Consider the following 57,671-nt stretch of genomic DNA (forward strand, 5'->3'; position numbering starts at 1 on the left):
ATCTCGTAAATAATGCGATAGTCGTTTACCCTGATGCGGTAAGCTTCACGACCTTTCAACTTCTTGCAATTATTGGGCCGTGGATCGGTAGCCAATCCTTCTATAGCTTCTATCAGCTTAACGGCAACATTATCCGTCAATTTATTCAATTGCTTTTGAGCCGTTTTTGAAATGGTGATCTGATGGATTGGCATTATTTTGCAGCACGTTGCTTCAAATAAGCATCGAACGGCATCGAGGACTCATTCGCGTTCTTAACTTTATCATAAAGTTTAACATCATCCATATCCTCCAATTCCTGTATCATACGTTCGTATTCATCCACAGGTAAAACAACAGATATCCGCTCGCCGTTTTCGTTGGTTATGTATTGAGGTCTTACTAAAGTTAGCATGATCTTTTATTTAGTAAGTAAATTTACGAAAACAAGTCTGTTTATACAACAAGCCGATTTCTACAAACTTCCCGTCAAATATCCCTGTATCTGGTTACAACTTACTAAAAAAGGTTTATCAGTAATAACAATATCAACCTGCTGCCCATTGATGGTATAAGTACCCACTATCTTGCTGCCCAGTAATGGTACGCTGATGGTACCCGAAGTTTCATCGCCGCTGAAAGTGCCGCCCTGCGTTTGCACTTTAGTGCGCAGGCTGTTGATCAGGTCGGCGGCGGGCTGTGTAAAAGGTATATTGATATTGCAAGCCATGGTAATTTTTTTAGAACGGGCAATGTTAGGTAATTTTTCGGATACCCGTATGTTGTTTTAACGAATGGTTTGTGATAAAGTTTGACCAAACAGTTTTCGTAGTATCCGTCAATCTTGTAGCTTTGTTATCATACCTAAAAACATGAACTACCCTACCACCCTATTGATGATACGCCCGGTTAGCTTTGGCTTTAACCCGCAAACGGCAGGCAGCAACGCGTTCCAAAAAGCCGATGCTGAACAGCAGCAGGTGCAGGATAAAGCCTTGCAGGAGTTTGATAACTTTGTGAGCATCCTGCGCGCGAATGGCGTTAACGTGATTGTTATTGATGATACTGCCGAGCCGCATACGCCCGATTCCATCTTCCCTAACAACTGGGTGTCGTTCCATAGTACAGGTGATATTTTGCTGTACCCCATGCAGGCCGAGAACCGTCGGCTGGAGCGCCGTGAAGATATCATTACCCAACTGGAAGACCAGTTTGCAGTGCGCCATGTGATAGACCTGAGCCGCTACGAACAGCAGCACAAGTTTTTAGAAGGTACCGGCAGCATGGTTTTAGATCGCGAAAATCAACTGGCCTATGCCTGCCTTTCGCCGCGCACCGATAAGGATGTGCTTGACGATTTTTGCAGGCAAACCGGCTACAGCCCGGTGCTGTTTCACGCTTTTGATCAACACGGACAGGCCATTTACCATACTAACGTACTGATGTGCATGGCCGAACGCTTTGTGGTGATCTGCCTCGATAGTATTACCGACCCAAAGGAGCGCGAGACGGTGGTAGCTTCATTCTACAGCACGCAGAAGAACATCTTCGATATCAGCTTTGAGCAGATGAACCAGTTTGCCGGTAATATGCTGGAGGTTTTTAATGCCGAGGGTGAAAGCCTGCTGGTAATGTCGGGCAGTGCTTACCGATCGTTATCACCGCAACAGGTGCATACCCTGCAGCAGTTCTCGCGATTGGTTTATGCAGATATACCTACCATTGAGCGTAATGGCGGGGGAAGCGCGAGATGTATGATGGCAGAGGTGAGGTTGGTGCCGCTTGGGCAGTGATCAGGAAGAATACGATAGCGACATATTTTAAGTATAAATGACCAGGATCATATCTTTTGTTTTATTTAACAAACTCACGTTAAGCATGTTTCGCCCAACAGTACAGATATTACCCAATCGTTTTCGTTGCGGTATATCAGAGTATTTTTATTGGGGCTATACCCTTTTAACAGTCCTTTTCCCATTTGTCGGCTTTGTAGCGCTTCTCAATATCATTTTAGGGGATCCATTAGCTCATCATGAAATAAAATCTGCGCCCATAATTATGGCCGCTGTCAGCTTCTCTATATTGCTTAATAAAGACTTTTATAATGGTAAGAGTGTACCAAAGCGGATATTAGGATATCAAGTGCAAAATTTCAGAACTGGCGAAGCCGCAACACCTATCCGGTGCATTGTCAGAAATATCACAATGGTACTTTTACCTATCGAGCTCACATTTATGTTACTTGAAACACCACGCCGGTTGGGAGATTACATCGCAGGTACCATAGTCGTCGAAACCGAAACAGAAGACCCCAAACGTATACTTATTGAAATTGAAGCGAGTAAAGGTGAATATGGTAAAACTATTATTTTGACCGCTGTATGTATCGGATTTATTTATGGGATACCTTTTTATTTATAAACAACTATTTAAACTGCTTAAAGCTTGTTAGTTGAAGATAAAATTATTTAAGCCTGTGGCTTAAATAGCTGAGCTAATTATTTATTTAAGCGGGACGCTTAAAATCAGATGCGACCAAGCTACAAGCTTGGTCGGGTTTAGCCGGATAATCAATATCCTCATTCTATCCACACCACCGAGTTCCCGGTATTAAATTCGTTTTGCTCCCATTGCTTGTTGGTATTGTCCAGCACCCACTCCCCGTCTACAATAAACTTATAGAGGCATTTGCCGGGTTTAAGGCGAATGCTGATGGTCCAGGTGTCGCCGGTGTGGGCAAGGGTGTAGCCGCCCTCGTCCCAATCGTTAAAATTGCCGGCCAGGCGCACCGTTTTTGCCCGGTTAAAGCCTTTCAGGGTAAATGTATGATTAGGTTTTACCGATACGGAAGAATTGGACTGCCCGTCAAGATTAGCCAGATGCGGGTTCGTCGGGTCGGTCATCCAGCGGCCATCCACAATAAACTTGTACTGGTAATTCCCTGCTGCCAGGGTATACGGGAAAGCCCAACCGGTGGCGGTTTTCTGCATGTAAATATCGTCGGGTTTCCAATTGTTAAATGTACCGGCAACGCAAACCTTACTGGCGTTTTTAAAACCATCCAGCTTAAAGTTAACCACCTCACCAAGGCTCAGCACCGATCTGGCCGCACCATTGGCATCCTTGTTGGTAACCGGGTTTTGCGGGTCGGTTATCCATTCGCCGTCCACCATAAAGCGGTAGGCATAAATACCATCGTGCAGGTATAAAGGCGCCTCCCAGCCATTAAAGGTCCGGCGCAGCGGGATTTGATTGATCGCCCAATTATTAAAATTACCAGCCACGCTTACCCTATTGGCCGACGCGTAGCCAGGCAGCTTAAATTTGTAATTATACCGGTAGTAGATGGAGTTGGTATTCCCTACGCCATCATCCTGCATAATACGGTTATTCACGTCGACAGTCCAGCCGCCATTGATAATGAATTTGTAGGCATAAATACCGGGGTCAAGCTTAAGGTCCGTTATCCACCCGCTATCGGTACGTATCATTACGCCTTTGCCGGTACTCCACTCGTTAAAACTACCCGATAACAATACCCTGCGTGCATTCAGGTTGCCGGGAACAAAAAAACGGGTTAAGCCTGATGGCAGCTCGTGAACACTCACGCGCGAGAAGTTATTAACGCCATACAGCACATCGGCAGGATAACCGGGGCGTGCATCGCCGCTTTTATTTAATTGCGTGGTGATCTGCAGCGGTGATGCAGGCAGGTTTGTCGACAGATTTTTCAGGGACAGATCGAACTGAATAAGGTTATCCTGCAATTTAACCACATTCCAGCCATCCTTTTTCATAGCTGTGTAATCGCCCCGTAAAACCATATCGGCTTTGGCCATACTGATACCTGCCGCTTTAAAAATACTATCCAGCTGACTTTTGGGCGAGCGCAGATCGATAAGCAGCACCAGGTGATCCTTCGCCAGCGACAAATTGTTTTTTTGCTGGGCCGTAGCGTAGTTAATAACGCACAGCATCAGCCAAAACAGGACGATATGTTGCTTTATACCCCTCATTTTAATTTGTCGCGATTGTAAATGTACATTTCAAACTCTTTTTTTACGAAATTGATGGTAAAAATCCCCCTCGAAAAAAAGTCGTACCCTAACATAGCATCAACCGAATAGCCATAAGCCGAACCCATTTTGTCCAGATCGGTTACGATGGCTTTATTTTTCAGAAACTCGTGCTCGCCTATTACTAATTTATCAAATTCGGCGGTAATTACATCGTACCGGGCACCGCCTATACCGGTTAGTTTAGCGCGACTGATCACCTGCATAGTGCGCACCAGTTTTTTGTTGCGGTTATAGTCGATCAGGTTACTTTCAGCGCCGGTATCAAAAGCAAACCACATTTTCTCATCGTTAGCGGTACCTTTCAGGTAAACCACATCGTTTAAAAACTTAAAAGGTGTTTTGATGTCGGCTTGCCCAAAGATGCGTTCGGCTTCAGGCACGTTGCCTTTATCATCAAGCTTGTGGATATAGAGCACGCTTTGCACCACATCTACTGTGATGGCAAATTTGGTAAACAGCCGTGTGCCCAACAGTCCCAGCACTTTAATGTTACGGCCGTTCTCGATGCCCGACAGATCGCACACATCAGCCGAAAGCTTATCGTAATTCAACTCGAACATAGATAAGTGCTTAATGGCTGTTTTAAAGGGCCGTTCAGCTTCACCGTTAACGCCACCCGACTCCTTATCCTCGATATGGGGGGCATCCCTGAAATACGTTTTATTCAGCACCAGGCAGGGCGCGCCGGTATCCAATATAAAATTGCCGTAAACCGAATCTACCTGGGCCTCGACCACGATCAGGTTACCCACCTTTTTAAACGGAACGATCAGCGTTTTAAAATCGCCGTAAGGTTCGGGGTCAGGTTCGATGGATTGAGTTTTAAAAACGATATGTCGTGCGGGCTGCGGATGGCGCATAGCGTTTGCCTTGATGCATATCCCCAGTAAAGGGATCAGTAGCAGGTATAGGCAAAGTGCGCGCATTGGGGTTGATGTATTAATTACACTGTATAGACAACCAAAGGTAGGTAAACGTTACAGCGTGAATTGTTAAAAAGGGTTAACTATTCAACAGCTCAAGCGTCTACGATTACATTAACGTAAGCATGCGCGTGCGATTAACGTAATGATAATACTCCTTTTGACTAAAGCCCTCACCTTTCTGTTTAATTAACCGCCCCATAAAGGGGACGGCAATGAAGATAAAACAGCGGCGATTTTCATTGCCGTTGGTTTTAACCAACGGAACCTGATAAAGCAAGCAATTGGCTTCAGCCAAACCTCCGACTCACATTCTGCTCAGATATCCATACCTTACCAATTCTTCCGGATCAGAAAGATGCCGCGTATATCCATTATCTATCAGGATGATCCGGTCGCTCACATCAACAATATTATAGTATTGATGATCGGTAACAATGATGCCCTTGGTTTTAGCTGCCTTCCGCAACTGTTGCTTAAACACATCCGATTGCACAGGCGATACATGCGTAAAAGGTTCATCCAGCAATATAAAATCGGCATTGCTGTATAATATCATCAGCATTTCCAGTTGGCGTAGCTCGCCACCGGATAGCTTGTCGGTTTGCTTTTGGCCGTGCATAATGTAAGCAGGCGATGCGGCAAATTCGTCCCAATGCTTTTCGGCTACCAATGTTCTGGCTAACTGATCTACCCGCATACCCCGCGGTAGGTAATTATGCTGCGGCAGGTAGGCAATGCGGGTATCTATAAATCCCCGGCGGATGTACTGATCGTTAATGCTTACATATTTATACTGCGGCGTCAGCGTACCGAAGATGATCTTCAACAGGCAGGATTTACCGCAACCGTTACGCCCCAGCAGGCCAACTATTTCGCCCTGTTTACAATCCAGGTAAACATCCCTTAAGATATACCTGTCGCCGAACGACAAGGCCACGCTATCAACCTTTAAATTAAGCGGCTGCATGGGTAATGAGTGCATAAATGATGAGAAATAGGGCGCAAACGCACATGTCCATAATGAAGCTACCTATGTATATGCGCCTGATAGGAATGCCCGCGTTGCGGTAAAAGTAAAAACTATTGTGGTGCATATAAGCGTGATGGGCCACCGCGCAAATAAACCCTACCAATTTACCAAGTAAGGCCAGTATTAAAAAGTGCCTTCGGGTAGCCAGGCCCATTACCGTGGTAGCGGCAACGGTGAACAGCAGGTTATGAAATAGTAGCAGCCGGTAATATTGCCAGGTAAGCGTGGTAAGGCGATTCAATTGTTTGGGTTTGATCCATATAAATACGCAGATCAGCCAAATAAATTGTATTGGTATCAGATTTTAGTAATTAGTCGGCAGCATACCAGGTATAGCGTTCTATTTCATCGGCCAGCAGGTGTAAAATCTCTTCGTCTACAGCGCCGGTGTTTTTGCAGATGTGCAATATCTGCCGCGCATCAGGTTCAAAGCCAGCCACCAGTTGATCATCCCTGAATACCTCGAACTTACAATGCCCGCTATCATGATGCGGCAGATCGGCTACTTCAAAATTGTAGGTCTTTTCATCCTTAGTTACGCTGATGTGGTGCCTGTTCATTTGGTATGTTTACTAAACTAACAACTTACCTAAAGATTAGTTTGATAAGCAAAATAGTATTAGATGGCATTCATTTTGCTCTTTTATATATTCCAAAAAGGTTAACACAATTTAACACAATTTAGGTTAAAATTGTAATTAAATTACTAATAATCAACTATTTAACTAAAAAAGACTTAAAAAACATGTTAACCCTGTAAACCTATACTATTTTATTGCCATAGTATTGCCATAGTATTGCGGCAAACATAAAAAAAGGTGCTTCAGCAAAAACAGCGAAGCACCTTTATCCTTTTACCTTTAAGCTTTAGCCTTTAGGTAGTGTAACCCAAAATCTTCAATACCTGTTTACTGTTCTGCTCTTCGCCAAACACCTCGAAGTTAAACGTCTCATCGCGGTTGCGGCGAATGATCACGTGCTTAGGCGATGGCAGCAGGCAATGGTGAATACCACCGTAGCCGCTCAGCACTTCCTGGTAAGCGCCGGTATTGAAAAAGCCCAGGTATTGCACCTTACGGGTTTTTGGCATAAACACGCTGTTCATGTGCGCTTCCTGATTGTAATAGTCTTGTCCATCGCAGGTAATGCCGCCAAGGTTCACACGCTCGTATTCGCTATCCCAATTGTTAACGGGTAGCAGGATGTATTTTTGGTTCAATGCCCAAACATCCGGCAGATTAGTAATGAATGATCCATCCAGCATCAACCAGCGTTCGCGGTCGTTTTGTTGTTTACGGCCTAATACTTTGTACAATATGCCCGATGCTTCGGCCACGGTATATTTACCAAATTCGGTAATAATATCCGGTTCCATGGTATCGTGTTCGGCGCAGATCTCTTTAATACGGCTCACGATCTCATTGATCATGTACTCGTAATCAAAATCAAACACCAGCGAATCTTTAAACGGCATACCGCCGCCAATATCCAGCGTATCCAGGTGCGGGTTTACCTTTTTAAACTTGCAGTAAAGCGTTACGTATTTCTCCAGCTCATTCCAGTAGTATGGCGTATCGCTGATGCCCGAGTTGATAAAGAAATGCAGCAATTTTACCTGGAAGTTAGGGTTATCCTCTATCTTGTTATGATAAAAATCGATCACATCCTCCATTCTTATCCCCAGGCGCGAGGTGTAAAATTGCGAGTCTGGCTGCTCTTCGGCCGCGATACGGATACCGAGATTACATGGGGTATCCATTTCAATCTCATCATCGTACAGGTTAAATTCCTCTTTATTATCCAGCACGGGGATGATGTTCTTGAACCCGTCGTGTAGCATATCGATAATGTAGGTTTTATACTGATAGGTTTTAAAGCCGTTGCAGATCACGGTCATGTCCTTGCTCAGCGCGCCTTTTTTCTCCAGGGCATCAATCATCGGCATATCAAAGGCCGACGATGTTTCCAGGTGGATCTCATTCTTCAGCGCCTCTTCTACAATATGCTTAAAGTGCGAACTTTTGGTGCAATAACAATATTTATAGGTACCGCGATAATTGTTTTTAATAATAGCCTGCTGAAACAGCAATTTAGCCTGCTGTATCTTTTTAGAAATGATAGGCAGATAGGTAAAGCGTAACGGCGTGCCGTACGTTTCTATCATCTCCATCAAATTCAGGTCGTGGAAGTATAATTCATCTTCAATGATCTCGAAGCCGTCCTGCGGAAAGCCAACGCTCAGATCAAGAAATTCCTGGTAACTCTGCATCTATTAAAAAATTTGTGCAAAAATGTAAAATTAGAACGGTAATATTTACAAATTGTTAGCGATTTTTTGTAGCAGTAAAGTAATATATAACAGGCAGTATTAAACAGATTATGTTTACCTAACCTTATCTTAACAAGCATCTTGGCCGAACCGCTGCTATACCTGTTTTTTCATATCGAATAGGGACAAACATCTGCCTTTCGGTCTTTTCCGACTTCCGGACTTCCCCGACTATTCCTATCTTAGCCTTATGAACATCCCTATTTACCAGGCTGATGCCTTTACCGATACCCTGTTTGGCGGCAACCCGGCTGCCGTTTGTCCGCTGGCTGAATGGCTGCCTGATGCCACCATGCAAAAGATAGCGCTTGAAAACAACCTGGCCGAGACCGCCTTTTTTGTAAAGACCGATAAAGGCTACCTGCTGCGCTGGTTCACGCCCGAATACGAGATAGACCTGTGCGGCCACGCTACCCTGGCTACCGCGCATATCCTTTTTACCCAATTGGGTTATAGCGATGATACCATTCACTTTGAGACCATGAAGGCCGGCGTGCTTATTGTTACCCGCAACGGCGATAAGTATACGCTCGATTTCCCCTCGCGACCTCCGCAGGTGGCCGAGATTCCAGCGGGGCTGACCGAAGCACTGGGCATGCCCGAGCCAAAGGAGTTTTTACGCTCGCGCGATTTTATGCTGGTTTATGATAATGAGGATGACATCCTGAACTGCAAGCCCGACTTTGCCGCTTTAGGCAAATTTGATGTGGTAGGCATCATCATCACATCGCCGGGTAAAGAGGTTGATTTTGTTTCGCGCTTTTTCGCGCCGTCTGCAGGCATTCCCGAAGACCCGGTTACCGGCTCGGCGCATTGCAACCTGATCCCCTACTGGGCGGACAAATTAGGCAAGAATGAATTGCATGCCTACCAGCAATCGGCCCGCAAAGGCGAATTGTGGTGCGAGTTAAAGGGCGACAGGGTTTTAATGAGCGGCAAGGCGGTTACGTATTTAAAGGGGGAGATATTTATTTAGTCCATGTTCAATAGTTAAAAACATATCGTGATTTCTAACCCCGTATGGCATGTTATTAAGTAGACGGGCAATGTCATTCGTCATTCCGCTGCGCTGTCATTATGCTTCGCACCATTGAGTCATTCTTTATAGTATAAAACGTAAGCACAAAGCCATACGGCGAAATCATATCTATCATTTAAATCAACGGTTCAGACATTATTTTTAACTTTGCGGCATATCTGCATCGCTTTTGAACAACAAAAAAAACATCATCCTCACGGCCCTTATTGTTAGCGTGGTACTGATGACAGCTAAGTTTTTGGCTTACTTTATCACCTACTCAAACTTTGTACTTACCGACGCTGCCGAAAGCATTGTGAACGTAATTGCCAGCGCCTTTGCATTTTACAGCATCTACCTAACATCGCAGCCTAAGGATATTAACCACCCTTACGGCCACGGCAAGGTGGAATTTTTCTCGGTGTTTATAGAGGGGACGCTGATATCGGTAGCCGGTTTGGGCATCCTTGTTAAATCGGTTTACAGCCTGTTTTACCCTGCCGAAATTCACCAACTGATCACTGGTGCCATTATTATCGGCATTACCGGCGCTATCAATGGCGGTTTGGGTTATTATATGATCAACCAGGGGAAAGCGCAACGCTCTATCACTTTGGAGGCCGATGGCAAGCACCTGCTGGCCGATATGGTAACCAGCGCCGGCCTGGTTGTTGGCCTGCTATTGATACATTTCACCAAATTGCTTTGGCTGGATAGCGTGCTTTCTATTGCAGTTGGGTTGTATATCGCGTTTAGCGGTTATAAACTGATACGCCGCTCGGTTGGCGGGTTAATGGATGAAGCTGATTTTGACCTGGTGAATAATGTGATCGGCATACTAAACGACAAGCGCAAACCCGAGTGGATCGACATCCATAACCTGCGCGCACAAAAGTATGGTGCCGAACTGCATATCGACTGCCACCTGACCTTGCCCAACTACTTCGACCTGATAAAGGTGCATGAAGAGGTGGGCATGGTAGATCAATTAATTAACACCGAGGGAAATATCAAAACCGAGTTGTTTATCCATACCGACCCCTGCCTGCCCAATTGTTGCCACTATTGCAGCATGCCGAATTGCCCCATCCGGTCGGAAGAAAAACGGATCGATATTCCGTGGACCATGGTAAACCTTACCCGCAACAAAAAACATTTTGAGTGATGTATAACTTTAACGTACGTGTTTATGGCCTGCTGATTAACGATAACAACGAGATATTGTTAAGCGATGAGCAGGAATATGGGTATCAGTTCATTAAATTCCCCGGCGGCGGCGTAGAATATGGCGAGGGGCTGACCGATGCGCTGAAACGTGAGTTTATGGAGGAATGCTTTGCGGAAATAGCAATTGAAAGGCACTTTTACACCACCGATTTTTTTGTAAAATCGGCCTTTAACGATTCGCAGATCATCAGCGTTTATTACTTAGTGAAGAACATTGCGCCGCTTGATCTGTCTTTCAAGATCATCCCTTACGATTTTGATGAATTAAGCGATGTGATGCAGTCTTTCCGCTGGGTTAAAATAAGCAACCTGACCGAAGACGATGTTACTTTTCCGACAGATAAGCATGTGGTGAAACTATTAACAACCCCTCCCCAACCCCTCCCCGAGGGAGAGGGGCTTTAATTTTATATTTAAAATGGAGAATGGATCTTTAAAACAAGCCCTCCGCTTCGGGGAAGATTTAGGAGGGGTGATATGACACTTACCGAACGCGATCTGAAAGCCATATGGCACCCCTACACACAGATGCAAACCGCCCTGCCCCCTATCCCCATAGTAAAAGGTGATGGCGCGCTGCTGATTGATGAGAATGGTAAGGAGTATATCGACGCGGTATCATCGTGGTGGGTAAATATACACGGACATGCCAATAAATACATTGCCCAAAAAGTAGCCGAACAATTGCTGCAACTGGAGCACGTCATCTTCGCCGGCTTTACTCACAAACCCGCCATTGAGCTGGCCGAGCGCCTGCTGGCTATATTACCCGATAACCAGGCTAAAGCTTTTTACTCGGACAATGGATCGACAGCGGTAGAGGTAGCTATAAAAATGTGCCTGCAGTACTGGCATAACCTGGGTATTAAACGTACCAAGGTGCTTGCTTTTAAAAATGCTTATCACGGTGATACTTTTGGTGCGATGGCCGTAAGCGGGCGCAGCGCCTTTACAGCGGCCTTTGATAACTTGCTGTTCGAGGTGGAATTTATCGACCTGCCGACTGCCGAAAACATGAAACAGCTTAAATCGCGGATCTCCTACCTGCGATCGGAGTTGGCCTGCTTTATTTTTGAGCCGCTGGTGCAGGGTTCGGCGGGGATGATCATGTACGATGCCGCGCTGTTGAACGAACTGATGGCCCATTGCCGTGCCGAGCATATCCTTACCATTGCCGATGAGGTATTTACCGGCTTTGGCCGCACCGGCAAGCGTTTTGCCTGCAACCATGTGCAGGAACAGCCGGATATTATGTGCTTCTCTAAAGGGTTAACGGGCGGCACCATGGCTTTTGGTTTAACTACCTGTACACAACAGATCTACGATGCGTTCCTTTCGGATGATAAGCGGAAAACGCTCTTCCACGGGCACTCTTACACGGCTAACCCGGTAGCTTGCGCAGCCTCCTTAGCCAGTTTAGATCTGTTTTTAGCGCCCGATACCGATGCCAATATCCAGCGTATAGTTAATGCCCACCAGGCATTTGCAGGCAGGATACAAGACCATCCTAAAATTAAAACCATCCGCCAAACCGGCACCATACTGGCTATGGAATGGGAAACCGGCGAGGATACCAGTTACTTCAGTGCGCTGCGCGACAGGCTGTATAGCTACTTTCTTGATGCGGGTATTATTCTGCGCCCGCTGGGTAACGTGATCTATATTTTACCTCCGTATTGCATTACTGATGCCCAGCTGGATTATATTTACCGCAAAATTGAACAGGCGCTGGAGGAAGTCGGAAAGTCCGCGTAAGCCGGAAAGTCTGAAAGAAGCTATCTTGTAAATAAACTAAATATTATCTTCCGGACTTTCCGATTTATGCGGACTTCCGGACTAAAAAAATCTTCCGGACTTTCCGACTTATGCGGACTTTCCGGACTAAAAAATATGAGTATGCAACTGTCATCTCTTTTAAATACCATTGTTAATAACGATACCCTGCACGCCCGTTGGCTGAACACGCTTTCGCTGATGGAGAATACCGGAGCGCGCAAAATATCGGCCAGCGAAGACCCGCAAACGGTTACCTATATTATCCTTAAGCACGCCGCCGAAGAGCATCGCCACGCCTTTTATTTAAAAAAGCAGATAGAGAAATTCCCGGGAAGCAGCTGCCCTACTTATGCCGGCCAATACCTGCTGGCACCGGCCTACAGCAAATACTATTTAAACCAGCTTGATGTGCAGGTTTGCCGCTACCTGAAAAGCGAACTAAACATTAGCGGCGCCGAACTGCGTTTTGCCGCCTACCTGCTGGTTACTTACGCTATTGAAGTGCGCGCCGATGAACTTTACCCGGTTTACCAGGATGTGCTGGATGCGGTTAAAAGCAAAGTGAACGTAAAATCCATCATCCTGGAAGAAGAGGGCCACCTGGAAGAAATGATCAACCAGTTGCAGCAGTTCTCGCCCGAGTGGGAAAAGCACGCGGCAGTTGCTGTTAAGATTGAGACGGTTTTGTTTAATAGCTGGATAAATGGTTTGGGTGAGGAGTTAGGGCAGGCGTAAAATCAAAGTATATTTTTCAGGTTTAACAAAGCGCAACCCGGATCTAAAACACCAAAAATATCCTGCTTTTGGCGTTTTGCTTTTTACCATTTTCAATTTACAAACTTCTATCTATGCGCCGGATGTGGCATGGAAGATATGATACAAGGCGGGGTTTGTACAAAATGTGAGCTTTTCCTCTAATGGGTAACATATTTTCTTTTCTTTAAAAGCCTCTCGAACTTGTTTAAGAAGTCAGTAATTCTCGCGTTATGAATAGTAGCGGATAACCCGGGCGCAGGCAACGCCTCCAAAACCATCAATTACAGGAACAATTACACTGATTGAAATATTTAACAGGACGATTTATCGAGGGATGATCTTTCAGGTAGACGATACAAATGCTATCGCTATTTTTATTTTCAACCTCCACTAACGAATTACCTTCATAATATTTACCAGATCTAAAAAAACGATATACCAATTCGGGGGCATGATATTTAACCCTGATGGTTTTATTTATCAATACCGCTTTCATACACACTCCGTTATTCCTTAGTAAGGCATTCTCAATAAATGGCTTCCCAAATAACCAAAACACTAAAATAAACAAGGTGGCAATACCCAATCGAAATTTCATATCCATGGGCTTACATCCCCACCTTCGGATCCGAGCCGCTTTGTACCTTGGCAAAACCCGATTTGTATTTCAGGAAGCGTTTCTCGAACAATTCGTACGAAGCAATGGAAATGATGATGGTGAACAGGAACACCAGCGGGTAAATAATAAATGAATTGTGCGATATAAAGCGGATGACGATATTAACTACCAGCACGTGCAGCATGTACATACTGTACGATATTTTGCCCAGGTAATCCATCCATTTAAATTCAAGGCTGATGATGCTGGTATCGGTATTTACCAGGTTAAAAATAATAATGCCAAACAGCACCCCATATATTTCCCAATAAAAGTAGCCGAAATTTAAACCAAAGGACAAAAAGCCGATAGCCAGCAGGTAGGCTGCCACCTGTACAAAGGTGCCGGTTAAAAGCTGCCTGGCTTTATTTTCAAAATTCAACAGGCCGAATAACGAACCGATCATCATACAATCTATCTGGAAGATATCCGACAGGTAAAAATCAAGGTCATCCAGCATTTTAAACCGTCCCGTAATCAGCGGAATGAAGTAAAAGGCCAGTTTGATGATGACATACGCGGCCAGCAGGATGATAACTATGCGCTTAAATTGCAGCCTGGTTTTCGACCAGTTCATTAAGAAAGGCCAAACCAGGTAAAACTGTTCCTCTACCCCTATCGACCACGATTGGGCCTGGTACGGAATGGCCCTGAACAGCAGATACTGTATATTAGGTAAAAAGAAGAGTATCAGCAGCGCGTTCTCCCATAAATGATCGTACGGGTTGGGCATTTGCGAGATATGCAGCGCGGGTATGTGTGGCCACACCAGGAAGGCGAGCGCCGCAACAAGAAAGTACAACGGCCAGATGCGCAATATACGCCTGATATAAAACTTCCGGATGGCGATACGTCCAAAGCGTTCCTTTTCTATCACCAATAACGAGGTAATGAGGAAACCGCTGAGCACAAAAAATATATCGACACCTAATTTACCGAAGAGTATAATTATGGGATTATTAAAATAATGATGAAGGCCGTTAAACCACTTATACTGTTCAGTATGGTGAATAATTACCAGTGAAGCAGCTATAAAACGTAACGAATTAAGGTTCTTAAAAAATACCTTCATTTAAATTTAATTCGGAATTATTGAATAATTATGTAAACGAAATTACCGGCCTTCGGGTTTATGTACAGGCTATAATTGATCGTTTTTTAAATAGAATGAGTTACCCAATAATTTATTGTGTCTAAAGTACCTATTTTGTTGGCATAAAAAACACGCTTGATAAAAAAAGAGCCACTTTGTTTAAAGTGGCTCTTTTTTTATACCCCTTTTTGGGATATTTATTTGTTACCGCCTAATGCCTGCAGATCTGCAAGACTGATCTTATCGAAGCCGGCAGGTATACCGAAGCTGCCTGCCGGAACCTTTTCATCGCTGATGGCTTTATAGGTTACACTTACGCTCTGGCCCATCTGGTAAGTGGTAAACTGAACCGGAAAGCCGCCTACTTTGCTGTAAAGCTGGGTCATGCCGTTAACCGGGGCGCTGATATCGCTGGTGATCCAAACGTCAAAGCTGGCGCCGCTTTTAGGGTCTTTCGCGGTTACTTTTTTACATTTTAAACCGGCTATTTCCTTCGTCTCGGTAGTCGGCGTAAAAGCTAACTCGGGGATAGCGGCCTGTATCTGCTCGGTTTCGGCCGGGCTGGCTACTGCGGCTTTTTTTATGTTAGCAACAGGCACATCTACCAATATGGCCAGGTAATCGCCAATACCGGCGGTTACAACGGTAATTTTTGCCGGCCCGCTTTGCGATACCGTAGCGCTCGAGTCGCCTTTGAAATAAGTTTTCGCGTCGCCTGCGCCACGGCCGCCGCTTACGGTATAGGTAATTACACCCTCCTTATAAGTTTTTTGGGCCGATGCGGTTAATGATGTTGCCAGTAAAGCCATGCCTGCGGCAACGGTAAATAGTTTAAATTTCATATAGTTTTTTGATGATTGAAACACGTTATGTAACAAATATATTAATAATCTTTAGCGTGTTTGTTTAATTGGATAGCAAAATGAGCGATTTGTTACGCTTCAATACGTACATTTTTTCGACATTATTTTTAACCGTAGGTTTAAAAGCAGCTAAAAAGCGGTCGCTGTTATCTGCGGCTAAAATTAATGTATTGAAAGTAAAGGCCGTATCTATAACCGCGCCCGGTACTTTAGGGTCGCCCGTAACAAACAGGTAATTTATTTTAACCGGCGCGTACCGTGGCTTTAGTTGCGATGCCCTGCCGATAACCAGTATATCCCAGTCTAAAAACCTGACCAGTTGCCCCTGCTTCCTGAAAAAAGCAGTAGCGGTATCTTTTTTAAACCCAACAATGCTTAACTGTTTTACCCGGTTGCTATCTAAACAAGGTTGTATAGAATAGCGATACGTTTTATCGGTGTCACTCAAATCGGTCAGCAATACGGCCCTACTCCCCTGTTTAAATAAAATAGCCGGTTGCTTTTTCAGGCTGAAGAAAGTGATACTATTGGTACGTGTACCATTTATCCGCTTGAAACCTAAGCTAACGGATAAGATAAGCGCGCCGGCGAATATAGCCTTCAGCAAGGCCGGTTTTTTATAATACAACAGGCAAAACACCAGTATCAGCAATACAAAAAGCACTATGTACTCGCCCCTGGTTAACCATATTTTACCGATAGAAGCATAAGACGCCCGCTCTATTATTTGCAGGCCCCTATCCATCAGCAAAATGCTTTTCTCCAACACCCACCCGCTAAATTGGGCCAATACGCTTATCGCCATCTGCGCGAATAACAGGCAGGCTATCCCGGCATACATGATCACCAGCGACGGCAGCAGAATGAATAAGTTACTCAGCAAAAAACACAGCGGGAACTGGTGAAAATAGTAAGCGCTAAGCGGAAAGGTAATAGCCTGCGCCGCGATGGATGCCGAACACGGCAGCCACAGCTTATCCAACCATTTATTTTGAATATCCAGCCAGTTATATATGATGGGTTGAAAAACAATAAGCCCTGCCACCGCCAAATAGGACAGCTGGAAACCGACATCGGTAATCAAAAACGGATCTATCAACAAAATAAAAAATGCCGATGCTGCTAAAATATTGAGCGTACTGATGCGCCGGTTGTATGTTTTACCAATAATAATAAAGCTGATCATTACCGCCGCCCGGCAAACAGCCGGCGAAAGACCGGTCAGCAGCGAATAATACCAGATGAGCGCGATGGTGAATATCGCTTTCAGCAGCTTGCCGTAACGGTACCTATCCATAAAGCCCAGCAACCAGCCTATCATTACAAAAATAATAGCCACATGCGCCCCCGATACCGACAGCACATGGATGGTGCCCGTTTTTGAGTACGCCTGCAAAATATCGTTATCCAGTTCGGCCTTGTAACCCAGTATCAGGGTTGATGCCACCGACACTGCTTCAGCACTATGCATATATTGCTTAAACCGGGCAACCAGCCTTTGCCTTAACTGCAGCGAGTAAGCAATAACCGGATTGCCTGCATTGTGCATCACCGTTACCGCTTCACCCGGGTTTAGGAAAGTTTGCATATAAATATCCTGGTGCGCCAGGTATTGCTTATAGTTAAATTCGGCCGGGTTAAAGGGCGGATCGACGGGGGTATATTTAGCCTGAACGAGCAGCACATCACCATAACTAAGATCATGGGCATGGGCGCTGTCTGCGCGCATTACAACAAGAAGGTTGCCACTGGCCTCGTGCTTATTCGTGGTACTGTCGCCACTCGTAATCGCGCTGGCTGTAAAGCGCAGCATATTGTTTTTAAACTGCGGTTCGCTGTTTACCTTAACCAGCAGGTGTTTGGCGGCGAATTTGGTAAAATAGGCGGTTTGATTGCGGCTATCGTAATTAATGGTGCATAATATTCCCGCAACCAATATCAGTAAATGGGCAAGTATGCCACCCACCCACGGTTTACGGTATAAACCGGTTTGCTGGTAGAAAACATTCAGCGCTATAAAACCCGCCAGTAAAATAAAAAAGGAAATTAAAAGTACCTGTTGATAAATTGCCAGATTGAATTGTAAAACCAATGCTATCCCAAGCATAAAGGGTAGCAAGTATACAACAAAAGGGATTTCGCCTTTATGATCGGCTAACATGGTTTAAGGTAAATGATAAATATCGAATGGTAAATTACAAATAACGAACAGAACTTTTACATTCTTTATTCAACATTCATCATTTAGCATTAAGGCAAAACTACAACTGCTCCCTCACCTCCAGCAAAAACTTCTTCAGGTTTTCCAGGCTGCTGATGATGCTCTGGTTGTCTTTAGTGTCGGTCATGTTGTTCTTCAGGTGCTCCTTGGCGCCGGCCAGGGTATAGCCCTTATCGCGGATGAGGTGGAAGATGATCTTCAGGTTCTCCACATCTTCGGGGGTGAAGTAGCGGTTGCCTTTTTTGTTTTTCTTAGGCTGCAAAATATCAAACTCGCGCTCGTAATACCTGATGAGCGACTGGTTCACATCAAACATGGCCGATACCTCGCCCATGGTATAATACATTTTGCTGATCTCCCGTTCTTTATAAGGCATATGCAAATGTAATAATTTGTTGGAACTATGATTAAATCAATAATGATTTCACCGACTTGCGAAAACTTTCACCGATTATAACTCCCATTTTGCACCTTGTGTCCTTCGTGCAAATCTTCGTATCGTTTGTGGTTAAATGCCGATTTCTGTCTACCATCCATCTCGCTTTAAAATCTGTTATTTCACCTTTCAACTCCCGTTTAAATTTGTAGCTTTACCGCAAATTCTTCAAAACACATGAATATTCACGAATACCAGGGTAAAGAGATATTAAAAAGCTTTGGCGTAAGGGTTCAGGAAGGCATTTTGGCCCACACCCCTGAAGAGGCTGTTGAAGCTGCCAAAAAAATGAAGGCCGATTACAACAGCGATTGGGTTGTTGTTAAAGCCCAGATACATGCCGGCGGCCGCGGTAAAGGCGGCGGCGTTAAACTGGCCAAAAACCTGGACGAGGTGAAGGAACGCGCTACCGCTATCATCGGTATGCAACTGGTTACCCCGCAAACCGGTCCTGAAGGTAAACTGGTGAGCAAAGTTTTAGTTGCACAGGATGTTTACTACCCGGGCGAAAGCGAAACCAAAGAGTTTTACATGAGCGTACTGCTTGACCGCGCACGTGGCCGTAACATTATTATGTACAGCACCGAAGGCGGTATGGATATTGAAGAAGTGGCACACAGCACCCCTCACCTGATCTTTAAAGAAGAGGTTGACCCGGCTGTTGGCCTGCAAGGTTTCCAGGCGCGTAAGATCGCCTTTAACCTGGGCGTATCGGGCGATGCTTTTAAAGAGATGGTGAAATTTGTTACCGCACTTTACAAAGCTTACGATGCTACAGATTCATCTCAATTTGAAATTAACCCGGTGCTAAAAACATCGGACAATAAAATACTGGCTGTTGACGCTAAGGTAAACCTTGACGACAACGCCCTGTACCGCCACCCGGATTACGCCGCCATGCGCGACGAGGCCGAGGAAGACCCAACCGAAGTTGAAGCAGGTAAATCGAACCTAAACTATGTAAAGCTTGACGGTAACGTTGGCTGTATGGTTAACGGTGCCGGTTTAGCTATGGCAACTATGGACATTATTAAATTAGCCGGCGGCGAGCCTGCTAACTTCCTTGACGTAGGTGGCACCGCTAACGCGCAAACCGTTAAGGCTGGTTTCAACATCATCCTGTCAGACCCTAACGTTAAGGCCATCCTCATCAATATCTTCGGCGGTATCGTGCGTTGCGACCGTGTTGCACAAGGTGTTATTGATGCTTACCAGGAAATTGGCAACATCCCTGTACCTATCATCGTTCGCTTACAAGGCACCAACGCTAAGGAGGCTAAGGAACTGATAGACAACTCGGGCCTGAAAGTGTTCTCGGCTATCCTGCTGAAGGAAGCTGCAGAGCGTGTTAAAGAAGTATTAGCGTAATCAGAGATTAGAGATTGGTTAATTAGAAATTAGTTAACCTATAATAAACGGGAAAAGGGAGCGAATGCTCCCTTTTCCCGTTTATTATACCGCCATGTCATTGCGAGCGATAGCGCGGCAATCCCATAGGACATGCAAGGAGGACATGTCTATGAGATTGCCACGCCGCTACGCTCTTCTCAATAACAATTTGATGTTTACTCTGCAACTACCCTCTGCTCACTGGCACCACCAGCATGATCGCCAACTGCTCCGGTGAACCATTGCGGGTGATGTTAAAACTCCGGGGCCTCACTGTAAAGCCGCCTTTAAACACACCGCCTGCACCGTTATCATCAAACGTAAAATGAATGGTGACAGGTTTGGTAACCCCCTTCATGGTTAAATTACCGACTGCTTCAAAGGCGTTGCCATGTCGGCTTACTTTGGTTGATGTGAAGCTGATGGTTGGATACTTTTCGGCCTCAAGCGCGTCCTTAGCATGATTATTCTTAATAAAAAAGCCGGTGGCGATGCTGGCGGCTGCAATACTGGCCGATATTTTGGCGCCCTCGGGATGGGCCTTATCAAAACGGATATCCGCCCTCAGCGATTCGAACCTGCCGCTGATCTTTCCCCCTTTAAAACGTACTTCGTAGGGTTGTTTTACCTTCCAACGGGCAAACATGGCATAGGTGGCCAGTCCGCTTATGAGGATAAGCAGCAGCATTAGCAGCTTTTTTAATGATGCAATTCTTAATGTTTTCATAGCGATGTAATTATAGATGTTTTAATAAAAAATACGCCGTTTTGTTTAAAGGGGTTGCTTTCACATTGGGTAATCCGTTACAGCAGATCCAGCTAAAAAAACAGCCGCCCCAATCAAAAAGGCGGCTGCTCAAATTATATAGTTTAGTGCAGGAGGAGATCTTATTGGGAAATATTAACCGTACCCATATCAAGCACAGCGCCATTGATAACAGTAATGTTAGTTATTGTTTTTGCAGCATATGGACTAACCGGCACAAATTTAACATTATAACTACCAGCAGATAAGCCCGGGAAATAGAACTTACCGGTAGCATCGGCAACTGTACCAACCGTATCGGTACCCATTATGGCATATACTTTTGGTGATGACGCAGCAGGCGACACCACACCTGTTATGGCCCCTGATGCAGCCTGGGCTATGGCACGGATAACCGGTTTTAAAATATACTTTCCGTTACCGGTAAGCACTATAGATTGCGCTGCATCAAAGTCAAGCTTCATGGTATAGGCTATGCCCGCGGTAAGGTTATCGTGCACGTTCAATTTAACACCCGATGTTTGTCCGCTTGGCGTGGTCAGATCGTACGATACACCGGCAACAATTACACGGTTCCCCGAATCATTTAACACTAACCGCACTTGCTGTATCGTCCCGGCCGGGATATCCTGATCGGCCAATACGGTATCCCTACCCTGGCGAAACCGAAGAATATCGATCGGGCCACCGTTAACGTTCAGCGTATATTCGCCGGCATCGGTAACTACTATCACGCTTTTAACATTTAGTATAACAGCATCGAAGGCGCCGGGGGCATCGGTAAGTTTAACGGTCACGTGCGCCGAATTGCCTGCTGCGCCGGAGGAATTATCCTTTTTACAGGCAAACATAAACAGGCTGATGGCTGTGGCAAATAATAATAATAATAATAGCTTTTTCATAATAATAGATTGCTTACTTAAACACTTTGTTTACTAAAGCAATCCAATGGTTGTACCAGCAACTTAATGTATGGATGAACGGGCCTTTTGTATCGGTGAACGGGCAATTATTTGTTTTTCCACCACTTTGGCATTGTATCTGAAACATCATGCATTCATCAAACCTGTTCACATAGCAGGACGGTAAGCAAAATGTTAAGCCCTTTTAATAATACAATACTAAGTTAATGTGCACATCACATGGCAGGGGTAGCTTTGCAATAGCTTAGCCATCTGCCATGAAAAAAACTAAGGTTGTATTTTTTGCCGAGATACTGGTTGAAGAACACGACGGCGCCACCCGCACCATGTTCCAGCTGATACGGCGGATACCGCATGCCGATTTTGAATTTCTGTTTATCTGCGGTGTGGGCCCCAATACGGTGTATGGTTTCGAGTGTATGCGCCTGCCCACTTTAACTCTGCCGATTAACAAAACCTATAAAATGGTGCTCCCGGCTTTGGCCGCGCACAGTCTGCGCGAAAAGCTGGATAGTTTTAATCCCGATGTAGTGCATATTGCCACCCCTGCCCTACTTGGCGAGTTTGCTGTGAAATACGCCCGCCAGCGCGCTTTACCGGTTATTTCCATCTATCATACCCATTTTATTTCTTATATCGACTATTACCTTAAAAAGGCCCCCTTCCTCATCGATTTTGCCAAAGCGAAGATCATCAGCGGGCAGCGGGCCTTTTATAACCAGTGCGATGCCATATACGTACCGTCGGAAAGCATGATAACCGAACTTTCGGATATAGGTATTGAAAGCTACCGCATGAAGATCTGGAAGCGGGGAATCGATACGCAACTATTTTCGCCGGCCAAACGCAACAGTGATATGATGCGCAAACTAACCGGCAATAAGCACCCGGTGATTCTATTCGCCAGCCGCCTGGTATGGGAAAAGAACCTGGAGACCTTATTTGGTATTTATGACGGACTAAAAGACCGCGGCGTAAAATTTAATATGCTGATAGCCGGCGACGGCATTGCCCGCAAAGCCTGCGAGACGCGGATGCCCGATGCTATTTTCACCGGAAAGGTAGATCATGCCAACCTATCCATATTGTATGCCTCTGCCGATGTTTTCCTGTTCCCCTCCGTTTCCGAAACTTATGGCAACGTGGTGCCCGAAGCTATGGCATCGGGCCTGCCCTGTGTAATTGCCGATGGCGGAGGGTCGAAGGATTTTATTGAGCAGGGCGTTAATGGCTTCCGTTGCTCGGCCTATATGATATCCGACTACGTATCTAAACTGGAGTTGTTATTGGCCGATGAACGCCTGCAGCAACAATTTAGCGCGAGGGGCATCGTTTACAGTAAAACCTTCGGTTGGGACCAACTGGCCACATCCTACTTTGAGGATTTGCTGCAATTAACCGGTCAGTCGGAAGAAACTGTGCCACTAAAGGCTATTAGTTGATCTTTTTGGTGCTGGCAAAGGTAGTCGTCAGGAAGTTGCGCAGATCTACCAGCTGGTCGGTATTGATCAGATCGACCCCGCAACGCAGCAATTCGGCCCAAACCGTTCTGTTTTCGGGCGAAGCCCATAGCCTTACTTTTTTACCAAAGCTATGCGCCCGCCTGATGTAAGCGCAAAGCTTCTGCCGTTCGGCGGCAGGGCATTCGCCGGTACCATCCCATTTCATTAAGGCGTTGTAATTGCAACTGCTCATGGGATAAACCTCGGTACCCAGGCTATCGCGGTCCATATGGCGCAGGTCTTCATCAATAAACACCATACGATCGTCCTCTTGTTTCACCGTGCGATAAGGTTTATGCCCGGATAACACAATGGTAACCGCCCGCTGCACAAAGCGGCCATGCTCGTAGCCTGATAGCATCGACTTATACTTTTCGAGCAGGGGCCGCAATGCATCATAAGTACTGTTGGCCCCGGTTTTAATATCAACCAGCAAGGTAACCGGCGACGCTTTGCTCACGTAGGGTTCGCTCTTGTTATTCACCTTTTCAAAAAGCGGCTGCAGGTATAGTTTTTCTAAAGTGCGGCTACCTTTAAAAAAGGGGAACACGTGCGCTACTACCAGTTGGCCATCTACCAGGAAGATATCAGCTTCAATGTAGCGGTAACCGTTCTCCAGGGCATCAAACAAGGGGCGTTTGTGCCAGTAATCATTATGGGCAAAGCCGTTGGTTAGGGGAACATTTTGAGGGTAGGCAGCCACCCGAAATAATATCAGAAAAAGTAGTGTTTTAAGGAATTTTGTATTAAAACCTGCCGTTCGCATATACATGTGGACTGCTAAACTTTCCTGGTATAAAGATAGCCCGGGCTTGTGTGCAAACCTTAAAATTAAAGTTAAGTTACCCTTAAAATATGGCCGGGATATTTGCTATTTTTAACAATGGGTTTATCTATCGGCGCAGTATTAATACGGCAAAGCGATCATACGCTTAATCATGCACAATTGGTTAAGGATCTGTTCGGCACTGGATATAATGAAATTCCCGAGCGCGACCTGGGCCAGCTACCCGCCACTAAAAGGTTTGATACCCGTAACGATAATTGCCTGTCTGTTTACATCTTTGAAAATTATATCGCCCTTGTTAACAGCGCCTTCACCGCAAAATTTTACCAACCTGGTTCTGCTACCATACAAAAGGTATATCAATATTTTAAGCAGGCATCGCAAATATTTGCTTTTGAGCATTACAGCAGCGGCGACACTTACAGCTATGCCATAATTGAGCGGGGCCAACTTATCCGTTGGGTACGGCAAACCAGCGATCAGTTACATCCGGCCACTTATGGCCAGCCGCTCAACTTCGAACTTAAAATACTCGGCGCAAAAAAGACCCGGATGCGCGATGTTCACGGACAACTGCATACTTATTACACCCATCCCGATAATAATAGCCTTTTTCCGGAAGACCAGCTTACCGAAGTATTGTTGCGCGAAGTAATGCACCACGAAACCGGCCTGTGGCCCAATGGCTTATACGATGCGGCCGCCAAACGGCTTTACTTTATGAAGTGATAAGCTTTTTTCTTCTCTCTCTCTCACTAATGTAATAAGCTTTATTTAAATAAAACTTAACCTGCAGGCTAAAACAAAGCCCGTAGTTTGGGCATTATTAATACCGGTAAGTCAATAATTTGTAATGTTTAAATAAAATAGATGTTTAAACATCTATTTATATCTATCTTTGATCAACATTTAAAAAAAAGCAATCATTAATACCATGGCAACATTAACAAAATGGGTTTTAGACCCAATGCACTCAGAAGTACAATTTAAAGTAAAACACTTAGTTATATCAACCGTAACCGGTTCGTTCAAAACCTTTGAAGGCGAGTTTGAAACCGAAAACGAAGATTTCACCGGCGCCAACATCAGCTTCTCGCTTGATGTGGACAGCGTTGATACCAACCAGGAGCAACGTGATGGACATATAAAAGGCGCTGAGTTTTTCGACGCTGAAAAATATCCGAAGATCACCTTCAAATCAACATCGTTCACTAAAGATGGCGATGACTATAAATTAGTTGGCGACCTGACCATTAAGGACGTAACCAAATCTGTAAAGCTTAACGTTGAACACGGCGGCACTGCAGGCGACTTTTACGGCAATACCAAAGCTGGTTTCGAGATCACCGGTAAAATCAACCGTAAAGATTTCGGCCTGACCTGGGATGGCGTTACGGAAGCAGGTTCGATCGTAGTTGGCGAAGAAATTAAGCTGATCATTAACGTGCAATTTGCTAAACAAGCGTAAGCATTGCTTAAAATTTAACCACAAAGTTCACAGAGTTTTATTGGGGTAAAAAGCATCTTTGTGAACTTTGTGATTTTTCCCTTTGTGAACTTTGTGGTTAAATTGCCGCATAGATTTAAACTTATTTTAAAGGTCATCCGTTTAAAGGGTGACCTTTCTTTTTTTAAACCTTTTATTGGTTTATTTGCTAAATAATTATGCTGCTAAAGATCTACCCCGAAAACCCGAACGAAAAAGCCATACAACAGGTAGTGGATGTGCTGCGCCGGGGCGGGCTGATCATCTACCCTACCGATACCGTTTACGGCCTGGGTTGCGATATTACCAATCACCGGGCTATCGAGGCCATAGCTAAGCTGAGACGGGTTAAACCTGAAAAGGCTAATTTCTCGTTCATCTGTTATGACCTGAGCCATATATCCGATTACATTAAGCCAATAGATAATCATACCTATAGGGTACTCAAAAAAGCCCTGCCGGGGCCATTTACCTTTATCTTCAACGCCAGTGGCAATGTACCCAAGCTGTTAAGCAGCAATAAAAAAACGGTGGGTATCCGTGTGCCCGATAACAGCATTGCCCGCTGTATTGTTAAGGAACTGGGCAACCCTATCCTGTCAACATCCATTAAGGATGATGACGACATCATCGAATACTCAACCGACCCGGAACTGATCTATGAGAAATACCAGGACCTGGTAGATATTGTGATTGATGGTGGATACGGCGGCAACGTGGCCTCAACAGTGGTTGATTGTACCAGTGGTGATTTTGAGGTGATACGCGAGGGTAAGGGCGATTTGGAGGCGTTTTTGTAATTACCTCCCGTCCATGTTGAGCGATATAATCCCGGCGGCCTTTAATGGTTTTCATGACATACCGCCGATGAAAGCCCCCTCTAAATCTCCCCCAAAGGGGGAGACTTTGGAACCCTCTCCTCTGGAGAGGGCAGGGTGAGGCTTCAGCGGAAAAACATACATGTCATGTTGAGCGATAGCGAAACATCCCCGGCACGCCAAACGACCATGCATTATGTGCTCTGCTCATCGGGGATCCTTCGCTATCGCTCTGGATGACGGATTGGGGAAAGCACTACTTCACAAACTTAGCCGCCACCCAATCCTTCATCTTCAGGTGGCTTACATAAGTTAAGCCATGCTTACCAGCCGCTTCGGTGATCATGGGCAGATCAACCGCCTCATAAAAACCGCTGAAATATATCTCGCCGCCATTGCATAAAACTTCGCTGTAGCGCGGGATCTGGTCTAACAGGATATTACGGTTGATGTTAGCCAGGATGACATCAAACTCCTCATCGGGGATTATTTCCTTCGATCCGCACAGTGGGGTGATATTATAGATGCCGTTTAACTCGCTGTTCTCTATAGTGCTTTCGTAGCAAATCACATCATAATCAATAGCGGTAACGGTTTCAGCACTTAATTTTGAAGCCAGGATGGCAAGGATGCCGGTGCCGCAACCCATATCAAGCACATTCTTATCCTCAAACTCCACATTCAGCATGTGCTGCATCATCATGGTGGTAGTTTCATGGTGCCCGGTGCCGAAGGCCATTTTGGGGTCGATCACGATCTCGTATGGAAACTCGGGCCGTGGTTCATGAAAGGTAGCCCGCACGTAGATCTGGTCATCTATCTGCATCGGCTCGAAATTGCTTTCCCAAACCTCGTTCCAGTTCTTCTGCTCTACCAAATGAATATCGTAGCTAAAGTTGAACATCTCTTTATAAGGTGCCAGCACCTCTCCTACGCGCTCGTCATCAAACACATCAACGGGGATGTAGGCTTTAAACCCATCAGCCACTTCTTCAAAGGTATCGAAGCCAATTTCACCGAGAGCGTCGATCAGCAGATCTTGCTGATAATCTTCGGCATCAGTTAGTTTAAAGTATAATTCGTAGTAGTTCATGGATAAATTTGCGATGTTAGATATGAGACCTGAGATCATTTTGGGCTAAAGCCCCTGCTTCTATTTTATTAACCGTTGGCTAAAGCCAACGGCAATGATTAAGGCTTTTCTATTTTCATTGCCGTCCCATTTATGGGACAGACAGCCGCCAATTCAAATGGCTTTAGCCAATTATGCAGTTTCGCTTTCCTGCTTTACAGCAATTTTCTTAGTAACCGACCTGATATCGAACAGGAACATCACCAAAAAGTTGATGGCCCAGTAAAATAATTGTACACCGGTCATAAACAGGGTAATATGGATCAGATGTTCGGTACCTACAGCCCTGTCCCATATCATGTACGCAATGCCGAATGCCAAAACCACGCATACAACCGCCATACTGATAAAAATGCTGATAGCAGCCTTGCCCCTGCACAATATCTTATCCCACAAGGGTAAAATAATAAGGTACTGCGTAAGCACCGCGATAACAAACTGAAAGGGCGCGAAGATCTTATAATAGGCGATCAATCCCGCTGCCGAGCCATCGCCGATATCGGCCAGCCCTTCAAAGCTATGGTGCAGCGGGTTATATTTTATAATAGCCGCGAACACCAAAAAAGCGATCAATGGGGGCAATATGACTTTTAGGAAGCGCATGTGCAGTTGATTAAGTTGGATTAGGTTGATTAAGTTTTTAAAACTATTCACTTAATCAACCCAGTCAACTACTCACTGAAAAATCAATTAAACACCTTAACAATATCCACAAAATCGCGCGATTTAAGCGACGCGCCGCCGATCAAACCGCCATCAATATCAGGCTGAGCAAACAACTCGGCCGCGTTTTTTGGATTGCAGCTGCCACCGTACAAAATGGTCATATTATCGGCCACCTGCTGGTTGTATTTAGCGGCAATTTCTTTACGGATAAAAGCATGGATCTCCTGCGCCTGTGCCGATGTTGCGGTTACGCCGGTCCCAATGGCCCAAACAGGTTCGTAAGCGATAACCAGCTGGCTAAAATGCGCTTCATCCAGGTGGAAGATGCCTTCTTCAAGTTGCGATTTGATCACGTCGAAATGTTTTTCGGTATTGCGCTCGTCCAACGTTTCGCCGATACAGAAGATCGGTTTCAGGCCGTTAGCCAATACGGTATCCGTCTTTTTTGCCAGCAGGGCATTATCCTCGCCAAAATACTGGCGGCGTTCCGAGTGGCCCAGGATCACGTAAGCCGCGCCTACCGAGTTGATCATCTTAGCCGAGATCTCGCCGGTATATGCGCCGCTTTCGGCCTGGTGCGCATTCTGTGCACCGATAGCTACTTTATGATAGCCCTTAGCCATTTGCACCAGGCTGTGCAGGTGTATAAACGGACTGCAAACTACGGCCTGTTGCTGGCCGGTCACCTCGTCCTTTACCATATTTACCACTTCAGAGAACAGGGACAAACCTTCGTTATAATCCATGTTCATTTTCCAGTTGCCGGCTACAATTTTTTTTCTCATTGTTTTATGTTGATGTATCTTATCTATTTCGTCATGCTGAGCGATAGCGAAGCATCCCAAACTATGCATTTCCACTTTGCTCACCGGGGATCCTTCGCTATCGCTCAGGATGACATGTTTGTTTTTCCGCTGAAGCCTCACCCTGCCCTCTCCAGAGGAGAGGGTTCCAAAGTCTCCCCCTTTGGGGGAGATTTAGAGGGGGCTTTCATCGGCATGTCATTTAACCATTAAGAGGCCGCCGGGATTATATCGCTCAGGATGACGTTCGTTATTAGTCTCTAAATTGCTTCGTTAACTCAAACACCTCTTTCAATATCGACTGCTCATGCTCGTCAAACGCGCGGTGCTCGCGGCGGGCGAAAACCTTGGCGGTGGTTTCCATCGCTTTAGTTATGCGGTATTCCTCCAGACCGTCAGACCCGCCCCAGGTAAAATCGGGCACGTAGTTTGGCGGGAAACCGCCACCGAATACGTTGGCAGCTACACCAACTACCGTGCCGGTATTAAACATGGTATTGATGCCGCTCTTGGCATGGTCGGCCATTATTAAACCACAAAACTGCAGGCCGGTTTTACGGTAATGCTGCGTGGCGTAATCGTATAGCTTCACTTCAGCGTAATTGTTCTTCAGGTTGCTGTTATTGGTATCGGCGCCAAGGTTACACCATTCGCCCAATACCGAATTGCCCAGGTAACCCTCGTGTCCCTTGTTGCTATAACCCCAAACCACGGCGTTATTGATCTCGCCGCCCACACGGCAGTATGGGCCAATAGTGGTAGCGCCGTAGATCTTGGTGCCCATTTTAACCTGCGAGTTTTCGTTAATGGCGAATGCCCCGCGAATGTTGGTGCCCTCCCAGATCTCGGTTTTGGCGGCAAGATAGATCGGCCCATTGATGGTACTAAACGTACAGCATTCGGCCTGCGCACCCTCCTCGGCAAAAAACTGATCGCCGATGATGGTATTGGTGCTACTCATCGCAGCGCTTTCGCGGCCTTTGGTCAACAGTTGAAAATCCTTGCGGAGCTCGATATCGTTGTAACGGAAAATATATTCAGGGTAACGAATGATGACCGGCAGGTTATCCACCGAAGCAGCCAGGTATTTGGTTGCCGGGTTGAATTTGGCAGCATCTGTTGCATCCAGACGTACCGCTATCAGTTGATCCTGGTAGTTGAGGGCCTGCCCTATCTGCAACTTATCCACTGCTTCCAACAGGCTATCATCAGGACAAACGGCACCGTTAATAAACAGGTTATCGGCGGTGATATTTATCGGGAATTTACCCTGCAGGTAAGCACGGGTATGCCACGAATATCCCTGCCCCAGGTGTTTGGCCCATTTTTCGGCAATGGTGATGATACCGATACGCAGGTTACCTGCCGGGCGGGTATAAACCAGGGGCAGCAGGTTTTGATAGTTCTCGTCGTCGAATAGGATGATGGCCATGGGGCAAAAATAAAAAAGTCTCCCGATGTATCGGGAGACTTTCCAAATATTTATAAAGGTATTTACCTTATTTTTTGTTGTAACGGGTACGGAATTTATCGATACGGCCTGCAGTATCAACCAGCTTCATTTTACCGGTGTAGAAAGGGTGCGAGGTGTGCGAAATTTCCAGTTTAACCAACGGATACTCGTTACCATCTTCCCATTTCACGGTTTCGCGGGTATCAATGCATGATTTTGTTAAAAAAGAATACTCGTTAGACATATCTTTAAAAACAACTAATCTATAATTTTTTGGATGCAGGTCTTTTTTCATTTCTTCAATTCCTTATAAAGAGGTGCAAAGATAGTACCTTTTTTATTATCTATCAATAGGATGTGAAAAAATTATCAACATTTTTGTGTAGGGTTGGTGACTATTTAACCACAAAGAACGCAAAGGAATAAAATTTCGGCAAACACAAAGATCACAAAGGAGCAATTATTAAATATAAGATAGTTAGCAAGCATTCATTTATTCCACCAATAAAGCTTGGTGTACTTTGTGATTTCTCCCTTTGCGACCTTTGTGGTTAAATTGCCACTAAACACCCACCATCGTCCTAAACGTTAAATTAACCCTCGGGCTTAGCACTTTTTTGCTTTTTGGCAGGGCATGCAGCCAGTGGGTTTGTGTAGCGCCCCGCATTACCAGCAGGCTGCCGCTCTCCAGCATCAGCGAGCGGGTTTCCGTTTTGTTGGCGCGGTGCTTCAGGCTAAACTTGCGTTCGGCGCCGAAGCTGAGCGAGGCGATGGCGCTGTCCTTACCCAGCATCTTTTCATCGTCGCTATGCCAGGCCATGCCCTCATCGCCATTGTGGTAAAGGTTAAGCAGGCATGAGTTATACTGCTCGCCGGTGAGTTGTTCGGTAAGTGTTTTTAACTGCAGCAGTTCGGGCGTCCACAGCAGGGCGGTACGGGTAAAGCCCGAATAGGCGTAATCGTAATTCCTGTCGCCGTACCAGGCTACCTTGCGTTTGGTAATGATATGCCGCCCGAAGATAATGGCCTCGTCGTTGCGCCACTTGATGGTATCCAGTAAAACTTGCAGGTAGCGGCCGGCTTCGGCGGTATCCATTACCTGGCCGTAGTATTTAACAATGCCATCGTAAGGCAGTATATTTTGTAGTTGCATGTGGCAAAGGTACTGCGGACTGGGCGATCAGGACAACCCGTTTCTTGCTATTGTGCTGCGCTATCATTGGGTAATTCGCTGTGGTTACCGTTATTATCAAACCTTCGGCCGGTAAAATTTGTTAACGGGTAAAGTAAATGAAAATAGCAACCTACAATATCAACGGTATTAACGGCCGTTTGCCTAACCTGCTACAATGGTTACGCGAGGCTGAACCGGATGTGGTATGCCTGCAGGAACTCAAATGCCAGGATCATCAGTTCCCTCACCAGGCGCTAAAGGATGCCGGCTATAACGCTATATGGCAGGGGCAAAAAAGCTGGAACGGCGTGGCCATACTGGCCAAACAGGAAATAAAAGAACTACGGCGCGACCTGCCCGGCGGCGGCGATGAATTTACCCACAGCCGTTATATCGAAGCTTTTATTGATGGTTTGGTGATCGGCTGTATCTATCTGCCCAATGGTAACCCCTACCCCGGACCAAAATTTGACTACAAGTTGCGCTGGTTTAAACGGCTGGCCGATCATGCCCAAAACCTGATCGGGCGTGAATTGCCGGTTTTACTTATTGGCGATTATAATGTGATGCCTACTGAAATGGATACTTACAAGCCCGAAAAATATGTGGACAATGCCCTGTTCCGTATAGAAAGCCGTGAGGCCTACCGCGACCTTGTTGCGCAGGGCTGGACCGACGCCATCCGCCACCTGTATCCTAACGAACGGATCTATACCTTTTGGGATTATTTCAGAAATGCCTACGCACGTAACGCGGGTTTACGGATAGACCATTTCCTGCTAAACCCAGCCATCGCGGTCAAGCTTAAAGCAGCCGGCGTTGATAAGCACGTGCGCGGCTGGGAACACACCAGCGATCACGCACCGGTTTGGGTAAAATTGGGTTAATGCCGCTATCATTTACTTCGTGTCATTGCGTCATTTGCTGCGCTGTCATTAGGTCATTGGATTTAGAGGTACACTATATTTCGCCTTATAACTATTTATTTCGTTACAAAAGCTGTCCATCAAAAATTTATTCTATTTTAGCTTCTCCTGTGGGTTATACCCCGCACAGGGCAACCTAAAATGAACAGATTATCACATCCGGCTATCATCGTCGCGGGCATACCCCGATTGGCCTTTACACGCATATAGATGAACAGACGGACGGGCCTTGTGTGGTTGGCAAAAATTTTCACGCTTATCATCTTGTGTTGCTGTGGCGTATCGCGGTCATCAGCCCAATCTAACCGCCGCATCTCCGGCAAGGTCACCGATACGGCCAAAGTGAGCATACCCGATGCTAAGGTGATGATCATCACCGGGAAGGATACGTTAACCATATCACCCGATGAGTACGGAGACTTTAGCTATTCCAAACTTAACGCCGACCATTTTTCGATAAAGGTGGTGGCTACGGGTTACGATGATTTTAAATTAGACTATAGCTTTGCCGACAAGGAGAAGCATAAGAAGCTGGACGCTATCCGGCTGAAGCTATCGGGCCGTACGCTCCAGGAGGTGGTTGTCAGGGCCAAACCCAACCCCATCAGGGTGATGCAGGATACCGTTGAGTACAACGCCGCGGCCTACCGTGTGGAAGAGGGCGATAACGTGGCCGACCTGTTGAAGCAGTTCCCGGGGATGGAGGTGGATGGCGACTATAACGTAAAGGTTGGCGAAAAAACTATGACCAAGTTGCGGGTAAACGGCAAGGATTTCTTCACTAATAACGTTAAGGATTTTATAGCCAAGCTGCCCGCCGGCATCGTATCGAAGATACAGGTGATAGACGACTTTGGCGACGAGGCCAACTTTACCGGCATTAAGACCGGCGAACCACAAAAGATGCTGAACATCGTTACCAAGCCGGGTATGAATAAAGGGGCTTTTGGAAATGCAGCTGCCAATGGCGGCACCAACGATATGATTGGCGGCATGGCCCAGTTTAACCTTTGGAACGATAACAAGCAAAGTTCGGCTAATGTTAATGCCAACACCTCTAATAACGGCGCGGGGCACAGCCAGCAGATGAGCATCGGCCTAAACCATAGCGATAAATTCGGCAAAAACAGCAATGGCGGGTTTGGCTATAATTTTAACGATAACAGCGCCGCCTTTAACCGCGAACAGGTGTCGGAGATCTTGAATCCCGAAGGCAACCTTACCAACCACAACCAAAATGTGGGTGATAACAAGGGCAGCACCCACAGCCTGCACTGGAATATGAACTTTAATAATAAAAAGACCCTGATGATGACCGGGTTTAACGGGTCTTACGGCTCGTCAAGCAACCTGAGTACATCTATGCTCCAGCAGTCGGGCCTTCTGCGGCAGGACCTGGCCAACAGCAGCAGTTCAAACAGTAAAAGCCCCTCGGCAAACGGCAACATTAACATATCGCATAAGCTGAAGAAGAATATCATTTCCATAAACGCCTCCTTCTCTGCCAACGGAAACAGCAACGCGCAGCACATCAGCACCAATACGCTGTACTATGACCAGGTTACCGGCGCACTGCGCAAGGATTCGCTTTTAAAACGGGATGTGGACAGCAAAACCAACAGCCGGCATTTAAACATTGGCTTTAACTATAGCTTCGGTTTAAAAAGGCCCAAGGATACCCTGGCCCGGCGAAGCATCAACATTAACTACAGCGGGTCGGCAGGTTCATCGGCCAATGATGTTGACACTTATGTTTTTGATAACAGAAGCAACAAGGTTTCGCGGGTAGATTCGCTCAGCAACTCGTTTAACAGCGTTACCTACACGCAATCCATTGGTATTAATTATAACTACGGGGCCGCTAAATGGCGGTATAATATTGGCCTTAATGCCAATGCCGCCCTGTTGAGCAATCACGATTTGCGGCTGGGGCAAACCTTTACCAATAATACCATTAATTACGCCCCCAGCCTTAACTATGGCCGTACGCTGGCTTTGGGTAAAACACTTTCGCTTAACTACTCGGGCAATACCCAAAGCCCTAACATTAACCAGTTGCAGCCCATACGTAACGCGCAAAGCCTGCAAAACATCCTGGTGGGTAACCCCGATCTGAAAACCTCGTTCAGCCATAGCCTGAGCGGCAACTTTAACTACGTGCAGAAGTCGGGCCGATCGCTGATGGTGGGCATGAATGCCGCTACCACGCAAAACGAGATCGTTACAGATGTAACACTGCTGCCCGATACCCTGGGCAGTTTAAAGCAGGTTACCCGTTACGAAAACATCAACGGCAACTACCAGGTGAACGGCAATTACAGCATCAACATCCCTATTAAGCAAAATAAGTTCTCGGTAAGTTACTCGGGGCGCATGGGTTTTTCAAACCGGGCTATTTTGTTTAACCATCAAAAAACATCGGGCAAGGGCGCTAATTTTAGCCAGCAGGTATCGGGCCGCATGTCGTTTAAAAAACTGATGGTGAACGCGCAGCTGAGCTATAATGTAACCAATAACAACAATACCGGGTCGCGCTATGGTTCTTTTAACTATGCTACGCTGGGAATTGGGCAGATAGCCGCGCCTACCTTTTTTAAAACAACGGTGATGGGCGCATCCCTGCAAGGCAACCTGAACCTAACCAAACTGCGGCTTAACGGCAATGTAAGCTACAGCACCAGCCATAACAGCGGGGCTACCGACCAGGTGATCCCCCGCAACAGCGATATCAGCCTGAACCTGGGCGGCAACTTCACCATCCACAAAACCTGGTTTACCGATTTTAGCAGCAGCAAACGGATCAACTATGGCTATGCCTTCCCTACCCCCAGCCCCCTGCTGCTTAACATGGGCGTTGGAAAAACCTTTTTAAAGAACCGCTCGCTCAGTATGTCGTTTAGGGCTACCGACCTGCTGGCGCAGGGAAACACCATCTCGCGGTCGGTATCGGGCAATACCGTTACCGACAGCCGCAACCTGCAGCCAACCCGGGTATTCTCGCTCAACCTCAATTATAGTTTATCGCAGTTTGGGGGCCGGAATTTCAGGGTTGATCCGGATTGAGGACCGGGGTAGCCGGTTCCTGGGGTATATCATTATACTTCGATGATTATAGATGAAAAAAGGTTAACACAATGTAACATAATTTGATGTTATTTTTTATGTAAATAATTGACAATCAAATTATTAAGTTAAAAACCAGCGAAAAATGTGTTACACTTAGTGATACTGAACGAATCGATATATATAACGTTGTTAAACAGGTGATTATATATTATTAACGCGACACGCATCTATCATAACCTTGCAAACTTACCGCCCTTACGCTTGTCTGCGGCGAGCGCTTAACATGGTTCAGCGTCTGCGACGCTAAATGGTGTGCAGGACAAGCGGTTATGTTAGTCGTACTTTGCAAACGTACCGCAAGCGAGGTCGCTTGCTGTAGCGGAGGGCGGTAGCGAAGGGCATACTCACGCCAGTTTTGAGCTGCAAACTCGCGCCAGCGATGGGAAAAATAAGTTATTAACAACCTTACTATGCGCGTATTGTGTAGTTACTTTTGATTATAAAAATCAAAGGTTGTGAAATTTGTAATGAAATCTTATAAAGTAGCCGAATTCTTAAGCGAGGTGAAAAATTTGTGTTCAAAGCAGGGGATAGTTGAACCGAATCAGATAACTATTGATCATGAAAACGATATGAGTTCAGTAGAATATAGCAGTTTTTTTATAGCTAAGTTAACACCTGAACAGTTTAATGAATTGAAGTCATTGATTAGTTAATTAAAAATGCTTGTACCCATCTCTCAGCAAATATCTCCGTATTTTGCTCCTTTACTCACCGGAATTATATCAATTGCAGTTGCTGTTATAAGTTATTATAACTATCGACTGAACAAGACATTGAATATTAAGAATCAATTATTCAATGAAAAACTAAAAAAATACATTGAGTTAAGTCGCAAAATAGCAGAGTTTGTAGAACTCCTTGATATTATTGGCCCTAAAATAAATCTTCTTTCTTCAGCGGCAGGAAATATTCACGAGCTTGAAGAATTGGGATTAAAAGCAAATGAGATTGGGTTAGGTATTCAATACTTAATAATCGAATCGCATATGCTTGTTCCAGAAGAAATAATCAAACGAATGACAGTATTTGCTGAATGTCAAAATCTTGGATTACCACATGACCTCACAAAAGTTAATTCAACAACATATTGGGAACATGACCAAGATATTAGAAAAAAAGGCGAGGATCTTATCATGGCATTGCGAAATGACTTAGGAGTTGAAAAATTAAGCGTAAAATTTGGAGATACTTCCCCAAAAAAAAATCAGTAAAATAATCTTGACAACACTCCGCTACCGCAAGCGTCTGCTTATCTTACTCATAGCTGGCGTATATGCATTATCGCGTAAACGATAGTGTATTTTATGTTATTCTGTATTCCAATAGGCATCTTCTGCGTTCTCCCCATAATCCTCTCTTAAATAATTTTCAAAACTTTGGCGATCGTACTTATCATTTTCTTCTTGCGGAGTTCTACTAAAAATAGTTCCGTTTAAATATACAGGGTTTTTAAACTTTCGATGTAAAGGAAATTCCAGAATAAGTCGATTCGTAATAACTTTAAAAGAAAAATTGTCTGCTATTAATTCTAAATTATGTACTTCATCTAAGCTATTGTACTCTTCACATCTAAGGTGATAATCGTCGCCACTTTCATCAATTTGGTCGAATACATTATTATCAAGAAGGTTAATAAAATGATTTTTCTGGGGTATTCTAAGCCTGACCCCATTTATTAATGGAATATATCTATATGACCAATTAGCTCTTGTTTGACGTATAACAACTAATTCATTAGATGAAGTTGAAAATCCAACAAGAACTTCCATCTCGGTCCCTTTATGTGTGAAAAATGAAAAGCCAGTATGTACTACAATTATTTCATCATCACTCTTGTTCAATTTAGTTGAATATATTGATGCATTGAGAATTTTTATTACGTCATCAATTCCTCCGTTATACAATCCGTTTAAAATTTCCGAATACTTCATGGCTTATATTTTTAACAACGACCCAATGATAGCGCAGCGAATGCCCCAATGACTAAACAGACTGGCACAACTCCACCAAAACCCCATTCGTCCCCTTCGGGTGCACAAAGCAAACCAGCTTATTATCGGCCCCGCGTTTGGGTTCTTCGTTCAGTAAAACAAAGCCCTCGGCGCGCAGGCGCTGCATTTCGGCGTATATATCTTCAACCTCAAAGGCTATGTGGTGTATGCCTTCGCCTTTTTTGGCGATAAATTTGGCAATGGCGCTATCGGGGTGGGTGGCTTCCAGCAGTTCTATTTTGTTGGGGCCGGTTTGCAAAAAGGCGGTCTTTACGTGTTCGCTGGCCACTTCTTCTACCTTGTAAATGCCGGTATTTAACAGCTTTGTGTAAATATCGCCGGCGGTTTCGATGCTGTTTACGGCGATGCCAATATGTTCTACCTTTTTCATAGACAAATATTGCAAATTAATGACCCCCTGCAACACATATTGTAACATAAAACTAAAAGTTTACTTATCTTTGTACTCAGAATTTTATTGCTATGGAACTTCCTATTTATTTAGATAACAACGCTACTACGCCAATGGACCCACGGGTGCTGGAGGCTATGCTGCCCTATTTTAACAGCAAGTTTGGTAACGCGGCCAGCCGCAACCATGCTTTTGGCTGGGTGGCCGAAGAAGCTGTTGACTACGCCCGCGAACAAGTGGCCAAGCTGATTGGCGCGAACGAGAAAGAGATCATCTTCACCTCGGGCGCTACCGAAAGCGACAACCTGGCCATTAAAGGCGTATTTGAAATGTATAAAGACAAGGGTAACCACGTGATCACCGCCACTACCGAACATAAGGCCGTACTGGATACCTGCAAACACATTGAAAAGCTGGGCGCGCGCGTTACCTATTTAGATGTTAAAGCCGACGGTTTGATAGACCTTGCCGAACTGGAAGCCGCCATGACGCCCGAGACCATCCTGGTATCGATCATGTATGGCAATAACGAGATTGGCGTTATCCAGCCTGTTAAAGAAATTGCCGCCATAGCACACAAACACGGCGCCCTGTTTATGACAGACGCTACCCAGGCCGTTGGAAAGATCCCGGTTGATGTTAATGCCGATGGTATCGACCTGCTGGCGATGTCGGCACATAAAATGTATGGCCCTAAGGGTATTGGCGCGCTGTATGTACGCCGCAAAGGCCCAAGGGTTAAAGTTACTGCCCAGATGGATGGCGGCGGTCACGAGCGCGGCATGCGTTCGGGCACGCTGAACGTTCCGGGTATTGTTGGCCTGGGCAAAGCCTGCGAGTTGTGCAATGCCGAGATGGAAAGCGAAGCCGCCCGTCTTTCGGCCATGCGCGACAGGTTACAAAAAGAACTGACCGTGCTTGAAGAAAGCTATGTAAATGGTAACGTAGAACACCGCCTGCCGCATGTAGCCAACATCAGCTTTAAATATGTTGAAGGTGAAGGTTTAATGATGGCGATGAAGGATCTGGCCGTATCATCGGGTTCGGCTTGTACCTCGGCATCGTTAGAGCCATCGTACGTACTGAAAAGCTTAGGCTTATCAGACGATTTGGCGCATTCATCGATCCGTTTCGGCCTTGGCCGCTTCACTACCGAAGAGGAAGTAGATTACGCCATCGAAGTAACCAAAAAAGCGGTTACCCACCTGCGCGACCTTTCACCACTTTGGGAAATGTTTAAAGAGGGCATCGACCTGAACTCGATTGAGTGGGCGGAGCATTAAGACCCCCTGCCCCCTAAAGGGGGAGTTAGCAACCCCCAACCCCTAAAGGGGAGCAAGAAAAGCGGGGTATGATCTTTGATAATAAATAACTGCCTTTTATTCCCCCTTCAGGGGGTTAGGGGGCTAACGATAAACATCTCTTATTCCCCCTTTAGGGGGTTAGGGGGCAAAACATAAAGACAATGGCATATTCAGATAAAGTAATCGATCACTACACCAATCCGCGCAATGTGGGCACTTTAGATAAAAGCAGCCACAAAGTAGGTACCGGCCTGGTGGGTGCACCTGAGTGCGGCGACGTAATGCGCCTGCAGATACAGGTAGATGACAACAACGTAATCACCGACGCGAAGTTTAAAACTTTCGGCTGCGGTTCGGCTATCGCTTCATCGTCGCTGGCAACCGAATGGTTAAAAGGCAAAAGCATTGATGACGCGATGCAGATAGACAATATGGATATTGTGGAAGAACTGGCCCTGCCGCCGGTAAAGATCCACTGCTCGGTATTGGCTGAAGACGCTATTAAAGCCGCCATTAACGATTACCGCGTTAAAAACGGCATGGAGCCGATAGAAAGCGAAAAAGCGCATCATTAATTGATTAGTGAGTAGTGAATGGTTGATTAGGTGAGTAGTTTGCTTACCGTATTTAACTACTCACAACTCACTTAATAAACTACTCACTTAAAGATGGTAACTATAACAGATAAAGCGAAAACCAAGATAGACCACCTGATGACTGACGCGGGGCTGGATGCTTCGTACTTTTTACGGGTATCAGTGCAGGGTGGTGGTTGCTCGGGTTTATCGTACAACCTCGATTTTGATAACGAGGAGAAAAAGGGCGACCAGTTTTTTGAAGACCGCGGTATCCGCATGGCTTTGGATATGAAGTCGTTCCTGTACCTGGCCGGCACCGAATTGGATTTTTCGGACGGGCTGAACGGTAAAGGTTTCAACTTCCACAACCCTAATGCTACCCGCACCTGCGGTTGCGGCGAAAGTTTTTCGGTATAAACGGATACCACCAAAAAATATAAAAATGCAAAAGGTCGCTTATTTAACATAAGCGACCTTGTTTTTTTTGGAGCGATGTTCACATCGTGTTTTTCAGGGTGTTGCAATTACTAAATAAAAGCCATTACAACAAATGCACCCAAAAGCATCATCAGGTAGGCAACCATTAAACTCATAGTTTGCCGGTCGCCAATTCGTTTAGCGCGTTGTTCGGGGGTCATGATAGATAAAGGTCAGATATACAGCGATAAATGTAATACATTTGCTTATTATGCACAAGTTGCTTTATGGGAAACTTACCCCTTTATTCACAAATTGGTAATATATTGATCCTGAAGGCCTAATTGCAATAAATTTGTTACATCACAACCTTAAGTTTTAACCATGAAACAATTAAGCGGCCTGTTTATATACCCCATAAAATCATTAGGCGGCATCAGTTTAACCTCGGCTAAAGTAACCGACCGCGGCCTTGAGCATGATCGTCGCTGGATGCTGGTCGACCAAAACAACCGCTTCATCTCCCAACGCGAATTGCCGCAAATGGCGCTCTGCAAGCCTGCTTTATTGCCCGATAGTTTACAGGTCACCTACCAGCCTACTGGCGAAACGCTGCTTATCCCCTACCAACCCCAAACCAACGAATTTGCCGGTGTAACCGTTTGGGATGATACCTGCCGGGGCCAGTTTGTAAACACTGGAGCCGACGCCTGGTTCAGTCGTATTTTGGGGATAGACTGCCGCCTGGTTTATATGCCAGATGATAGTCTGCGCCCGGTTGATCCCAAATATGCCGATGCAGATAAAATCACTTCGTTTTCGGATGCCTACCCCTTCCTCATCATCGGGCAGGCATCGATGGATGACCTGAGTAACCGCACCAGTGAGGTTATCCCAATCAATCGCTTCCGCCCCAATTTGGTATTCACCGGTGGCGATGCTTTCCTGGAGGATGAGATGGCGCATTTTGTGATCAACAACATTCATTTCTACGGCGTAAAACTCTGTGCCCGCTGCCCTATCCCCGGCATTAACCAGGAGACGGCCCTGCGTGTTAAAGAGCCGTTGAAGGCCCTAAACGGCTATCGCCGCAAAAACAATAAGGTGTGGATGGGGCAGAATTTGGTGCATGAAGGGTTAGGCGTATTAACGGTTGGGGATGTGATTGAGGTTTTGGAGGTTAAGGAAGCGGCTGTGTTTGATTAGTTGTCATTGCTACAGCCGTCATCGTGAGCGATAGCGAACGATCCCTGGGTTACAGGTCGACCTGCTTTTTTAGCTTTTTGTCATTGCGAGCGATAGCGCGGCAACCCCATAGGACAAGCAACGAGGACCTGCCTATAGGATTACCACGTCGCTATCGCTCCTCGCAATGACAAGTTGATAAAAGACATTGTCCGTTCAACCTAAACCCGATTGAAACGTAAAGCCCGGACGAAGGAGGACTTGCAGTGTAAAGCGGGACTACCGGCCGCGATGGAATACTGCCGTTCATTTTCAAAAAACAACTTGTCGTTGCGAACGATAGTGAAGCAATCCCATAGGACAAGCAACACGTACCCACCTTTGAGATTACCGCGTCGCCCCACATCTCAATTCTCTCCCACTGCTCCTCGCAATGATAACCCTAATAGAAAATATATTTCACCAAAAATTTCGGTAAATAAAAATATAACTGTTAATTTAACAATTATTTTCACAACCAATGAATAGCCTGAATGAATTTGTGATCGGTGTTGATTACGGTACCGACTCTGTCCGCTCTGTTATTGTTAACGCGGGCACCGGGAAGGAAGTAGCCACATCTGTTTATTACTACCGCCGCTGGCAGCAGGGCCTGTACTGCAACCCGGCCGAGAACCAGTTTCGCCAGCATCCGCAGGATTATGTGGACGGGCTGGAAACCACAATTAAAGACTGCCTTAAAAAAGCCGGCGTTGATATTGCCGCGCAAATAAAAGCCATATCGGTAGATACTACCGGGTCGACACCGGTTGCCGTGAACGCGCAGGGCATACCATTGGCTCTACTACCCGAATTTGCCGAAGAGCCGAACGCCATGTTCGTACTTTGGAAAGACCATACATCGATAAAAGAAGCTGCCGAGATAAACGCGCACGCCGCCAAATATGATACCAATTACCTGCAATACGTGGGGGGCATATACTCAACGGAATGGTTTTGGGCCAAGCTGCTGCATGTGCTAAGGGTTGATGAAAAGGTGCGCACGGCCATGCACTCGTGGGTAGAACATTGCGATTGGATCCCTTTCCTGTTAACCGGCGGTACCGATGCCAAAAACATTATGCGCGGGCGCTGCTCGGCTGGTCATAAGGCGCTTTGGGCTGCCGAGTTTGGGGGATTACCACCAAACGATTTCTTCGCAGCGCTTGATCCGCTGCTGGATGGCATTACCGATAAATTATATAAAGATACTTATACTTCGGATGTTTCGGCTGGAACGCTGAGTGCCGAATGGGCGGGACGTTTAGGACTGAGCACTGATGTAAAAATTGGCGTAGGCGCTTTTGATGCCCACATGGGCGCGGTTGGCGGGCAGATAGAACCTTATTACCTGAGCAAGGTGATGGGTACATCTACCTGTGATATTTTGGTGGCCCCTAATGCCGATATGCAGGGCAAACTGGTAGCAGGTATTTGCGGGCAGGTAGATGGTTCGGTAATACCGGGTATGGCCGGACTGGAAGCCGGTCAATCAGCCTTTGGCGATACTTACGCCTGGTTCCGTAAACTACTGGAGTGGCCGTCGCAAAGCCTGTTGTTGCAAACGCAACTGGTTGATGCAGAAACCGCCCAAAAACTGGTCGATGAAATATCGGGCAAGATAATTCCTGAATTGAGCAAACAGGCAGCAGCCCTGCCTTTAAATGATAATGCCGAAGTTGCGGTTGATTGGTTTAACGGCAGGCGTACGCCCGATGCTAACCAGCTATTAAAAGGCAGCATCAGCGGCCTGAATTTGGGCAGCGATGCCCCGCGTTTATTCCGTGCCCTGGCCGAGGCTACCTGCTTTGGCGCGAAGGCCATAGTTGAACGTTTTGAGAGCGAAGGCGTACCCGTTAAAGGCCTGATCGGCATTGGTGGGGTGGCTAAAAAATCGCCCTATATTATGCAAATGATGGCCGACGTATTACAGATGCCTATCCGTATACACCAATTTGAGCACACCTGCGCTTTGGGCGCGGCCATGTTCGCGGCTACGGTAGCAGGCATTTACCCTGATGTGCAGCAGGCCATGGAAGCCATGGGCGGCGGCTTTGATGTGGAGTACACACCAAACGCCGGTTTAGCCGGTTTTTACAGCAACCGTTACCAAAAATATTTATCTCAGGGCCAGTATTTCGAACAGAACACAACATCTCACTAATACAAAAATGAGTATCTATAAACGCATACAGGAAGAAGCCTACGAGGCTAACATGCAGCTGCCAAAGCTGGGCCTGGTATTGTTCACCTTTGGTAACGTGAGCGCGGTTGACAGGGAGCGCGAAGTTTTTGCCATTAAACCCAGCGGCGTGGCCTATGATGATCTTACGCCCGAGAAAATGGTGATCGTTGATTTTGATGCCAACGTGATACAGGGCGAGTTGAGGCCATCGTCGGATACAAAAACCCACGCAGTGCTTTATAAGCATATGCCAAGTATTGGCGGTATCGTACATACGCATTCTACCTACGCTACGGCATGGGCGCAATCGCAGCGCGATATCCCTATTTATGGTACTACTCATGCTGATTATAACACCGTGAACATTCCCTGCGCACCACCCATGAGCGATGAGATGATAGCGGGTAATTACGAGTACCAGACCGGTTTCCAGATACTTAACTGCTTACAGGAAAAAGGCATGGATTACCGCGAGGTGGAAATGATACTGGTAGGTAACCACGCTCCCTTTACCTGGGGCAAAAGCGCCGACAAGGCCGTACATAACAGCGCCGTGTTGGAATGTGTAGCCAAAATGGCCTTGTTGACTGAGCAGATAAACCCGCAAGCCCCGCGCCTACAGGATTCGCTGATCCGCAAACACTTTGAGCGCAAGCACGGGCCGGATTCGTATTATGGACAATAGTCAGTGATCAGAGATTAGTTAATTAACCTAAGTTGCGGGTTAACAACCACAAAGCGCACAAAGATATGCCCGATGTTGAAGCACAAAGTTCACAGAGGCTTTGATAATCAAAAGAAAAAGAGAGACCACAAAGCTTTGCGGCCCTTAAAAAAACTTAAATCTGCTGATTGATTTGCTCTTTGTGACCTTTGTGTCATCGATTTTGCAAATCTTTGTGCACTTTGTGGTTAAATAACCCGCAACTTAAGTTAATTAGAGATTAGTAAAAAACTTCCGGACTTGCGGTCTTTCCCGACTTTTCGGACTTATGATATAAAAACATGATAGACTTAAAAAAATTTGAGGTTTGGTTCGTGACCGGCAGCCAGGACCTTTATGGCGAAGAAACACTTAAACAGGTAGCCGAACACTCGCAGCAGATAGCTGCCGGGCTTGATGCCGCTAAGCAGATCCCGGTTAAAGTTGTATTTAAACCAACGGTAAAAAGTACTTCAGAAATTTATAACCTGATACAGGCTGCCAACACCGATGCCAACTGTATCGGTATCATCACCTGGATGCATACTTTCTCGCCTGCCAAAATGTGGATCAATGGCTTGAAGATATTACGTAAACCGGTGCTGCACCTGCATACACAGTTCAACAGCCAGATTCCATGGTCATCTATCGACATGGACTTTATGAACCTGAACCAAAGCGCCCACGGCGACAGGGAGTTCGGTTTCATCATGTCGCGCCTGCGCATCCGCCGTAAAGTAGTGGTTGGCCACTGGCAGGAAGAAGATGTGTTAGACCAGATCAATGTTTGGAGCCGTGCCGCAGCCGGTTGGGCCGATTGGCAGGGCGCTAAATTTGTGCGCTTTGGCGATAACATGCGCTTTGTGGCCGTTACCGATGGCGATAAAGTGGAAGCTGAGTTGAAATTCGGTTTCTCGGTTAACACCCATGGCATTGGCGACCTGGTAGCGGTTATCGATACCATTACCGAGCAACAGATTGACGAACAAATTGCTGAATACGCAAGTCTGTATAACATTGTACCTGAACTGCAAAAAGATGGCGCGCAATACAGCTCGCTGCGCGATGCGGCTAAGATAGAACTGGGCCTGCGTAAGTTTTTGCAGGATGGTGGCTACAAAGGCTATACCGATACATTCGAGGACCTGCACGGCATGGTACAACTGCCGGGGATCGCTTCGCAGCGACTGATGGCCGAGGGTTATGGCTTCGGTGGCGAAGGCGACTGGAAAACAGCGGCCCTGGTACGCGCCATGAAAGTGATGGGTGCTGGCCTGCCGGGTGGTAATGCCTTTATGGAAGATTATACTTACCATTTCGACGGTAATAACTCGCTGGTGCTGGGTTCGCACATGCTGGAGATCGATTCGTCTATCGCCGGTACCAAGCCTAATGTAGAGATCCATCCGCTGGGTATTGGCGGCAAGGCCGACCCGGTGCGTTTGGTATTTAACGTAGCGGCTGGTCCGGCCATTAACGCTTCGGTAGTGGATATGGGCAACCGTTTCCGCCTGATCGTTAACGAGGTTGAAGCCGTTGAGCCAACCAACGATCTGCCTAAACTGCCGGTAGCCCGTGTATTGTGGAAACCATACCCGAACATGAAAGACGGATGCGCGGCCTGGATATATGCCGGTGGCGCCCACCATACCTGCTACAGCCAAAACTTAACTAACGAACACCTAAGCGCTTTTGCCGATATGGCCGATATTGAGTACCTGCTGATCGGTAAAGACACCAAACTGGCCGAGTTTAAGAAAGAGATCTTCTGGAATGATGCGGCTTACCGTATAGAGAAGTAGGTTTTTTGTGGTGGCAATTTAACCACAAAGGGCGCAAAGTTTTTTTCACAAATGGCACTAAGATTTTTCTTGGTGCCATTTTTCTATTACCACCACGTCATTGCTTCGTACATCACAATGAGGTGGTGGTGAATTAGCACGGTTCGCACCAAATTTCCTATCTTTGCCCCACTATGACCGCTAAAGAGATACGCCAGGCTTTTCTTGATTTTTTTGCCGCTAAGGGACATACCATTGTGCCATCGGCCCCAATTGTTGTAAAAAACGACCCTACCTTAATGTTCACCAACGCTGGTATGAACCAGTTCAAGGACATTTTTTTGGGCGAAGCGCCTGCTAAATATCCCCGCGTGGCCGATACCCAGCGCTGCCTGCGCGTGAGCGGCAAGCATAACGATTTGGAGGAAGTAGGTATTGATACCTATCACCATACCATGTTTGAGATGTTGGGCAACTGGAGCTTTGGCGACTACTTTAAAAAAGAGGCCATCGACTGGAGCTGGGAACTGCTGACCGAAGTTTACAAGCTGCCTAAAGACCGCCTGTACGTTACCTATTTTGAAGGCGACGCCAAGGAAGGCCTTGAAAAAGATACCGAAACACTGAACCTGTGGAAGCAATACGTTGCCGAAGACCATATCCTGCCCGGCAATAAAAAAGATAACTTTTGGGAAATGGGCGAGACCGGCCCCTGCGGCCCCTGCTCGGAGATCCACTTTGACAGCCGCCCCGATAACGAGCGCGCCGAAGTAAGTGGCGCTACCCTGGTAAACGCCGACCACGACCAGGTGATCGAGATCTGGAATAACGTTTTCATGCAATTCAACCGCGTGAAAGACGGTTCGCTGCACCCGTTGCCGGCCAAACATGTGGATACCGGCATGGGCTTCGAGCGTTTGGTGCGTGTGCTGCAGGGCAAAACATCTAACTATGATACCGACGTTTTCCAGGAGATGATACAATTCATCGCCCAAAAAAGCGGGAAGACCTATAATTCTAAAGCCCTCCCTCCCGGGGAGGGTTTGGGTGGGGCTTCGTCCGATTGGAACGATGCCGTAGCCATGCGCGTAATGGCCGATCATATCCGTGCCATTAGCTTTGCTATTGCCGACGGGCAACTGCCTGCTAGTAATAAGGCCGGTTATGTGATACGCCGTATCCTGCGCCGTGCTGTACGTTACAGCTATCAAACATTGGGCTTTAAGGAACCTTTCTTTAATCAACTGGTGCCTTTACTGGCAGAGCAGTTTAAAGGCGTGTTCGATGAGTTGTATACGCAAAAAGATTTTGTTCAGAAAGTAATAAGAGAGGAAGAAATTTCCTTTTTAAGAACCTTACAAAGAGGCATAGATTTATTTGAAACAGAAATTGAAATCCTTAAAAAGAATACTGATTTCTTAGCGTCCCCGGAAAACACTGAAGATTGGTCTGAAAAAACCAAGGATGGAATAGAAAAATACTATACAACTATTGATGGCAATTTTGCATTTGAGTTATATGATACTTTTGGGTTCCCTATTGATTTAACTGAACTTATGGCTCGTGAAAGGGGTTTCAAAGTTAATATGGAAGTGTTTAACAAAGCCCTGCAAGAACAAAAGACCCGCTCCCGCGCTGCTACCGCTATTGATACCGGCGACTGGACGGTTTTACAGGACGACGACAGCGTAGAGTTTACCGGTTACGATGAGACCGAAAGCGTTGCCCATATTATTAAATACCGCAAGGTGAGCGCTAAGGGTAAAGAGCAGTACCAACTGGTGCTGGATAAAACACCTTTCTACGCCGAAAGCGGCGGCCAGGTGGGCGATACCGGCGAGCTGGTATTCCCCAATGGCGAGGTGATCCATGTTACCGATACCAAAAAAGAGAACGGCCTGATCGTTCATTTTACCGATAAACTGCCATCAAATCCGGCCGATGCGTTAACGGCTATTGTTGATGCTGCACGCCGTAACAACATTGAGGGCAACCACAGCGCTACCCACCTGCTGCATGCCGCTATGAAACAGGTATTGGGCACACACGTGAACCAAAAAGGATCCCTGGTGAACGGCGAATACCTGCGTTTCGACTTCTCGCACTTCAGCAAGGTGACCGACGAGGAGATCGCCCAAATAGAAGCCATTGTTAACCAAAAGGTGCGCGAAAACATCCCGCTGAAAGAAGAACGGAGCGTATTGTATGCTGAAGCCATCAGTAGCGGCGTTACCGCTCTGTTTGGCGAGAAATATGGTGAGTATGTGCGCGTGATCACTTTCGACGACGATTTTAGCAAGGAGCTTTGCGGCGGTACACACGTAAAGGCTACCGGGCAGATCGGTTACTTCAAGATCGTAGCCGAAAGCGCCGTAGCTGCCGGTGTTCGCCGTATCGAGGCCATAACAGGCGTCGCCGCGCAGGAATTCATCAACCAGCAAAACCAGTTGGTGCATACCTTAAAGGAGTTGTTGAAGAACCCAAAAGATATTGCCAAAAGCGTTGAAACTTTATTAGAAGAGAACAACCGCCTGAAGAAGGAGATCGAAAAATCGGTATTGGAAAAATCGGCCGGAATGAAAACTGAACTGGCCGCCAAAGCCGAACAGATCAACGGTATTAACTTCATTGCCCAGCGTGTGGCCCTGCCAAACGCCGATGCGGTGAAGAACCTGGCCTATCAGGTAAAGGATTTGGTAGATAACTTGTTTATGGTACTGGCTACCGAGATAGACGGCAAACCGGGCCTGACCGTTATGGTATCCGACAATCTGGTGAAAGAAAAAGGCTTAAACGCCGGCAATATCGTGCGTGAGCTGGCCAAAGAGATCCAGGGTGGCGGCGGCGGTCAGCCGTTCTTCGCCACCGCGGGTGGTAAGGATGCCAGCGGTTTAGATAAGGCGCTTGAAAAGGCGAGGGGTTTTGTGGCGTAATACCGTAACTAATTTGTCATTGCGAGCGATAGCGCGGCAATCTCGTAGTAAGTTTACCTGCGACGAGATTGCCACGTCGCCCTAACGCTCAACTCGCCCCGCTGCTCCTCAATGACAAGAACTATTGAGGATCAAAACAGATCCGAATGTGAACCCGTCCTCAACAGAATGATCTCATTTTTCTCGGTCACTTCAAACCAGATGATCAGCAGGTCGGGTTTTATATGGGCTTCCCAATTATCTTTATAATTACCGGAAAGTTTATGGGGACGGTGTTTTTTATCGATACCAATAACACCTTTTTGCTGCAGTGTGCTTAGAAAATCTATCAGCAAATCTGCATTCTTTGCAGACCGCTTCTTAAGTATCTTAACATCTTTATTAAACTGGTTGGTCGGTATCAGCGTAAACATTATAACGAATTAATAAAATCGTTAATGTTGTTAATCGGCTTATCTAAACCAATTCCTTTATGCGCATTGTCAATAGTTTTTGCTGTTACGTCATTAGGTATTGAAGATGTCGGGGCATCCGTTTTTGAAGTGCTGGTAATGGTAACGCCCAATTCCTTTAAAAGCTTCTTTACAAAGGCGCTTTTTTTGTCAGGTATATTTATGGTCAATGTTTCCATACACAAATATAAACATTTGAAAAATGCAAACTAAATTCAAAAGCCTAAAATTTCTGCGTCCTCTGTGCTTCTCCTCCGTGTCCTTTGTGGTTAAATTGCCACCCACACTCTTAACCCTATTCCCAAAAAAAATGATACATTTGGCGCAATATAATTTGTAAACCGCGCGCATCTACTGTTATGGCAATTTCTGAAAGCGATAAATACGAACTGGTTGTTGGGTTAGAGGTACACGCGCAACTATCCACCCAAAGCAAATCGTTCAGCGCCGATAGCGCCGCCTTTGGCGCAGGGCCAAACCAGCATATCAGCATGGTATCGCTGGGGCACCCTGGAACCTTACCTTTTCTCAACAAAAAAGCGGTTGCTTATGCGGTAAAGATGGGTTTGGCCAGTCATTGCACCATCAATCTGAATAACCACTTCGCCCGTAAAAATTACTTCTACGCCGATTTGCCCAAGGGTTACCAGATCAGCCAGGATCAGCAACCCATTTGTTTGGGCGGACATGTTACGGTGAGGCTGGGTAACGGTACTAAAAAAGATATCGCCATACACCATATTCACTTAGAGGAGGATGCCGGCAAAAGCATGCACGATCAGCACGCGGCCGATTCATTGATCGACCTGAACCGTGCAGGTGTACCACTGATAGAGATCGTATCCGAACCCGATATCCGCAGTGCCGAAGAAGCTGGTCAATACCTTACCGAGATCCGCAAACTGGTGCGCTACCTTGATATTTGCGATGGCAATATGGAAGAGGGCAGCCTGCGCTGCGATGCCAATATTTCGGTACGATTGAAAGGCGCCACCAAATACGGCAACCGTTGCGAGGTGAAGAACCTGAACTCGATCCGTAACGTGCAGCGCGCTATCGAACACGAGTTTCAGCGCCAGGTAAGCGTGATAGAGGCTGGTGGGCACATCGACCAAAACACCCTTAACTTTGATGCCGATACCGGCGAAACATCGGTACTGCGCAGCAAGGAAATGGCTAACGATTACCGCTACTTCCCCGAACCCGACTTGCCGCCGCTGGTGTTGACACAGGAATATATCGATGGCATTCGCGCCGAAATGCCTGCCCTGCCAGGTGAGCTTTACCAAAAATACACCACACAATTCGGCCTGTCGGATTACGACGCGGGAGTGATCACCAACGATTATCATCTCGCTCATTATTACGAGGCTGTAATTAAGCATACCGCCAACTACAAGGCTGCCGCCAACTGGCTGATGGGTCCGTTGAAGCAGGCGATTGACGAAAACGAGTTTGCCCTTAAGCCCGAAGATTTGGCAGGGCTGATCAAACTGGTAGACGATGGAAAGATCAACCATACCATTGCATCCAACAAACTACTTCCCGAACTTATAAAGGGTAGCGGCAAAACCGCCGAACAGGTGGCCATCGAACTCAATTTATTCATTAGCGAAAATAATGATGAATTAAATGAGTTTATTTTGAAAGCTTTGGCCAAGTTCCCCGACAAAGTAATAGAATACCGCAAAGGCAAAAAGGGTGTGCTGGGCTTGTTCATGGGCGATATCATGAAGCAATCGAAGGGGAAGATAGATCCGCAAAAAACAAATCAATTGCTTGTAAAAGCATTAGAAGCAAAATAAAATGAACAAACGCATTATTTTATACAGCGCCGCGCTGTTAACACTGGTCATTGCATCGTGCAAGGATAAAAACGCATTTACCATATCAGGCACGCTAAGCAACCCCGGCAAGGTGAAAAAAGTATACCTGCTGGAAGCCGACAGTACCCGCATCAACATGGTCGACTCGATAAACCTGAGCGAGGATAACAAGTTTGAAATTAAGCATACCAGCCCCTTTGCCAACCTGTATAAATTGCGCATTGGCAGCAGCATTTACGATGTGATCGCCCAAAATGGCGAAGCTATTGAGTTTAAAACCGACCTTGCCGATACTACCCATACCTATACCATTTCGGGTTCGGATGAATCGGGTAAGATACAGGAGTTTAACAAGTTGAGCAACCTATACGGCGATAAGACCGCCAAGATAGCCAACGAATACCAGGCCAAGGCAGAGGCGTTGGGCCACGAGTCGGATTCGCTGATGAGTATTTATCGCCCCCGCTTTATAGCCGCGCAAAGCGAGTATGGTGCAGCTACTTTAAAATTTGTTAACGATAACAAAAAGTCGCTGGCTGCCCTGTATGCCGCCTTGTCGTTAGACCAAAACAAGTACGAGCAGCAATTGGTGGCTTATGCCGATGAAATTAAAGGCACTTTTGCCGGTAACCCCGCGGCATTGCAATTCGTAAAACAGATGGAGCTGGCAAAGCCGATATCGGTGGGCCATAAAGCGCCCGAGTTTAGCATTGCCGACGCCAATGGCAAGCAAATAAAACTGAGCGACTATAAAGGCAAATATGTAATGCTTGATTTTTGGGCATCATGGTGCGGCCCATGCCGTGCCGAAATGCCGAACGTAGTAAAGCAATACGCGGCTTTTAAAGGCAAGGGCTTAAATATTTTAGGCATATCGCTTGATGAGGAAAAAGGCGCCTGGCTAACCGCCGCTAAGCAAATGAATATGGGTTGGGAACAAGCATCCGACCTGCAGAAATGGGGCGGCGCTACCGAACGCTTATATCATATAGAAGCCATACCGGCAAACTTCATCATCGACCCGCAGGGAAATATCGTGGCGAAGAACCTGGCAGGGGCCGATCTTGAAGATTTTCTAAAGAAAACGTTCAATAAAGGTGAATAATAGATTACCTTAATGTAACGTTTAACAATTTGTTAATATTTATTTAACTGTTAAGTGCATTTAAGCAGGTACTTTTATACCAAAATTCAACCGAATGAGCACATCTCCGAAGCAGAAGATATTAATAGTTGATGACGAACCAGATATCCTGGAGTTAATAGAATATAATCTTAAAAAAGAAGGCTACCAGGTTTATACAGCCCGCAACGGTCAGGAAGCCGTTGCCGAAGCCAAAAAAGTACAGCCCGACCTGATCGTTCTGGACATTATGATGCCTAAGATGGATGGTATTGAGGCTTGCCGCATTATGCGCACCATGCCCGAGTTTAAAACTACTTTTATGGTGTTCCTGACCGCCCGCAGCGAGGAATATTCGGAAATTGCAGGCTTTAACGTAGGGGCTGATGATTACATTGCCAAGCCGATCAAGCCTCGCGCACTGGTAAGCCGTATAAACGCCATTCTACGCCGTAACTCTACACCTGAAGAGGTAACCGACAATAAACTGGAAATAGGCGACCTGGTGATAGACCGCGAAGCCTATTTAGTTTACCAGCGCGGCGAAAAAGTAGTTTTAGCCAAAAAGGAATTTGAACTGCTATATCTGCTGGCTTCAAAACCAGGCAAGGTTTACACCCGCGAGGTGATCCTGAAAAACATTTGGGAAGATTCGGTAGTGGTAACTAACCGTACCATCGACGTACACATCCGTAAGATCCGCGAAAAGTTGGGGGAAAATTATGTATCAACCGTTAAAGGGGTTGGGTACAAGTTTGAACTGGCGTAAGCTTAGACTTGAGAAATCAGACTTGAGATTTGAGACATAAAACGAGAAAAGGTTCCGAATGGAACCTTTTCTCGTTTTACAAATAGCTTGTCATTGCGAGCGATAGCGTGGCAATCTCGTAGTTAGAAGAGCAAAGCTACGAGATTGCCGCGTCGCCCCCTTACACAGCCGCTCCGCTGCTCCTCGCAATGACAATTTTGGCATTACGCAACAGCCTTCTTAGCAGCAACAGTTTTCTTCTTAACCGCTGTAGCTGCTTTATCAGCCTTAGCGGCAACAGTCTTTTTAGCGCTGGTAGTCGCGACGCTTACCTTATCACTTGCTTTTGCAGCGGTGGCTTTGGCTTTATCAGTAGCTTTAGCGGCTTCGGTTTTAGCTTTGGCAACGGTTTTATCAGCTTTAGCCTTTACATCGGCAGCTTTATCTTTTGCTTCAGCAACTTTTGTTTTAGCGGCGGCCTTTGCTTCGGTTATCTTTGCTTTTGCTTCATCGGCAACCTTATCGGCTTTAGCCGCGACTTTGGTTTTAGTAGTTGACGCCTTGCGGGCTACGGTGGCTTTTTTTGCTTTGGCTTTACCACGCAGGTCATCAATTTTATCTTCGGCAGCTTCTTTTAACTCTTCGGCTTTTTCTGTCGTATCTTCCCACAGGCTGGCTATGGTGTCTTTAACCTTTTCAAAAAATCCCTTTTCTTCAGGTTGAGTGTTGTTTGCTTCCATGATGTTTTTTCAATAGGTTTTTGTATACCACTAACCTGATAATAATCATGCCAATAGCCATATTACACCCTGCCGATAAATATCTTGCAGATTAAGCGTATTTTTGCAGGCTGTAAACAGCGCAAGGATTCGGATATTGACTAAAATTCTGAACACCAGCGCCAATATTTTGATATGAAGATCCCCAAATTTGCCGACCTGGTATTATTCGAAAACGACGACATCATTGTTGTCAACAAACCGCCTTTTATTGCTTCGTTAGATGAACGCGAGGGTGGCGAGATCAATATGCTGCGCCTGGCCAAACAATATAGCTACGATGCGCAAGTTTGCCACCGTTTGGATAAGGAAACATCGGGCGCGCTCATCATTGCCAAAAATCCTGAAGCTTATCGCTCAGTTTCCATACAGTTTGAAAAGCGCCAGGTTAAAAAGGTGTACCATGCCGTTATCGAGGGCACCCACGTTTTCGAGAACTTGTTTATCGATCTGCCCATCCTCGACAAGGGCAAGGGCAACGTATCCATCAACCGGCAGGACGGCAAGCGCGCCGAAACCTGGTTTAACTCGCTAAAGTTTTTTAAGCATTATACACTGGTAGAGTGCCGCCCGGTAACCGGCCGTATGCACCAGATCCGTATCCATTTGGCCAGTCAGCAGGCTATCATTGCCGGCGATGATATGTACCGTGGCAAGCCGGTATTTCTTTCGCAATTGAAGCGTAAATATCATTTGGGTAAGGATCAGGAGGAGATGCCGATTATGAAGCGCTTCGCCCTGCATGCCTACGAGGTGAGCTTTAAACTACTTAACGGCGAGGAGGTCACCATCCATGCTCCCTACCCTAAGGATTTTGAGACGCTGTTGAAGTTGCTGGATAAGTTTGATAGTTAGATCTCGTTGTCGCCATAAGGCACGAGCAATAGCGAAGTGGCGGGGCCAATATGCATGATTCGCGATTGCCACGTCGCCCAATCGCCTCAGGCCATGCTCCGCTCCTCGCAATTGACAAATTATTTCTAAAAGAAAAACGAGGCTGTATCATAAATCATGGTATGGCCTCTTTTTTATTTGTGCATAATTTATTGGAATAAAGAGGGGTATTTAGTTGATATAATAATCTGATTTTCATATATTTATGTATCGAAAGTAGCGTAGTATGTCCTCTAAAAGACCTGTATTCAAGCCCTACCAGCAACGGCAGTTGATGGCTATTCCTCCGACACTTGACGAATTAGTTCCGGCATCGCACCCGGTGCGTGTAGTTAACGATGTGATCGACAGGCTCTATCTGGAACCATTGCTGAAAGCTTATCATATCCGCGGGAGTTCAAGCTATCACCCGCAAATGTTGTTAAAGGTGCTGGTATATGGGTATGTAACCAACACCTACTCCAGCCGAAAGCTGGCAGCAGCCTGCCGGGAAAGCGTTTACCTGATGTGGCTGAGTTCGATGAACTATCCTGATCATAATACGATCAACCGTTTCCGGGGCGTACGTTTGAAGCATGCGCTGCGTGATGTGTTCGAAGATGTGGTGAAACTTTTGGCAGAGGAAGGCCTGCTCAGTATTGAAGAAGTGAATACGGACGGGACAAAGATAGAGGCGAATGCAAACCGGTATACCTTTGTCTGGAAGAAAGCGATTCAGACCAATAAGGAAAAGATGAAAAAGCAGCTGTCAGAGATATGGGACTATGCCCAAAGCGTAGCAAAAGAAGAAGACAGGCTGCCTGATCCGCCTGACTTTACTGTTATTGACAGTGAAAAGGTCAATGCCGCAGTAGATAAACTCAATGAGAAGCTTTCCTCGCGTGAGGATGTTTCCAAACAGGTCAAAAGCAAGCTGCGGTATATCAGCAAACATTACCCGCAGGCCATTGCCCGCTATGAGCAGCAGGAAGCTCTGCTGGGTGAACGCAACAGCTATTCCAAGACCGATACGGATGCCACATTCATGCGGATGAAGGAAGACCACATGAAAAACGGCCAGTTAAAACCGGGGTATAATGTTCAGATATCCACATCCAACCAGTTCATTGTCAATTACACCATTCACTCCAACACCACAGACACCAATACATTAAGTGCTCATTTAGCGCAGCATGAAGTCAGCTTTGGCAAAGCACCGCAAGTGCTTACAGCCGATGCCGGATATGGCTCCGAGGAGAACTACACGCGGTTGGAACAAAAAGGAACAATCGCCTTTGTAAAGTATGGGATGTTCGATAAGGAACAAAATGAGAATCACAACAACAAGCACCCTTTTGCAGCAAATAAGCTTTTTTACAACCAGGAGAAAGATTGTTACATCTGCCCGATGGGCCAGCAAATGAATTTCATCGGAACAAGTAAAAGAAAAACAAGCACGGAGTTTGAACAAACGGTAAAAAGATACCAGGCAGTTAACTGCGCTAACTGTCCGCTGAACGGTATTTGCCATAAATCAAAAGGGAATCGGATCATTGAAATCAATGAAAACCTGAACCGCCTGAAACAAAAGGCGCACGAGCTGTTAAACAGTGAAGAAGGCATACAACGGCGAAAGAAACGCTGCTTTGATGTAGAACCTGTATTTGGTAATATTAAGCAGAACCATGGCTTTAAACGGTTTATGCTCCGCGGCAAGGAAAAAGTAGAAATAGAATGGGGTTTAGTTGCAATCGCACAAAATCTAAGGAAAAAAGCGGCTTAAATGAGTCGTTTTACCACTCAGGTTCGCCCAAGAAAGCTACCCCCTCCCCCTCAAAAAATTCCATAGAAACTCAATACCAAATTCAGCTATTAGGCTAAAAAAATAAAGACCGCATCATTTGATTTATGATACGGCCTCGTTTTTCTTTTAGAATAAATATTACAAACCAAAGCTGTAAGCCGCACGCAAGCCAACAAAAGAAATGGTGCCATCGCCCGACATGTTTTCGTAACGGGCGCTGATATCCCAATCTTTACAGGCGAAGCCTACCGCAGGCGCCACATCCAATTTTACGCTGGTGTTACGGCTTAGGCTGCCCCCGGTTTGGATGGCCGCGCCGGCCTCGGCGCCAAAGTAAAAGTTATTGCCAAAGAAATCCTTAATACCCGCTTTTATCGGGATCAGGCCAAAATTCTCACGTACTGTTCTGGTAGTCACCGAACTCGGGGTTGTAGTAAAAGCCTGGAAACTCTTACCGATAAAATCGTAATAGCCCGATGTAAACGTTAGCGCTACCTTGTCAGACGTGGCGTATTGCAAACGCGCGGTTCCGCCAATTACAAAACTGGAAATATCGCTGACATCGCCAACGGGTAAGGCAGCTTCCGCACCTATCCCCAGGCGCCATTCGCCTTGCTTGGTTGTTTGTGCTTTTACAGTGTTGTTAAACAGGATACCTGCAGCAACCATGGCCGCAATTTTAAACAGATAATTTTTTTTCATGTGAAAATGTATTTTAGTTGTATGGCTTTGACTGCGGGGACGGGCAATGGTTAAATAAAAAAACACCACCTAACAAAATAGTTACAAAAAGTTCGTTTCAGGCTAAATTAAGCTGTTTTTGGGAATGCTATATACTTTTCCTTAAAGCGTTGTAAACAAAAAGCCTCCCTTAAATCCGGGAGGCTTTAGCTAACAATCAATTAAGCGTTTATTACAATCCAAAGCCATAAGCCACGCGCAAGCCGGCTACGCCATAGTTAAAGGAATTGCCGCCTGAAAAACTTTCAAAACGTGCGCCGATATCCCATGATTTGGACGACCAGCCGATACCCGGCGACAAAATAAGTTTGCGGCTTTTTTGATACCCTGATAATTCGAACCCGGCACCGCCCTCGCCCATAACATACCAGTTACCGGCCACGTAGTATTTTAAACCGATCTTTACCGGGATCAACCCCATTCGGTCGTTGTAAACCGGGCTATTGCCCAGG

Annotated in this window: 57 protein-coding genes (2 of these 57 only partly in view); 28 read left to right on the top strand and 29 right to left on the bottom strand. The window is 46.1% G+C overall.

Going from position 1 to position 57,671, the window contains the following annotated elements:
• The 3 genes in view from HQ865_RS14130 to HQ865_RS14140 are tightly spaced (at most 60 nt apart) and all read right to left on the bottom strand, a layout consistent with a single transcriptional unit that may run on beyond the window.
• Window positions 1–194, bottom strand: the 5' portion of a protein-coding gene (locus HQ865_RS14130) for a type II toxin-antitoxin system RelE family toxin (protein ID WP_173415508.1). It extends 64 nt beyond the left edge of the window; only the first 194 of its 258 coding nucleotides appear in the window; its start codon is at window positions 192–194; its stop codon lies off the left edge, out of view.
• A complete protein-coding gene (locus HQ865_RS14135) occupies window positions 194–394 on the bottom strand; it encodes a hypothetical protein (protein ID WP_173415509.1) in 201 nt (66 codons plus the stop codon). The genes HQ865_RS14130 and HQ865_RS14135 overlap by 1 nt, the downstream gene beginning before the upstream one ends.
• Window positions 395–454: 60 nt before the next feature.
• Window positions 455–709: a hypothetical protein gene (locus HQ865_RS14140; RefSeq protein WP_173415510.1), complete on the bottom strand. Its 255-nt coding sequence runs from the start codon at window positions 707–709 to the stop codon at window positions 455–457.
• A gap of 142 nt (window positions 710–851) precedes the next feature.
• Between HQ865_RS14140 and ctlX the strand changes: the two genes are divergently transcribed.
• Together ctlX and HQ865_RS14150 are read left to right on the top strand one after the other, a co-directional pair.
• Window positions 852–1,772, top strand: coding sequence for a citrulline utilization hydrolase CtlX (gene ctlX, locus HQ865_RS14145; RefSeq protein ID WP_202020390.1), 921 nt, complete (start codon window positions 852–854; stop codon window positions 1,770–1,772).
• 37 nt (window positions 1,773–1,809) lie between these two features.
• A complete protein-coding gene (locus tag HQ865_RS14150; protein WP_173415511.1) occupies window positions 1,810–2,400 on the top strand; it encodes an RDD family protein in 591 nt (196 codons plus the stop codon).
• 158 nt (window positions 2,401–2,558) lie between these two features.
• Here HQ865_RS14150 and HQ865_RS14155 read toward each other — a convergent pair whose 3' ends face one another.
• The 6 genes from HQ865_RS14155 to HQ865_RS14180 all read right to left on the bottom strand — a co-directional run bounded on the left by HQ865_RS14155 (window position 2,559) and on the right by HQ865_RS14180 (window position 8,283).
• Window positions 2,559–3,995 (bottom strand): hypothetical protein, encoded by a 1,437-nt coding sequence (locus tag HQ865_RS14155; RefSeq protein ID WP_173415512.1) that lies wholly within the window; start codon window positions 3,993–3,995, stop codon window positions 2,559–2,561.
• Window positions 3,992–4,984, bottom strand: coding sequence for an aspartyl protease family protein (locus HQ865_RS14160; RefSeq protein WP_173415513.1), 993 nt, complete (start codon window positions 4,982–4,984; stop codon window positions 3,992–3,994). Before HQ865_RS14160 ends, HQ865_RS14155 begins: the two co-directional genes overlap by 4 nt.
• 304 nt (window positions 4,985–5,288) lie before the next feature.
• Window positions 5,289–5,966: an ATP-binding cassette domain-containing protein gene (locus tag HQ865_RS14165; protein WP_173415514.1), complete on the bottom strand. Its 678-nt coding sequence runs from the start codon at window positions 5,964–5,966 to the stop codon at window positions 5,289–5,291.
• Window positions 5,938–6,255 (bottom strand): hypothetical protein, encoded by a 318-nt coding sequence (locus tag HQ865_RS14170; protein ID WP_173415515.1) that lies wholly within the window; start codon window positions 6,253–6,255, stop codon window positions 5,938–5,940. Before HQ865_RS14170 ends, HQ865_RS14165 begins: the two co-directional genes overlap by 29 nt.
• A 70-nt stretch (window positions 6,256–6,325) precedes the next feature.
• Entirely contained in the window at window positions 6,326–6,574 is a 249-nt protein-coding gene (locus HQ865_RS14175) for a hypothetical protein (protein ID WP_173415516.1), read from the bottom strand.
• A 314-nt stretch (window positions 6,575–6,888) separates the two neighbouring features.
• Window positions 6,889–8,283 carry an arginine decarboxylase gene (locus HQ865_RS14180; RefSeq protein WP_173415517.1) on the bottom strand — a complete coding sequence of 465 codons (1,395 nt, stop codon included), beginning with the start codon at window positions 8,281–8,283 and terminating at the stop codon, window positions 6,889–6,891.
• 250 nt (window positions 8,284–8,533) lie between these two features.
• Between HQ865_RS14180 and HQ865_RS14185 the strand changes: the two genes are divergently transcribed.
• The 5 genes from HQ865_RS14185 to HQ865_RS14205 all read left to right on the top strand — a co-directional run bounded on the left by HQ865_RS14185 (window position 8,534) and on the right by HQ865_RS14205 (window position 13,099).
• The gene (locus HQ865_RS14185; RefSeq protein ID WP_173415518.1) at window positions 8,534–9,319 is read left to right on the top strand and encodes a PhzF family phenazine biosynthesis protein; all 786 of its coding nucleotides are present in this window, start codon (window positions 8,534–8,536) and stop codon (window positions 9,317–9,319) included.
• Between the two features lie 232 nt (window positions 9,320–9,551).
• Window positions 9,552–10,526 (top strand): cation diffusion facilitator family transporter, encoded by a 975-nt coding sequence (locus HQ865_RS14190; protein ID WP_173415519.1) that lies wholly within the window; start codon window positions 9,552–9,554, stop codon window positions 10,524–10,526.
• The gene (locus HQ865_RS14195; RefSeq protein ID WP_173415520.1) at window positions 10,526–10,993 is read left to right on the top strand and encodes an NUDIX domain-containing protein; all 468 of its coding nucleotides are present in this window, start codon (window positions 10,526–10,528) and stop codon (window positions 10,991–10,993) included. Before HQ865_RS14190 ends, HQ865_RS14195 begins: the two co-directional genes overlap by 1 nt.
• A gap of 72 nt (window positions 10,994–11,065) precedes the next feature.
• Window positions 11,066–12,343: an adenosylmethionine--8-amino-7-oxononanoate transaminase gene (gene bioA / locus HQ865_RS14200; protein ID WP_173415521.1), complete on the top strand. Its 1,278-nt coding sequence runs from the start codon at window positions 11,066–11,068 to the stop codon at window positions 12,341–12,343.
• A gap of 135 nt (window positions 12,344–12,478) precedes the next feature.
• Window positions 12,479–13,099, top strand: a complete 621-nt coding sequence (locus HQ865_RS14205; RefSeq protein WP_317170037.1) for a hypothetical protein — start codon at window positions 12,479–12,481, stop codon at window positions 13,097–13,099.
• Window positions 13,100–13,728: 629 nt separating this feature from the next.
• Here the strand turns inward: HQ865_RS14205 and HQ865_RS14210 are convergent.
• The 4 genes from HQ865_RS14210 to HQ865_RS14225 form a co-directional block, all read right to left on the bottom strand.
• The gene (locus HQ865_RS14210; RefSeq protein ID WP_173415522.1) at window positions 13,729–14,850 is read right to left on the bottom strand and encodes an acyltransferase family protein; all 1,122 of its coding nucleotides are present in this window, start codon (window positions 14,848–14,850) and stop codon (window positions 13,729–13,731) included.
• 218 nt (window positions 14,851–15,068) lie between these two features.
• Entirely contained in the window at window positions 15,069–15,713 is a 645-nt protein-coding gene (locus HQ865_RS14215) for a DUF4412 domain-containing protein (RefSeq protein ID WP_173415523.1), read from the bottom strand.
• A gap of 64 nt (window positions 15,714–15,777) precedes the next feature.
• A complete protein-coding gene (locus HQ865_RS14220; RefSeq protein WP_173415524.1) occupies window positions 15,778–17,895 on the bottom strand; it encodes a ComEC/Rec2 family competence protein in 2,118 nt (705 codons plus the stop codon).
• Window positions 17,896–17,995: 100 nt separating this feature from the next.
• A complete protein-coding gene (locus tag HQ865_RS14225) occupies window positions 17,996–18,331 on the bottom strand; it encodes a MerR family transcriptional regulator (RefSeq protein ID WP_173415525.1) in 336 nt (111 codons plus the stop codon).
• Between the two features lie 237 nt (window positions 18,332–18,568).
• Between HQ865_RS14225 and sucC the strand changes: the two genes are divergently transcribed.
• Window positions 18,569–19,759, top strand: a complete 1,191-nt coding sequence (gene sucC / locus HQ865_RS14230; RefSeq protein WP_173415526.1) for an ADP-forming succinate--CoA ligase subunit beta — start codon at window positions 18,569–18,571, stop codon at window positions 19,757–19,759.
• Window positions 19,760–19,967: 208 nt separating this feature from the next.
• Here the strand turns inward: sucC and HQ865_RS14235 are convergent, their stop codons facing one another.
• Together HQ865_RS14235 and HQ865_RS14240 are read right to left on the bottom strand one after the other, a co-directional pair.
• Window positions 19,968–20,507: a YceI family protein gene (locus HQ865_RS14235; protein WP_173415527.1), complete on the bottom strand. Its 540-nt coding sequence runs from the start codon at window positions 20,505–20,507 to the stop codon at window positions 19,968–19,970.
• Between the two features lie 161 nt (window positions 20,508–20,668).
• Complete coding sequence (locus tag HQ865_RS14240) at window positions 20,669–21,448, bottom strand: DUF4382 domain-containing protein (protein WP_173415528.1); 780 nt, start codon at window positions 21,446–21,448, stop codon at window positions 20,669–20,671.
• A gap of 278 nt (window positions 21,449–21,726) precedes the next feature.
• Between HQ865_RS14240 and HQ865_RS14245 the strand changes: the two genes are divergently transcribed.
• Entirely contained in the window at window positions 21,727–22,911 is a 1,185-nt protein-coding gene (locus tag HQ865_RS14245) for a glycosyltransferase family 4 protein (RefSeq protein WP_173415529.1), read from the top strand.
• On the opposite strand, the gene HQ865_RS14250 is transcribed toward HQ865_RS14245, so the two are convergent.
• Window positions 22,904–23,674, bottom strand: a complete 771-nt coding sequence (locus HQ865_RS14250; protein WP_237073472.1) for a phosphatidylinositol-specific phospholipase C/glycerophosphodiester phosphodiesterase family protein — start codon at window positions 23,672–23,674, stop codon at window positions 22,904–22,906. The two genes, HQ865_RS14245 and HQ865_RS14250, sit on opposite strands and share 8 nt — an antisense overlap.
• Before the next feature lie 180 nt (window positions 23,675–23,854).
• Between HQ865_RS14250 and HQ865_RS14255 the strand changes: the two genes are divergently transcribed.
• The 3 genes from HQ865_RS14255 to HQ865_RS14265 all read left to right on the top strand — a co-directional run bounded on the left by HQ865_RS14255 (window position 23,855) and on the right by HQ865_RS14265 (window position 26,044).
• Window positions 23,855–24,487 (top strand): hypothetical protein, encoded by a 633-nt coding sequence (locus HQ865_RS14255; RefSeq protein WP_173415530.1) that lies wholly within the window; start codon window positions 23,855–23,857, stop codon window positions 24,485–24,487.
• 205 nt (window positions 24,488–24,692) lie between these two features.
• Window positions 24,693–25,226 (top strand): YceI family protein, encoded by a 534-nt coding sequence (locus tag HQ865_RS14260; RefSeq protein ID WP_173415531.1) that lies wholly within the window; start codon window positions 24,693–24,695, stop codon window positions 25,224–25,226.
• 197 nt (window positions 25,227–25,423) lie between these two features.
• Window positions 25,424–26,044: an L-threonylcarbamoyladenylate synthase gene (locus HQ865_RS14265; protein WP_173415532.1), complete on the top strand. Its 621-nt coding sequence runs from the start codon at window positions 25,424–25,426 to the stop codon at window positions 26,042–26,044.
• 274 nt (window positions 26,045–26,318) lie between these two features.
• Here HQ865_RS14265 and prmA read toward each other — a convergent pair whose 3' ends face one another.
• The 6 genes from prmA to HQ865_RS14295 form a co-directional block, all read right to left on the bottom strand.
• The gene (gene prmA / locus HQ865_RS14270) at window positions 26,319–27,155 is read right to left on the bottom strand and encodes a 50S ribosomal protein L11 methyltransferase (protein WP_173415533.1); all 837 of its coding nucleotides are present in this window, start codon (window positions 27,153–27,155) and stop codon (window positions 26,319–26,321) included.
• A gap of 171 nt (window positions 27,156–27,326) precedes the next feature.
• Entirely contained in the window at window positions 27,327–27,797 is a 471-nt protein-coding gene (locus tag HQ865_RS14275; RefSeq protein WP_173415534.1) for a hypothetical protein, read from the bottom strand.
• 83 nt (window positions 27,798–27,880) lie between these two features.
• Window positions 27,881–28,645 carry a triose-phosphate isomerase gene (gene tpiA / locus HQ865_RS14280; protein WP_173415535.1) on the bottom strand — a complete coding sequence of 255 codons (765 nt, stop codon included), beginning with the start codon at window positions 28,643–28,645 and terminating at the stop codon, window positions 27,881–27,883.
• Between the two features lie 271 nt (window positions 28,646–28,916).
• The gene (locus HQ865_RS14285) at window positions 28,917–30,095 is read right to left on the bottom strand and encodes a putative sugar nucleotidyl transferase (RefSeq protein WP_173415536.1); all 1,179 of its coding nucleotides are present in this window, start codon (window positions 30,093–30,095) and stop codon (window positions 28,917–28,919) included.
• 67 nt (window positions 30,096–30,162) lie between these two features.
• Window positions 30,163–30,411, bottom strand: coding sequence for a type B 50S ribosomal protein L31 (locus tag HQ865_RS14290; protein ID WP_173415537.1), 249 nt, complete (start codon window positions 30,409–30,411; stop codon window positions 30,163–30,165).
• A 267-nt stretch (window positions 30,412–30,678) separates the two neighbouring features.
• Window positions 30,679–31,269, bottom strand: a complete 591-nt coding sequence (locus HQ865_RS14295) for an alpha-ketoglutarate-dependent dioxygenase AlkB family protein (protein ID WP_173415538.1) — start codon at window positions 31,267–31,269, stop codon at window positions 30,679–30,681.
• A gap of 137 nt (window positions 31,270–31,406) precedes the next feature.
• Here HQ865_RS14295 and xth point away from each other — a divergent pair, with 137 nt between their 5' ends.
• From xth to HQ865_RS14310, 3 genes are all read left to right on the top strand, one after another.
• Window positions 31,407–32,177, top strand: a complete 771-nt coding sequence (gene xth, locus HQ865_RS14300; RefSeq protein WP_173415539.1) for an exodeoxyribonuclease III — start codon at window positions 31,407–31,409, stop codon at window positions 32,175–32,177.
• Between the two features lie 249 nt (window positions 32,178–32,426).
• The gene (locus HQ865_RS14305; RefSeq protein ID WP_173415540.1) at window positions 32,427–35,279 is read left to right on the top strand and encodes a TonB-dependent receptor; all 2,853 of its coding nucleotides are present in this window, start codon (window positions 32,427–32,429) and stop codon (window positions 35,277–35,279) included.
• A 725-nt stretch (window positions 35,280–36,004) separates the two neighbouring features.
• Complete coding sequence (locus HQ865_RS14310; protein WP_173415541.1) at window positions 36,005–36,556, top strand: hypothetical protein; 552 nt, start codon at window positions 36,005–36,007, stop codon at window positions 36,554–36,556.
• A gap of 96 nt (window positions 36,557–36,652) precedes the next feature.
• On the opposite strand, the gene HQ865_RS14315 is transcribed toward HQ865_RS14310, so the two are convergent.
• Together HQ865_RS14315 and mce are read right to left on the bottom strand one after the other, a co-directional pair.
• Window positions 36,653–37,276: a hypothetical protein gene (locus HQ865_RS14315; protein WP_173415542.1), complete on the bottom strand. Its 624-nt coding sequence runs from the start codon at window positions 37,274–37,276 to the stop codon at window positions 36,653–36,655.
• 52 nt (window positions 37,277–37,328) lie between these two features.
• Window positions 37,329–37,727, bottom strand: coding sequence for a methylmalonyl-CoA epimerase (gene mce / locus HQ865_RS14320; RefSeq protein ID WP_173415543.1), 399 nt, complete (start codon window positions 37,725–37,727; stop codon window positions 37,329–37,331).
• Between the two features lie 92 nt (window positions 37,728–37,819).
• Between mce and HQ865_RS14325 the strand changes: the two genes are divergently transcribed.
• From HQ865_RS14325 to alaS, 8 genes are all read left to right on the top strand, one after another.
• Window positions 37,820–39,031 (top strand): IscS subfamily cysteine desulfurase, encoded by a 1,212-nt coding sequence (locus HQ865_RS14325; RefSeq protein WP_173415544.1) that lies wholly within the window; start codon window positions 37,820–37,822, stop codon window positions 39,029–39,031.
• 182 nt (window positions 39,032–39,213) lie between these two features.
• Complete coding sequence (gene iscU, locus HQ865_RS14330; RefSeq protein ID WP_173415545.1) at window positions 39,214–39,627, top strand: Fe-S cluster assembly scaffold IscU; 414 nt, start codon at window positions 39,214–39,216, stop codon at window positions 39,625–39,627.
• Between the two features lie 93 nt (window positions 39,628–39,720).
• Entirely contained in the window at window positions 39,721–40,047 is a 327-nt protein-coding gene (locus HQ865_RS14335; protein WP_173415546.1) for a HesB/IscA family protein, read from the top strand.
• A 384-nt stretch (window positions 40,048–40,431) separates the two neighbouring features.
• Window positions 40,432–41,253, top strand: a complete 822-nt coding sequence (locus HQ865_RS14340) for an MOSC domain-containing protein (protein WP_173415547.1) — start codon at window positions 40,432–40,434, stop codon at window positions 41,251–41,253.
• Between the two features lie 499 nt (window positions 41,254–41,752).
• The gene (locus HQ865_RS14345) at window positions 41,753–43,435 is read left to right on the top strand and encodes a ribulokinase (protein ID WP_173415548.1); all 1,683 of its coding nucleotides are present in this window, start codon (window positions 41,753–41,755) and stop codon (window positions 43,433–43,435) included.
• A 7-nt stretch (window positions 43,436–43,442) separates the two neighbouring features.
• Complete coding sequence (locus HQ865_RS14350; protein WP_173415549.1) at window positions 43,443–44,141, top strand: L-ribulose-5-phosphate 4-epimerase; 699 nt, start codon at window positions 43,443–43,445, stop codon at window positions 44,139–44,141.
• A 320-nt stretch (window positions 44,142–44,461) separates the two neighbouring features.
• Window positions 44,462–45,961, top strand: coding sequence for an L-arabinose isomerase (araA, locus tag HQ865_RS14355; RefSeq protein WP_173415550.1), 1,500 nt, complete (start codon window positions 44,462–44,464; stop codon window positions 45,959–45,961).
• 173 nt (window positions 45,962–46,134) lie between these two features.
• Window positions 46,135–48,873: an alanine--tRNA ligase gene (gene alaS, locus HQ865_RS14360; protein ID WP_173415551.1), complete on the top strand. Its 2,739-nt coding sequence runs from the start codon at window positions 46,135–46,137 to the stop codon at window positions 48,871–48,873.
• A 131-nt stretch (window positions 48,874–49,004) separates the two neighbouring features.
• On the opposite strand, the gene HQ865_RS14365 is transcribed toward alaS, so the two are convergent.
• Window positions 49,005–49,286, bottom strand: coding sequence for a type II toxin-antitoxin system RelE/ParE family toxin (locus tag HQ865_RS14365; RefSeq protein ID WP_173415552.1), 282 nt, complete (start codon window positions 49,284–49,286; stop codon window positions 49,005–49,007).
• Window positions 49,286–49,504, bottom strand: coding sequence for a hypothetical protein (locus HQ865_RS14370; RefSeq protein WP_173415553.1), 219 nt, complete (start codon window positions 49,502–49,504; stop codon window positions 49,286–49,288). Before HQ865_RS14370 ends, HQ865_RS14365 begins: the two co-directional genes overlap by 1 nt.
• Window positions 49,505–49,684: 180 nt before the next feature.
• Here HQ865_RS14370 and gatB point away from each other — a divergent pair, with 180 nt between their 5' ends.
• From gatB to HQ865_RS14385, 3 genes are all read left to right on the top strand, one after another.
• Entirely contained in the window at window positions 49,685–51,130 is a 1,446-nt protein-coding gene (gatB, locus tag HQ865_RS14375; RefSeq protein ID WP_173415554.1) for an Asp-tRNA(Asn)/Glu-tRNA(Gln) amidotransferase subunit GatB, read from the top strand.
• A gap of 1 nt (window position 51,131) precedes the next feature.
• Complete coding sequence (locus HQ865_RS14380) at window positions 51,132–52,256, top strand: AhpC/TSA family protein (RefSeq protein WP_173415555.1); 1,125 nt, start codon at window positions 51,132–51,134, stop codon at window positions 52,254–52,256.
• Between the two features lie 94 nt (window positions 52,257–52,350).
• Window positions 52,351–53,043, top strand: a complete 693-nt coding sequence (locus HQ865_RS14385; RefSeq protein ID WP_173415556.1) for a response regulator transcription factor — start codon at window positions 52,351–52,353, stop codon at window positions 53,041–53,043.
• A 203-nt stretch (window positions 53,044–53,246) separates the two neighbouring features.
• On the opposite strand, the gene HQ865_RS14390 is transcribed toward HQ865_RS14385, so the two are convergent.
• On the bottom strand, window positions 53,247–53,762 hold the full coding sequence (locus HQ865_RS14390) for a hypothetical protein (RefSeq protein WP_173415557.1): 516 nt from the start codon (window positions 53,760–53,762) through the stop codon (window positions 53,247–53,249).
• Window positions 53,763–53,936: 174 nt separating this feature from the next.
• Here HQ865_RS14390 and HQ865_RS14395 point away from each other — a divergent pair, with 174 nt between their 5' ends.
• Window positions 53,937–54,656: an RluA family pseudouridine synthase gene (locus HQ865_RS14395; RefSeq protein ID WP_173415558.1), complete on the top strand. Its 720-nt coding sequence runs from the start codon at window positions 53,937–53,939 to the stop codon at window positions 54,654–54,656.
• A 265-nt stretch (window positions 54,657–54,921) separates the two neighbouring features.
• Window positions 54,922–56,457, top strand: coding sequence for an IS1182 family transposase (locus HQ865_RS14400; protein ID WP_173412997.1), 1,536 nt, complete (start codon window positions 54,922–54,924; stop codon window positions 56,455–56,457).
• A gap of 159 nt (window positions 56,458–56,616) precedes the next feature.
• Here HQ865_RS14400 and HQ865_RS14405 read toward each other — a convergent pair whose 3' ends face one another.
• Together HQ865_RS14405 and HQ865_RS14410 are read right to left on the bottom strand one after the other, a co-directional pair.
• Window positions 56,617–57,180: a hypothetical protein gene (locus HQ865_RS14405; protein WP_173415559.1), complete on the bottom strand. Its 564-nt coding sequence runs from the start codon at window positions 57,178–57,180 to the stop codon at window positions 56,617–56,619.
• Window positions 57,181–57,391: 211 nt separating this feature from the next.
• Window positions 57,392–57,671, bottom strand: partial view of a hypothetical protein gene (locus tag HQ865_RS14410; RefSeq protein ID WP_173415560.1) — the 3' portion only. 266 nt of this gene lie beyond the right edge of the window; only the last 280 of its 546 coding nucleotides appear in the window; its start codon lies beyond the right edge, outside the window; it ends in the stop codon at window positions 57,392–57,394.

It is taken from the genome of Mucilaginibacter mali, assembly GCF_013283875.1.
Lineage (GTDB): Bacteria > Bacteroidota > Bacteroidia > Sphingobacteriales > Sphingobacteriaceae > Mucilaginibacter > Mucilaginibacter mali.

Coding starts and splice junctions, on each gene's coding strand:
- HQ865_RS14135 (WP_173415509.1), bottom strand. CDS start 394: ATGCTAACTTTAGTAAGACCTCAATACATAACCAACGAAAACGGCGAG.
- HQ865_RS14140 (WP_173415510.1), bottom strand. CDS start 709: ATGGCTTGCAATATCAATATACCTTTTACACAGCCCGCCGCCGACCTG.
- ctlX (WP_202020390.1), top strand. CDS start 852: ATGAACTACCCTACCACCCTATTGATGATACGCCCGGTTAGCTTTGGC.
- HQ865_RS14150 (WP_173415511.1), top strand. CDS start 1,810: ATGACCAGGATCATATCTTTTGTTTTATTTAACAAACTCACGTTAAGC.
- HQ865_RS14155 (WP_173415512.1), bottom strand. CDS start 3,995: ATGAGGGGTATAAAGCAACATATCGTCCTGTTTTGGCTGATGCTGTGC.
- HQ865_RS14160 (WP_173415513.1), bottom strand. CDS start 4,984: ATGCGCGCACTTTGCCTATACCTGCTACTGATCCCTTTACTGGGGATA.
- HQ865_RS14165 (WP_173415514.1), bottom strand. CDS start 5,966: ATGCACTCATTACCCATGCAGCCGCTTAATTTAAAGGTTGATAGCGTG.
- HQ865_RS14175 (WP_173415516.1), bottom strand. CDS start 6,574: ATGAACAGGCACCACATCAGCGTAACTAAGGATGAAAAGACCTACAAT.
- HQ865_RS14180 (WP_173415517.1), bottom strand. CDS start 8,283: ATGCAGAGTTACCAGGAATTTCTTGATCTGAGCGTTGGCTTTCCGCAG.
- HQ865_RS14185 (WP_173415518.1), top strand. CDS start 8,534: ATGAACATCCCTATTTACCAGGCTGATGCCTTTACCGATACCCTGTTT.
- HQ865_RS14195 (WP_173415520.1), top strand. CDS start 10,526: ATGTATAACTTTAACGTACGTGTTTATGGCCTGCTGATTAACGATAAC.
- bioA (WP_173415521.1), top strand. CDS start 11,066: ATGACACTTACCGAACGCGATCTGAAAGCCATATGGCACCCCTACACA.
- HQ865_RS14205 (WP_317170037.1), top strand. CDS start 12,479: ATGAGTATGCAACTGTCATCTCTTTTAAATACCATTGTTAATAACGAT.
- HQ865_RS14210 (WP_173415522.1), bottom strand. CDS start 14,850: ATGAAGGTATTTTTTAAGAACCTTAATTCGTTACGTTTTATAGCTGCT.
- HQ865_RS14215 (WP_173415523.1), bottom strand. CDS start 15,713: ATGAAATTTAAACTATTTACCGTTGCCGCAGGCATGGCTTTACTGGCA.
- HQ865_RS14220 (WP_173415524.1), bottom strand. CDS start 17,895: ATGTTAGCCGATCATAAAGGCGAAATCCCTTTTGTTGTATACTTGCTA.
- HQ865_RS14225 (WP_173415525.1), bottom strand. CDS start 18,331: ATGCCTTATAAAGAACGGGAGATCAGCAAAATGTATTATACCATGGGC.
- sucC (WP_173415526.1), top strand. CDS start 18,569: ATGAATATTCACGAATACCAGGGTAAAGAGATATTAAAAAGCTTTGGC.
- HQ865_RS14235 (WP_173415527.1), bottom strand. CDS start 20,507: ATGAAAACATTAAGAATTGCATCATTAAAAAAGCTGCTAATGCTGCTG.
- HQ865_RS14240 (WP_173415528.1), bottom strand. CDS start 21,448: ATGAAAAAGCTATTATTATTATTATTATTTGCCACAGCCATCAGCCTG.
- HQ865_RS14245 (WP_173415529.1), top strand. CDS start 21,727: ATGAAAAAAACTAAGGTTGTATTTTTTGCCGAGATACTGGTTGAAGAA.
- HQ865_RS14255 (WP_173415530.1), top strand. CDS start 23,855: ATGGGTTTATCTATCGGCGCAGTATTAATACGGCAAAGCGATCATACG.
- HQ865_RS14260 (WP_173415531.1), top strand. CDS start 24,693: ATGGCAACATTAACAAAATGGGTTTTAGACCCAATGCACTCAGAAGTA.
- HQ865_RS14265 (WP_173415532.1), top strand. CDS start 25,424: ATGCTGCTAAAGATCTACCCCGAAAACCCGAACGAAAAAGCCATACAA.
- prmA (WP_173415533.1), bottom strand. CDS start 27,155: ATGAACTACTACGAATTATACTTTAAACTAACTGATGCCGAAGATTAT.
- HQ865_RS14275 (WP_173415534.1), bottom strand. CDS start 27,797: ATGCGCTTCCTAAAAGTCATATTGCCCCCATTGATCGCTTTTTTGGTG.
- tpiA (WP_173415535.1), bottom strand. CDS start 28,645: ATGAGAAAAAAAATTGTAGCCGGCAACTGGAAAATGAACATGGATTAT.
- HQ865_RS14285 (WP_173415536.1), bottom strand. CDS start 30,095: ATGGCCATCATCCTATTCGACGACGAGAACTATCAAAACCTGCTGCCC.
- HQ865_RS14290 (WP_173415537.1), bottom strand. CDS start 30,411: ATGAAAAAAGACCTGCATCCAAAAAATTATAGATTAGTTGTTTTTAAA.
- HQ865_RS14295 (WP_173415538.1), bottom strand. CDS start 31,269: ATGCAACTACAAAATATACTGCCTTACGATGGCATTGTTAAATACTAC.
- xth (WP_173415539.1), top strand. CDS start 31,407: ATGAAAATAGCAACCTACAATATCAACGGTATTAACGGCCGTTTGCCT.
- HQ865_RS14305 (WP_173415540.1), top strand. CDS start 32,427: ATGAACAGACGGACGGGCCTTGTGTGGTTGGCAAAAATTTTCACGCTT.
- HQ865_RS14310 (WP_173415541.1), top strand. CDS start 36,005: ATGCTTGTACCCATCTCTCAGCAAATATCTCCGTATTTTGCTCCTTTA.
- HQ865_RS14315 (WP_173415542.1), bottom strand. CDS start 37,276: ATGAAGTATTCGGAAATTTTAAACGGATTGTATAACGGAGGAATTGAT.
- mce (WP_173415543.1), bottom strand. CDS start 37,727: ATGAAAAAGGTAGAACATATTGGCATCGCCGTAAACAGCATCGAAACC.
- HQ865_RS14325 (WP_173415544.1), top strand. CDS start 37,820: ATGGAACTTCCTATTTATTTAGATAACAACGCTACTACGCCAATGGAC.
- iscU (WP_173415545.1), top strand. CDS start 39,214: ATGGCATATTCAGATAAAGTAATCGATCACTACACCAATCCGCGCAAT.
- HQ865_RS14335 (WP_173415546.1), top strand. CDS start 39,721: ATGGTAACTATAACAGATAAAGCGAAAACCAAGATAGACCACCTGATG.
- HQ865_RS14340 (WP_173415547.1), top strand. CDS start 40,432: ATGAAACAATTAAGCGGCCTGTTTATATACCCCATAAAATCATTAGGC.
- HQ865_RS14345 (WP_173415548.1), top strand. CDS start 41,753: ATGAATAGCCTGAATGAATTTGTGATCGGTGTTGATTACGGTACCGAC.
- HQ865_RS14350 (WP_173415549.1), top strand. CDS start 43,443: ATGAGTATCTATAAACGCATACAGGAAGAAGCCTACGAGGCTAACATG.
- araA (WP_173415550.1), top strand. CDS start 44,462: ATGATAGACTTAAAAAAATTTGAGGTTTGGTTCGTGACCGGCAGCCAG.
- alaS (WP_173415551.1), top strand. CDS start 46,135: ATGACCGCTAAAGAGATACGCCAGGCTTTTCTTGATTTTTTTGCCGCT.
- HQ865_RS14365 (WP_173415552.1), bottom strand. CDS start 49,286: ATGTTTACGCTGATACCGACCAACCAGTTTAATAAAGATGTTAAGATA.
- HQ865_RS14370 (WP_173415553.1), bottom strand. CDS start 49,504: ATGGAAACATTGACCATAAATATACCTGACAAAAAAAGCGCCTTTGTA.
- gatB (WP_173415554.1), top strand. CDS start 49,685: ATGGCAATTTCTGAAAGCGATAAATACGAACTGGTTGTTGGGTTAGAG.
- HQ865_RS14380 (WP_173415555.1), top strand. CDS start 51,132: ATGAACAAACGCATTATTTTATACAGCGCCGCGCTGTTAACACTGGTC.
- HQ865_RS14385 (WP_173415556.1), top strand. CDS start 52,351: ATGAGCACATCTCCGAAGCAGAAGATATTAATAGTTGATGACGAACCA.
- HQ865_RS14390 (WP_173415557.1), bottom strand. CDS start 53,762: ATGGAAGCAAACAACACTCAACCTGAAGAAAAGGGATTTTTTGAAAAG.
- HQ865_RS14395 (WP_173415558.1), top strand. CDS start 53,937: ATGAAGATCCCCAAATTTGCCGACCTGGTATTATTCGAAAACGACGAC.
- HQ865_RS14400 (WP_173412997.1), top strand. CDS start 54,922: ATGTCCTCTAAAAGACCTGTATTCAAGCCCTACCAGCAACGGCAGTTG.
- HQ865_RS14405 (WP_173415559.1), bottom strand. CDS start 57,180: ATGAAAAAAAATTATCTGTTTAAAATTGCGGCCATGGTTGCTGCAGGT.